The organism is Streptomyces sp. NPDC050610, from assembly GCF_040654875.1.
GTDB lineage: Bacteria > Actinomycetota > Actinomycetes > Streptomycetales > Streptomycetaceae > Streptomyces.
In genome coordinates this window covers 1-57,671 of sequence record NZ_JBFAIV010000043.1, presented here as the reverse complement: position 1 = coordinate 57,671, position 57,671 = coordinate 1, and the positions used below count along the sequence as shown (strand labels likewise).

Genomic DNA, 57,671 nt, shown 5'->3' with positions numbered 1-57,671 from the left:
CGAAGACCGGGACCGCTGGCGCCGCCCGTACCGGCCGGGTCCCTGGCGAGTCGGCGGCTCCGCGCTGCTGCTGCTGCTCGCCTCGTACATTCTCCTCTGCGCCGTGGTCATCGCCGCCGCCGGTTCCCTGGTCGGCGCGGGTGTCTGCCTGGGCGTGGCCGTGCTGATCATCGCCTTCTCCGTCCAGCTGGTCCGGGTCGGCATCTGGGTGAGCGCCCAGGGGCTGCGCCAGGTCGGCCTGTTCTCCTCGCTGACCGTGCGGTGGCAGGACGTCGCGTCCGTACGGACCGTCCAGCAGCCCGTGCGGTGGCTGGGGCTGCCGCGCACCGTGCAGGGCCAGGCCCTCATCGTGGGGCGGCGGACCGGCGAGCCGGTGCGTACAGTGCTGACCGACCACAACGGCGACTTCCTGTCCCGGGCCGAGGCCTTCGACATGGCAGCCGACGCCATCGAGGGCTGGGCAGCGGAGTACAGCGGACGCCCGTAAGCGCCCGTAATAGACGGCAGACGACCGCCGGACGGAGGCGGGGATTTCCCCGTTCCGCCCGGCGGTCGTCTGTATCCGCCCGGCTCAGGCCCGTACGGGCTTGCCGTCGTGCAGGGCGATGGCGCGCTGCATGGCCTTGCGGGCGCGCGGGGTGTCGCGGGCGTCGTGGTAGGCGACCGCGAGGCGGAACCAGGAGCGCCAGTCGCCGGGCGCCTCCTCGGTCTCGGCCTGCCGCCTGGCGAAGACCTCGTCCGCGGAGTCGCGGTCGATGCGGCCGCCGGGCGTCCGTACGAGCTCGTCCACCGGCAGCCCGTCCTCGGCCTCCAGCTCCCGCGCGAGCCGGCCCGCGTCGCGCGCGAACTTGGTGGTGTGCCACAGGAACCAGGCGCCGATGAACGGCAGGATGAGCACCGCGACGCCGAAGACGACGGTCACCACGGTGCCCTGCTCTATGAGCAGCACGCCGCGGCTGCCGACCAGGACGAAGTAGACGACCAGGACGGCGGCCAGGGCGAAATAGACGATCTTTGCGCGCACGGTGTCAGCCCAGGTCCAGGAAGTGTTCCAGGCCGAACGTCAGCCCCGGGGCGTCGACGACGCGGCGCGCGCCCAGCAGGATGCCCGGCATGAAGCTGCTGTGGTGCAGCGAGTCGTGCCGGATCGTCAGCGTCTCGCCGGTGTCGCCGAGGACGACCTCCTGGTGGGCGAGGAGGCCGCGGAGGCGGACGGAGTGCACCGGGACGCCGTCGACGTCCGCGCCGCGTGCGCCGTCCAGCGCGGTGGCCGTCGCGTCCGGCTGCGGGGCGCAGCCGGCCTCGGCCCGCGCCGCGGCGATCAGCTGCGCGGTGCGGGTGGCGGTGCCCGAGGGGGCGTCGGCCTTGTTGGGGTGGTGCAGCTCGATGACCTCGACCGACTCGAAGTAGCGGGCGGCCTGCTGGGAGAACCGCATGGTCAGCACGGCGCCGATGGAGAAGTTCGGCGCGATGAGCACGCCGGTCCCCGGTGCGGCGTCGAGCCAGCCGCGCAGCCGGTCGAGGCGGTCGTCGGTCCAGCCGGTGGTGCCGACGACGCCGTGGATGCCGTTGCGGACGCAGAAGTCGAGGTTGCCCATGACCGAGTCCGGGCGGGTCAGTTCGACGGCGACCTGGGCGCCGGCGTCGGTCAACGCGTCCAGGCTGTCGCCCCGGCCCAGCGCCGCCACCAGTTCCATGTCGTCGGCGGCTTCCACCGCTCGTACGGCCTCGGAGCCGATACGGCCCTTGGCGCCGATGACTGCCACGCGCAGCTTGCTCATCGTGCTTGCTTCCTTCGACTTATCGGCTGATGGTGATCCGATCGGGTGATCGGTTTACGGACCCGGAGGCGTCGGCCGGCCGGTTACGCGACGACGTCGTGCAGGCGGGCCGCCTGCTTGTCCTTCAGCGGTCCGATGACGGACAGCGAGGGCCGCCGGGTCAGTACGTCGCGGGCGACCGCGCGTACGTCGTCCGGGGTGACGGCCGCGATGCGCGCCAGCATGTCGTCGACGGACATCTGCTCGCCCCAGCACAGCTCGCTCTTGCCGATGCGGTTCATCAGCGCGCCGGTGTCCTCCAGGCCGAGCACGGTGGAACCGGCGAGCTGGCCGACGGCGCGGCCGATCTCCTCGTCGCTCAGGCCCTGCTCCGCGACCTGGTCCAGCTGGTCGCGGCAGATCCCCAGGACGTCGTGGACCTGGTTCGGGCGGCAGCCCGCGTAGACGCCGAAGAGGCCGCAGTCGGCGAAGCCGGAGGTGTAGGAGTAGACGGAGTACGCCAGTCCGCGCTTCTCCCGGATCTCCTGGAAGAGGCGCGAGCTCATGCCGCCGCCGAGGGCGGTGTTGAGCACGCCGAGCGCCCAGCGCCGGTCGTCCGTACGGGCCAGGCCAGGCATGCCGAGGATGATGTGCGCCTGCTCGGTCCTGCGGTCGAGCACCTCGACGCGGCCGGCCGTGCGGAGGGTGCGGGCGCCTTCGCGCGGGGCGATCGGCGTCGCGTCCGCGGCGCCGAGGGCGCCGGCCCGCTCGAAGGCGCGGCGGACCTGGCGTACGACCTTGGCGTGGTCGACGTTGCCGGCGGCGGCCACGACCAGGTGCGTCGGGTCGTAGTGCTTCTTGTAGAAGCGGGCGATGCGGTCGCGGGTCAGCGCGTTGACCGTGTCGACGGTGCCGAGGACGGGGCGGCCCAGCGGGGTGTCGCCGAGCATGGTCTCCGCGAAGAGGTCGTGCACGCAGTCGCCCGGATCGTCCTCGGTCATCGCGATCTCTTCGAGGATGACGCCGCGCTCGGCGTCGACGTCCTCGGGCTTGATCAGCGAGCCGGTGAGCATGTCGCAGACCACGTCGATGGCCAGCGGCAGATCGGTGTCGAGCACCCGCGCGTAGTAGCACGTGTACTCCTTCGCCGTGAAGGCGTTCATCTCGCCGCCGACCGCGTCTATGGCGGCCGAGATGTCGAGCGCGCTGCGCCGCTCGGTGCCCTTGAAGAGCAGGTGCTCCAGGTAGTGGGTGGCGCCGTTCAGGGAGGGCGTCTCGTCGCGGGAGCCGACGTGCGCCCAGATGCCGAAGGTCGCGGAGCGTACGGACGGCAGGGTCTCGGTGACGACGCGCAGGCCGCCCGGGAGGGTGGTCTTGCGGACCGTGCCGATGCCGTTCTCGCCCTGGAGAAGCGTTTGGGTACGGGCGACGGCCCGCGCCTCCGTGGAGGTGCGGGCCGTCGCCTGTGAGCTACGGGACGTCACTTGGCGGCGTCGTCCTTCTCCTCGGCGGCGTTCTCGTCTTCCTCGACCACGGGGATCAGGGAGAGCTTGCCGCGCTGGTCGATCTCGGCGATCTCGACCTGCACCTTGGCGCCGACCGCGAGCACGTCCTCGACGTTCTCCACGCGCTTGCCGCCGGCGAGCTTGCGGATCTGCGAGATGTGCAGCAGACCGTCCTTGCCGGGCATGAGGGAGACGAAGGCGCCGAAGGTGGTGGTCTTGACGACCGTACCCAGGTAGCGCTCGCCGACCTCCGGCATGGTCGGGTTGGCGATCGAGTTGATCGTGGAGCGGGCGGCCTCGGCGGCCGGACCGTCGGCGGCGCCGATGTAGATGGTGCCGTCGTCCTCGATCGTGATGTCGGCGCCGGTGTCCTCCTGGATCTGGTTGATCATCTTGCCCTTGGGGCCGATGACCTCGCCGATCTTGTCCACGGGGATCTTGACGGTGATGATCCGCGGGGCGTTCGGGGACATCTCGTCCGGGACGTCGATGGCCTCGTTCATGACGTCCAGGATGTGCAGACGGGCGTCACGGGCCTGCTTCAGCGCGGCGGCCAGAACCGAGGCGGGGATGCCGTCGAGCTTGGTGTCGAGCTGGAGCGCGGTCACGAACTGCTTGGTGCCGGCGACCTTGAAGTCCATGTCGCCGAACGCGTCCTCCGCACCGAGGATGTCGGTGAGGGTGACGTAGTGCGTCTCGCCGTCGATCTCCTGCGAGATCAGGCCCATGGCGATGCCGGCGACGGCGGCCTTGAGCGGCACACCGGCGTTCAGCAGCGACATGGTGGAGGCGCAGACCGAGCCCATGGACGTCGAGCCGTTGGAGCCCAGCGCCTCGGAGACCTGGCGGATGGCGTACGGGAACTCCTCGCGCGTCGGCAGCACCGGCACCAGCGCGCGCTCGGCGAGCGCGCCGTGGCCGATCTCGCGGCGCTTCGGCGAGCCGACGCGGCCGGTCTCACCGGTGGAGTACGGCGGGAAGTTGTAGTTGTGCATGTAGCGCTTGCGCGTGACCGGCGACAGCGTGTCGAGCTGCTGCTCCATGCGGAGCATGTTCAGCGTGGTGACACCCAGGATCTGGGTCTCGCCGCGCTCGAACAGCGCCGAGCCGTGCACCCGCGGGATGGCCTCGACCTCGGCGGCGAGCGTACGGATGTCCGTGACGCCGCGGCCGTCGATGCGCTTCTTCTCCTTGATGACGCGCTCGCGGACCACGGCCTTGGTCAGCGAACGGTACGCGGCGGAGATCTCCTTCTCGCGGCCCTCGAACTGCGGGAGCAGCTTCTCGGCGGCCAGCGCCTTGACGCGGTCCAGCTCGGCCTCGCGCTCCTGCTTCCCGGCGATGGTCAGCGCCTGCGCGAGCTCGTCGCGGACGGCGGTGGTCAGCGCCTCCAGGACGTCGTCCTGGTAGTCGAGGAAGATCGGGAACTCGCCGGTCGGCTTCGCGGCCTTCGCGGCGAGGTCGGACTGGGCCTTGCACAGCGCCTTGATGAAGGGCTTCGCGGCTTCCAGACCGGCGGCGACGATCTCCTCGGTCGGCGCCTCGGCGCCGTCCTTGACCAGCTGGATGGTCTTCTCGGTGGCCTCGGCCTCGACCATCATGATCGCGACGTCGCCGTCCTCCAGGACGCGACCGGCGACGACCATGTCGAAGACGGCGTCCTCAAGCTCCGTGTGGGTCGGGAACGCCACCCACTGGTTCTTGATCAGCGCGACGCGGGTGCCGCCGATCGGGCCGGAGAAGGGCAGGCCCGCGAGCTGCGTGGAGCAGGAGGCGGCGTTGATGGCGACCACGTCGTAGAGGTGGTCGGGGTTGAGCGCCATGATCGTCTCGACGACCTGGATCTCGTTGCGCAGCCCCTTCTTGAAGGACGGGCGCAGCGGCCGGTCGATGAGGCGGCAGGTGAGGACCGCGTCCTCGGAGGGTCGGCCCTCGCGACGGAAGAAGGAGCCGGGGATCTTGCCGGCCGAGTACATGCGCTCTTCGACGTCGACCGTCAGGGGGAAGAAGTCCAGCTGGTCCTTGGGCTTCTTCGAGGCGGTGGTGGCCGACAGCACCATGGTGTCGTCGTCCAGGTAGGCCACGGCGGAGCCGGCGGCCTGACGGGCCAGGCGGCCCGTCTCGAAGCGGATGGTGCGGGTGCCGAAGGTGCCATTGTCGATGACGGCTTCGGCGTAGTGGGTCTCGTTCTCCACCAGGGATATCTCCTCGTCTGCGTCCCGGCGCCCGTGTGGCGCGGGACGGTGGTGGAGGGCGTCCTCCGTGCGGGGCCGGTCTTCGATCGAAGCACCCGGGGTTCTGTGTTCCGGGGGCCACTACCGAGGACCGGCGGCGAGCGGGACGCTCCTCCTCATTCGCTATGCGATTTTCGTCATGCCGTTGTGGGACCAGACTACAAAGCTTCCGCTTCCCACGAGATACGCAAAGGGAGCGGCCCCCATTCGGTGGGAACCGCTCCCTTCACGACGGCTTACTTGGCGCCGGCCGCACCGCGACGGATGCCGAGGCGCTCCACCAGCGCGCGGAAGCGCGTGATGTCCTTCTTCGCCAGGTACTGCAGCAGCCGGCGGCGCTGGCCGACCAGGAGCAGCAGACCACGGCGGGAGTGGTGATCGTGCTTGTGCGTCTTGAGGTGCTCGGTCAGGTCCGAGATGCGGCGGGACAGCATCGCGACCTGGACCTCGGGGGAACCGGTGTCACCCTCCTTGGTCGCGAACTCGGCCATGATCTGCTTCTTCGTAGCGGCGTCGAGCGACACGCGGTACTCCTTAAAATCTGTATTCAGCCACCGAGTGCCCCTGGTCTCGATCGCAGGGGAGCTTCCATGACTCGGGAGGCGGGGTCCGCTGGGCGCTGTCCCCAGAACGCTCCGGGGGCGCGTACACAAACGGCCGCCACCCACACTACCAGCCGGACCGCGCGGCCCCTCCCGCTCGGTTTGCCGGCGGCCCCCGGCCGGTCTGGTGCGGCCCTTAGTCGCTCCCCCGCGGTCGTCGGCCGCCGGGTACTGGGCCTTCGCGGCGCGGTCGTCGGCGGTTTCCCCGCGGCGTCCGGCCGGCTCCGCGGCCGTCGCCGGTCAGCTGCCGGCGAGGCCGCGGGCCGAGGCGTAGACGTCGAGCACCGCGAGGCACAGCGGTACGAGCGCGAGCAGCAGCACGCTCTCGCCTATGTCGGACAGCCGGCCCCAGAAGGGGGAGAGCCCCTTCTTCGGGATGATCAGCGCGATGCCGATGATCAGGGCCGCGCCGGCGGTGACGGCCGCGGCGAGCCAGACCGTACGGATGTCGAGCGGGCCGTGGTCGTGCTCGGTGAGCAGCTTGAGGACGGCGTCGGCCGGCGGGTTGAGGGAGAGCCCGAGTACGAGCAGGGCGAGGGCTGCGAGGCCCGCGCCGAGCACCGCGGAGACCTGGGCGGTGTAGCGGAAGAGGCGGGCGCGCAGCAGCATCGCGAGGCCCGCGGCAAGGGCCAGCAGCTGCCCCCAGAGGTCGGCGGAGAAGCCGAGGACGGCCGCGGCGCCCACCACGACGGCGGAGCAGCCGCCGACGAGGCCGAGCAGCATCTCGTGGCCGCGGCGGGCCTGGGCGGCGATGCGGTCGGCGTCGACGGGCTCCGCGGGGGCGCCGGCCGGCGCGGCGTCGAGGTCGTCGGCGGTGGCGGAGCGGGGTGCGGCGTAGCCGATGGGCAGCCGGGCGACGCGGGCGGAGAGACCGGGCAGGAAGGCGATGGCGCCGATCGCGACGACGGCGCAGACGGCGGCGGTGCCGGTGACGTCGGCCTCGGTGAGGATCGCGCAGAAGGTGGCGAGGGTGCCTACGGTCGCCGCGAAGACGGTGGCGACGAAGGGCGCGTCGCCGGTGGGCATGGCGGCGACGAGGGCGACGGAGGCCACGAGGACGGTGACGCAGCCGAGCAGGAACTGGAGGCGGCCGATGCCCTCGCCCGCGGCGGGGGCGAGGATGCCGGAGCCCGCGATCATGAGATGCGGCAGGGCGGCGAGCCCGAGGGCGATGGCCGAGGACCGGTCGGCGTAGATCCGCGCCCGTACGCCCGCGAGGGCGACCAGCAGCACGCCGACGGCCGCGGCGATAATGCCGGGCAGGCCGTGCATGTCGTGCCGGACGGGGTCGGCGAACCAGAGCACGAAGCCCATCAGTACGAGCAGCAGGGCGCCGCCGAACAGGCCGCAGACGCGCAGCAGTTGGTCGTTCCACAGGGTGCGGTCGCGGGTGACGGCGGAGGCCACGGCGTCCGACACGTCGTCGTAGACGGCGGGCGGCAGGGATTCGGCGAAGGGGCGCAGCGAGAGGAGTTCGCCGTCGAGGATCTGCTGGGCTACCAGGGATCGGGAGCTGTCGAGGACGGCGCCGTCGCGGCGTACGAGGTGGTAGCCGGTGGGTTCGCCGGCGGCCTGGGTCTGGCCGGTGAGCCGGAGGATCTCCGGGTAGACGTCGGCGACCGCGATGTCCTCCGGGAGTGCGACATCGATCCGGCTGTCGGGTGCGACGACGGTCACCCTGCAGAAGCCGGTCGTAGCGGACGTACTCACGTTAAAGGCCCCCTGAATCGCTCTGCTCGGTGCGCTCGTGCATACGGCGTGCTCGCTCGTGCGTACGCGCGGCGGCCACCCTACCGGGGCCGCTGTCAGTCCCCATCGGTAGGATCGCCGTCTCGCGGAGGGAGGCCGTCGCCACGGGGGCGCCGGACTGGAACTGTCCTTTTGCGTGATGGGGGTTGAAGGACCGTTGAGCCAGGTCGTCGTCAAGCGCCAGCCGCGGGCCCTGCCGCCCGAGGTGCCGAGCGAGGAGCTCCATCTCGAATCGCCGCCGGAGCTGCCGCGCGGCCAGCAGGACGGCGTGCTGATGCAGCTGCTGCCCACGCTGGGCATGGCCTCGTCGATGGTCTATTTCTTCATGCCGGGCGCCGCGCCGATGATGAAGATCATGGGCGTCATGATGATGTTCTCGACGCTCGGCATGACCATCGCGATGTTCATGCGGCACCGTCAGGGATCACAGGGGCAGATGGCGGACATGCGCCGCGACTACCTCAAATACCTCGCGCAGACACGGCGGACCGTGCGCAAGACGGCTCGGGCGCAGCGCGACGCGCAGTTCTATCTGCACCCCTCCCCCGAGCAGCTGTGGGCGGTGGTCGCCGAGGGCAGCCGCGTGTGGGAGCGGCGGATGAGCGACAACGACTTCGGGCAGGCCCGGCTCGGGCTCGGCTCGCAGCAGCTCGCGACGCCGCTGGTGGCGCCGGAGACCGCGCCGGTCGATGAGCTGGAGCCGCTGACGGCGGGGGCGATGCAGCACTTCCTGGCGGTCCACGGATCGCTGGACGGGATGCCGATGGCGGTGTCGCTGCGCGCCTTCTACCACGTGACGCTGTCGGGCGAGGCGGAGACGGTGCACGGGGCGGCGCGCTCGCTCGTGGCGCAGCTCGCCACGCTGCACTCGCCGGACGACCTGGTGATCGCGGTGGTGGCGGCGCGCGGCGCGGCCTCGTACTGGGAGTGGACGAAGTGGCTGCCGCACGTGCAGCTGCCCGGCGCGGCGGACGGCGCGGGGGTCCGACGGCTGATCAGCGACGACCTGACCGAGCTGGAGGACCTGCTGAAGCCGCGGCTGGAGGGGCGTACGCGCTTCAGCCGGGACGGGCAGCCGCTGCTCGACCAGCCGCAGGTGCTGCTGATACTGGACGGCGCGATGGTGCCGCCGGACTCGGCGTTCGCGGCGCAGGAGGGGCTCCAGGGCGTCACGATCGTCGAGGTGGTGCCGGGCGAGCTCGACGAGCTGCGCGGCGGGCTGTCGGTGGTCGTACGGCCCGGCCGGCTGCAGCTGTTGTCGCAGGTCGCGGTGTACGAGGGGGTGCCGGACACGCTATCGATGGAGGCGGCGGACGCGCTCGCGCGGCAGCTCGCGCCGCTGCGCATGGGGGGCGGCGGCGACGATGACGAGCCGCTGCTGGCCAACCTCGACTTCACGGAGCTGCTCGGGCTCGGCGACGCCGGGTCGGTCGACGTGTCGCGCACCTGGCGGCCGCGGACGCTCTCGGAGCGGCTGCGGGTGCCGATCGGCGTCGGCGAGGGCGGCACGCCGGTCATGCTGGACCTCAAGGAGGCGGCGCAGGAGGGCATGGGGCCGCACGGGCTGTGCGTCGGTGCGACGGGTTCCGGCAAGTCGGAGCTGCTGCGGACGCTGGTGCTGGGCCTGGCCGTGACGCACACGTCGGAGTCGTTGAACTTCGTCCTCGCGGACTTCAAGGGCGGCGCGACCTTCACGGGCATGTCGCAGCTGCCGCACGTCGCGGCCGTCATCACCAACCTGGCGGACGACCTGACGCTGGTCGACCGGATGCGCGACTCCATCACGGGTGAGCTGCAGCGCCGCCAGGAGCTGCTGCGCGCGGCGGGCAACTACGCCAACATGCACGACTACGAGAAGGCGCGGGCCGCGGGCGCCGCTCTGGAGCCGCTGGCTTCACTCGTCCTGGTGATCGACGAGTTCAGCGAGCTGTTGACGGCGAAGCCCGACTTCATCGAGATGTTCATCCAGATCGGCCGCATCGGCCGCTCGCTCGGCGTCCATCTGCTGCTCGCCTCGCAGCGGCTGGAGGAGGGTCGGCTCCGCGGGCTGGAGACGTACCTCTCGTACCGGATCGGTCTGCGCACCTTCTCCGCGGCGGAGTCCCGTACGGCGCTCGGCGTCCCGGACGCGTACCACCTCCCCTCGGTGCCGGGCTCCGGCTATCTGAAGTTCGGCACGGACGAGATGACGCGCTTCAAGGCCGCGTATGTCTCCGGTACGTACCGCACGGGCACCGCCGACCTCGGCGGCGCGCCGCTGCCGATCGAGCGCCGGCCCGTGCTGTTCACGGCGGCCCCGGTCCCCGTGACCTACACCGCCCCCGATCCGATCGCACCGCCGGACCCGGTCACCAGCGGCGACGACGCCCTGGCCGACACGGTCCTCGATGTGATCGTGCGCCGGCTGGAGGGCCAGGGCGCGCCCGCCCACCAGGTCTGGCTGCCGCCGCTGGAGGAGGCGCCGTCCCTCGACCAGCTGCTGCCGGGGCTGGCGCCGGTGGAGGGGCGCGGCCTGACGTCCGCGGACTACCCGCGCCTCGGCGGGCTGGTCGTCCCCCTCGGCCTGATCGACAAGCCCTTCGAGCAGCGCCGCGACATCCTCTACCGCGACTTCTCGGGCGCGGCCGGCCACATGCTCGTCGTCGGCGGTCCGCAGTCCGGCAAGTCGACGCTCATGCGCTCGCTCATCTCGGCGTTCGCGCTCACCCACACCCCGGCCGAGGTGCAGTTCTACGGGCTCGACTTCGGCGGCGGCGGCATGAGCGCCGTCGCCGACCTGCCGCACGTCGGCGGCATCGCCTCGCGCCTCGACCCGGAGAAGGTGCGGCGCACGGTCGCGGAGGTGGCGGGCGTGCTCAGCCGGCGCGAGGAGTACTTCCGCTCCCAGAACATCGACTCCATCGCCACGTACCGGCGGCAGCGGGCTGCGGGGCACCACGCCGACCAGGGGTGGGGAGACGTCTTCCTCATCGTCGACGGCTGGGGCAACTTCAAGCAGGAGTACGAGATGCTGGAGGCGATCGTCACCGACATCGCCGGCCGGGGTCTGGGCTACGGCGTGCACGTCGTCGTGACCGCCTCCCGCAACATGGAGGTGCGCGCCTCCCTCAAGGACCAGCTCCTGAACCGGCTCGAACTGCGGCTCGGCGACACCATGGACTCCGAGTTCGACCGCAAGGTCGCCGCGAACGTCCCGGCGGGCGTGCCCGGCCGCGGCCAGCTCCCCGAGAAGCTGCACTTCATGGGCGCGCAGCCGCGCATCGACGCAGGCAGCGACCCGGACTCCATGACGGACGCGACCGCGGAGATGATCCGCGCGGTCGACGCCGCCTGGTCCGGCCCGCACGCGCCGGGCGTCCGGCTGCTGCCCCGCAGGCTCCGCGCGGACGAACTCCCGAAGGGGTTCGAATACCCGCAGCACGGCGTCGCCATCGGCATCGACGAGACCAACCTCGAACCGGTCTTCGTGGACTTCGAGACCGACCCGTTCTTCCTCGTCTTCGGCGAGAGCGAGTCCGGGAAGACCGCGATGCTGCGCCTCCTCGCCAAGCAGATCACCGAGCGGTACGGGCCCGACGAGGCGAAGATCGTGGTCGGCGACTACCGGCGCTCGCTCCTCGACGTCATCCCGGAGTCGCACCTCCTGGAGTACGCGCCGATCGCCTCGGCGCTCACCGTCCACGCGGGCGCGATGAACGGCCTGATGGAGCGCCGCGCGCCGAAGCCGGACATCACGCCGCAGCAGCTCCGCGACCGCAGCTGGTGGACGGGCCCGCAGTTCTTCGTCATCGTCGACGACTACGAACTCGTCTCCTCCGGCAGCGGCAACCCGCTGGCGGTCCTGACGGAGAACCTCCCCTTCGCCCGTGACGTCGGCATCCGCTTCATCATCGCCCGCAGCACGGCGGGCGCGTCCCGCTCGATGTACGAGTCCTTCATGCAGCGCATCAAGGAACTCGGCGCCCAGGGCATCGTCCTGTCGGGCGACCCCGCCGAGGGCGACCTCCTCGGCGGCGTCCGCCCCCGCCCGATGCCCCCGGGCCGCGGCTTCTTCGTATCCCGCAAGCGGGGCGTTCCGCTGGTGCAGGTGGGGTGGCTGCCGGAGCAGTAGGGGCGCTGCCGTCAGCATTCAAGGGCACACGACTCACCGTGTCCCCTTGGTAGCCTTGCGTGCCGGCGGCCGTCCATTGACTGCTCCACACACAACTGGCATATAGCAAAGCTGACTTGAGCAAGGACCGGGGGAAATGACTTTCAGGGCCGAGTGGGATCGACTGCGGGCAGAATCAACCAGGCAGCAAGAGACTCACACTCGCATCAACAGCACCGATGGAGGCGGCCCCAGCTCCGCTACCACCGCAGACCTGCATGTGAACAGCGACGAGCTCGGACCTATCGGCCATGACGCCTACGGCCTCTACAACCAGCTCAGAACAGACGGCAGACACGCCCACGACAACAGCAAGGCTGCGGCTGCCCATCTCACCGACGGAGGACTGGGCACCGGATCGGCGCTGGACCATGTCGTCCACACGTGGGAAAACCAAGTGAACACGCTGCTGCAGGCATGTGCCCTCATTTCCGACCATCTGGATTATTCAATCGCCGCGCACGCTAACGACGAAAAGAAGATCGCGTCCAGCATGCCGAAGGTCGAGGGGGAATACTTGACCGCCTCCAAGATCAGTCACTACTTCCACTGAGGAGTGGGATCCCGTGCCATCGTTCGAACAACTCCACCACCTCCGCCTGGGGAAGCTCGAGGAAGCGGTCGAGGACTGGACCGCCATGGTCAAGAAACTCAAAACGCTGGAAGAGATCGCCGATAAGCGCATGGCCGCTAAGACAAAGGCTGCGAACTGGGAGGGAGAGAACGCCTCTGCGGTCAAGCCGTTCGTCCTCAAGACAGTCAAGGAGTTCTCGGATGCTCTGACCGAGGCCACGAGCATCCGCAACATGCTCAAAGAGGCACACGCCAAGTTTCAGACATGCCAAAACGACCTGCAGGCCGCATTGGACGAAGCCGCAAACCACGACCTGAGCATCAGTTCGAGTGGCGTCGTTCGCCCCGCCCCGAAAGTTGCCCCACCACGCCTCGCGCCCACGCCGTCACAGAACGATGATGTCCCGAACTTCATGAAGGCTCCACCGGCGGAGCAAAAGAAGGTCGACGCGATGGTGGAGAGAATCAATAAGATTCTGGAAGCAGCAGCCGAAGCCGACGAAACCACTTCGCGCGCACTGCGAACTATCGCCGGCAAGGAATCCCATAACTTTACCACGGTGAAATACGGTTCACACAAGGATGCAGTGAAGGCACAGGCAATCGCCGATGCCAAAACTGCCACCAGACTCGCCCACCATCTCACCGTGGACGGCACGGCAAAGAACCTCGACGACCTCAAACGGCTCCAGAAACTGTTCGACAGGAACGCGAAGAACGCCGACTTTTCCACTAACTTTTACAAGTCCATGGGAGCGAAAGGTGCGCTGGACTTCTACGCCAACGTAGCCTTGGATGCTTCATCGCTGAACGATAAAACCCGAATCAACCTTGTTCATCACATTCAGAACGAGATGGGCTCCATGCTCGGCGTAGCCACGAGCAAGCACAGCGCGACCCATCTGGATGCCACTTGGATTACTGACCTTCAAAAAGCCGGCCACCAGCAACTCGACCTCTCCCGAATCACCGCTCCCGGCACCCAGGTATACGGCTATCAGGCGGTGGGGGCGCTCGTGCGAGACGGAAAGTTCGACGCCGGCTTCCTGACGAAGATCGGCCGCGACATGGTCGCGATGGAGCGCAAAGATCCACAGATTTGGGACCGGAACGCACCATTGGACTCTCACTACGGATCATCTGGGCAGCCGACGCTCAATTTCGACAAAACCGGCGGCAGAGGATTCCACCCACTCACCGGTTTGATGGAAGGACTGAGTCACAATCCGGAAGCCTCTACCGCCTTCTTCAACGAGCCGGTCAGGGAAGACAGCGACCACGACGGAATCATCACCTCAGCCGACAGAGTCGTCACTCACTATGACTCCAACTACGACGGGAAGATCAACAAGGGAGACACTCGTCCAATGAGCATGGTCGACTACATGCTCGACCGAAATCCGGACACAGACGTACTGGACTACGCGAAGGGCAAGGAAGCCCACTCGCAAGAGGTGGCTCTGGGGAACGCCCTGGAAGCAGCCACCACTCACCGGGATCCGAGCGACGAGGGAGCTCAACAAGTCCGCCACACCACGGCCATGGCCAAGGTGATGGAGAGGGTGGTGGAGAAGGTCGGGGCGCACCCTGTACTGGTCGAGGGGAAGGATCCGGATCACCCTGGTGTACTGAGCGGACTGGCCGGCAACTTCGGCAACATGGCGGCTGAGTACATGCCGGATATGCAGATGACACTCGAAAACCAAAATCATCTGATCAAGCCCTTCGGGCACGGTGCAAAGTTTTCCAGTTCCGACCTCCAGCAATTTCTCGGAGCAGTCGGGCAGGATCCAGATGCGTACGGCGCGATCAATAATGCCCAGCAGGCTTACACGACAAGCTTGGTGCATGAGGTAATCAAGCATCGGGACCAATACCATTATCTTGAGTCGGCCGTCAAGAACGCCGTGAATCCAGGCGGTCAGATCGCAGGCATCATGACTGAGGCTCGCGCCGAGGCTCTTCACGGCGATCGAGCCTATGAGGATGATCAGTTCAATAAGGCGGTCGACGAAAAAGCGAAATGGGTCAACCGCATCCTCGACTCGGTCGGTGGTAAATACATCGACATGCTTCCGGTGGGCAGCGAGGTAATCGATTGGGCCAAGGAAGACATCAGCGAAGCCGTGGTTGATCGCGTGAAGCAGGACAGCACGCTTGAGGCCAGACACGATTCCGCTGCTGCTTACATGCGAGCCGAGGAGGCCACGAAAAATGCTGCGGCAGCAGCGGTCCACACCGCTTGCCGAGGGAGCGACATCTCTCGAAGCGACGTCTACGCCCTAGCGGGTGCCGCCTCTACGGAAGCAGGGCATGCTCATACAGATGGCCGAGGAGGGTGGGCCACTTCGACAGGAGGATCTTGATACGGCACCCCTTCGAGCTCCCACTGAGGACAATACATCATGCCTCGCAGAAAAGCGTTTACCATCGCATCAGCTACGCTCGCCATTCTTGCTACAGCTGTACTACAGGGCTGCACCAGTGGGCATAAAGACTCATCCCTGAAATTCCCCGACAGTGTATGCTGGGGGGCTTTTAACGGGGCCGACATCAATAACCTCGTCCCGGACGGAAAGAAAGTATCGTCGGACACCACCAACAACTTCGATCTCTACAGTGGTAAAGAATCCACAATTTGCTCGGTGTACATCGACGGAAGAACCCGGTTCCTCGCCTCCGCCCACCGGTACCCGGTCAAGAATTCCGTAGAGCAACAGAACCTAGTCGAGAACAAGCCCAATATTTCTACCATCGAAGTGGGAGACAAAGGGTGGGTATGGGATACGGGCGCGGCATCTACTTTCGCCTGCAATCGACCAGATTCACGCTCCGCAACTGACCCGCAGCACCCAAACTCCGAGAAATATGTGATCCTACGCATTGACACATACCCGCCCGCAGGCAAGAAGAGTTCGCATCAGCTGCTCGAAAAGATACTTCGCGGCTACACCGATTTCGCGCTTGAAAAACTTCTCTGCCGTAATTGACTTGACTGCTGTAATTTTACGACCTCGCCCTGGGCAGAGGACGAGCCCTGCTGCCTGGTCGTACCGACCAGAGCTGACATCCGCGCGGAGAGCGATCTGGGCCCCCGAGTACCAGACTCACCCATCATCTTCCTCCTGCACTAGGCACGATTTCGATTCCCGTCACCGAAGGAGTTCTTGACCGATGTCTGATGAACGCGAGAAGGCTGAGCTGTACGCGCTCGACATCTCGGATGTCGAGTGGGTGAGCGCCCCCGGCGACACGTCCGCGGAGCGGGTGGAGATCGCCTATCTGCCGGATGGCGCGGTGGCCATGCGGTCGTCCGCGGATCCGGAGACCGTCTTGCGCTACACGGAAGGCGAGTGGCGCGCCTTCGTGCTCGGGGCGCGGGATGGTGAGTTCGATCTGAAGTGAGTACGCGGATGGGGTGGGCAGCCGTCGGCCGGCTGCCCACCCCATCGGGCTTAATCGCCCCGGGCTCAGTAGCTGATGTCGAACAGCTGAGAGGCCTTCTTGTCCGTCGCGTGGTACTGCGCGGAACCCGTGCGGACGCGGTTCGCGACGTCCTTGAGGGTCTGCTGGATGTGGACGCTCCGGGCGTGGAAGATGCCGTCGGCCTGCTTCATCATGTTGTGGGCCTCACCTTCCCAGCCCTCTGCGACGTTGGCGACCGCCGACCGCATCTTCTCGATCTCTTCCTGCAGTCGCGCCGCAACGCGCTCGATGTCGCTGGCGGTCTGCTCTACCGAGCCGTAGTGAACTGCAAGCTCTCCGTCGGACACTTGGCCCTCCATTCCTTGATGGTGATGTCTTGGATTGTCGGTCTGCTACGCGAAGCCATCGATCTTGCTGGAGAGATGGCCGCCGGGAGCCGCCCCGTTGACATCGACCTTGTTCAAGCTGGAAGCGATCTCGCCATCGTTGGCGCCGCTCGCACGGTGCGTGAGGACAACCGCCTCTCGAATGCCGTCGAGCAGCCGACGCACCGCGTCGTGATCGTCGTTGAGGGCGATCTGGGCCTTCCTGAAGGCCGCGTGCCCCTCGCCCTTCCACTGACCGCCGTCGAGGTTGGCGATTGCGTTCGCCAAGGTCCGCAGATTCGACGAAAAGGCCTGGCTCGTCTCGTCCATAGAGTCCGAGAACTTCTTGAACGCTGCGTCACTGATCTTCTGATTGCCGGACATGGTCTACCTTCCCCCATGAGTTGTCAGTGAGACAGTAAAGCTCGTCGCCCCTGGCTCACTGAAGTGCGCGAACCGGAATGGGTTCGCTGTGTATCGCTCGGGCGTACTGCCATTGTTGCAGCTGCTCGCACCACCTCGCTCATCATTCACACTTCTTTCACCTCGCGCGACGGCGCATGAAGACAGCAAGGCCGCCGAGGAGTACAACTGCCGCCACGCCGACAACAGTCCACAGCACCGTATTGCCGCCAGTGCTGGAACTCTTTGACTCCGCCGAGGCGGCGCTGTCGGTCTTGGTCTCGCCCTGGCCGCCCTCAGTTGATTTCCCGCTTGACGGGGCGGGCGTCGGGGAACCAGAGGCCGTGCTCTTCTGGTTCGCCGCCAGGAGTGGGTTGACATCGGCCGGGCCGGGGTTCCCCTCGCCATCGACGAGCACCTTGCGGGGGCGAATACTGCCGTATCCCAGATACTTGCTCGGCAGCTTGGCCTTCGCGGGTTTGCCTGCGGTTTCCATCATGACCCGGAGCACCTGGTTCGGTGACCATTCGGGATGCTTGGACCTGATCAGAGCGGCTGAGGCCGAAGTGATGGCAGTAGCTTGGCTGGTGCCCCCCGCCATACAGATTCCCTCGCTCTTCGTACAGTGCTCCGGAAGCTCGTCGCCAAAGGCCACGAGACCCACCTGATCACCATGATTCGACCACTTGGTGACCTCACCCCGGCGGTCCATGGCTCCGATGCCGAGAACACCAGGGAAGGAGGACGGGTACGCGGGCAAGTTCTCTTTGTCACCGCTGTTACCCACGCCGGCGACTACCAGACTTCCCTTCCCCATGGCGTAGTCCACTGCCGCTTTGAACTTCGTGAAGTATGACGGCGGCCCTACCGGGGCCAGCGAGACATTGATGACGCGAGCATCATGGTCGACCGCATAGCGCATAGCCTTCGCCAGCATTTGGTCGACAATTTCCGTCTTCTGGTTGACTGTCACCTTCACCGGAAGAATCTTGGCTTCAGGGGCGAGCCCTTGGATCCCGCCCTCTTTCCCTGTCCCAGCAATGAGGGCAGCCATGTTCGTCCCGTGCCCATTCGAATCCTTGTGCGCTCCCGCCGGGCTCTTGGTGAAATCAGCACCTGCCAGCACCTGGCCCCCCAGCTCGGGGAGCTGTGCGTCGACTCCAGAGTCGATGACAGCGACCGTAACTCCCTCGCCCTTACTCACCTTCCACATGTTGTCCGCTTGCATGTCCTGCAAATACCACTGCTTGGAGCGGATGTCCGCCGCTGCGGCCGCAGGGCCGAGGCCTCCCAGTGAGACGAGCCCGACGCCGCACAACGCCGTGGCCGACAGGACACGGCGTCGCAGCCTCTGAATCTGAAATCGCATGTGGCGACGCTCTCCTCGGCGTGGCACGGCTGGCGGGCGGGCGGCTCAGTCGATGACCGGCGGAACGGGATCGCGCCGCCCTCTCTGCCACGTCTCTTCGTCTTCCGTCAGGTAATCGGGCCTGACCCCTGCACGACGGCTGCCCTTGCCGGGAGACTTGGTCCCGGAGCGTGGCGGCATCGCCTCCGTAGCGTGATTTCCACGCACCAGTCCCGACCCTCCCTGAGTGAATTCGGGACGTCCCTCTCGTGAGGCACGGGGGCGGCCGGTTGAACCTCCCGGTTCCGAAGCCGGCCGACGCCCCGGGATATCGGCCGCGGCCCCGGACTGCCCGGATCCCGCACCGTAGCCACCCACACCCGTGGGCGCTCGCCTCATAGGCGCCCCGCTCATAAGGCCTCGTTCCTCCCCGACGACTGTCCCTCGTGGAAGACGCGGACCAGTGGGCCGAGCGGACCTGTCCGCAGGGGTGCCACCGACGACTCCGTCATTCGCTCCGACGCGCGGAACAGCGACTGTCCGAGGTGATGAGTTCACGCTGCCCTCGGGGAAGCCGCTGACACGGCCCGACGCGAACTTCCCGGCACCCCTGCTGCTGGACGGCATGTTCGGCGGAAGCGGCCCCGGCACGAAGGGGCTTGTCGCGCTGCTAGTGCCACTTGGACGCGCACCATGATCGGGCATGGTGTGGTTCGTCGTATCGGGTGACGGCGACGTAGTCGTGGAGTCGATGGTCGTATCGGCCGTCTCGTTCCCCTGCCGATCCGTCTCGACCAGGTGGCGGACCCCGTCCGTTCCCCCGTGGTGCGAGAGGTGGCCGGGCACCGGATCTGCTCCGCCACCCGTATCAGCGGCGTAAGGCAGCGAAACAGTGTGTGAAGTGGCCCCGCCGCCAGCGGTGCTGCCCCCTGAAGGGGGTGCTCCCAGAGGACGCTCGTATCCACCGACGTCAGGGGCGCCGAGATCAGTCGGCAACAGCGGAAAGTTGGGCTCCTTGAGCCCCTCCAGCCCCTCCTGCGCCACCGTCACATAGGAGTCCGCCTTCTCCATTGCTTTGATGGCCTCATCGAGCTTCTTGTTCGAGTCGAGCCGCCGCTTCGCGTCCTTCTCCGGATCCACGTAGCACATGTCGGCCACCGGAGGCATTTCGCTCTGGCCGGCGCTCAGGCCTTTTCCGGCGTGGCCGATCCACTTGCCGACACCCTTGGTGTATTCGGCCATCACAAGCGTCTGCTTCGCCATTTCGGCGCCCCACGCACGGAAGGAGTCGGCGCCTTCGCCTTCCCACTTCACCCGCTCGACATGGGCCTTGAACTCTTCGCCGATGGCGCTGATGTCGGTATGCGCCTTGTTCAGCGCTGCCTCCGCGTCGCTGAACAGGCTCGGCTTGGCGCCGGAGATCATGCTGTAGAGCTGCTCATGACTCTCGCCGTCGAACTTCCCGTGTCCCATCTTCGCCCCCGTCAGGCCTTCTCTGCTCCGAGTTCCTTGGCGTTGCTGCGCGCTGGTGCGCCTGGCGCGTGCTCGGGTTCCGGCGCGCGGTAGTTCTTACGTACCTGAGCCTGGATCTGCCGCAGCCTCGCCGCCTGCTCCTCGTCGATACCGTCGTAGCCCTTCTCGGCCACCAGTGCCGTCAACCCCATGGCCTCGATCTGGTCGCCGAAGATCTTGGACAGTGCCGAGAGGCGCTCATGGACAGCGGCGTACTTGGCGGACAGCTTCTTCGCGGAATCGAATGTTCCATAGGCGTCCGACGGGATCACCTGATGGTCGATGCTCTTATGCGACGCGGGGGACTTTTCAAGATCGGTCAGTACCTTGTCGACACGGCTCTTGAACTTGGCCAGCGTCTCCGCTTCCTTGACCAGGTTCTTGCCGAACGGAGTCTGCACCGACGCGCTCAGCGCTCTCAGCTCCACCTTGTTCCTCCCCCTGTTACCGGCGACGCCGCTTGAACACTCTATCCACTCGTCGCTCCGACCCCAACGTCAAAATGGTCAAAGCATGTTGTCAGATCAGTAACAGGTTCCTGCGTACGCCCCTGCCCCCGTAGCACCCCTGAGCTGCTCTCCAGCGGGCGGTCGGCCATCGGCCTATCCAGCGATGGCCAGGATCGTGTCCGTGGCCTCGGTGGGGATGTCGTTGGCGTCGACCACCAGCAGTCGGTCGCCAGCAATGCGCAGGACCGTGCCCCCATGCGTCTGTGCAGTGGCTTCACGCGCTCGTGTGGCGTCTGCATGCGTAATGGTTCGTACCGCGCTGCCGGTCTTCACCGATACGTAGGACAGCCGACCGGGGCGCTCACTGGACGGAACGGTATAGAAGGCCACCTTGCCCCGGTCCCCGGCCACAGCGACGGGGAAGGTAGTGCGGTTCGTATCGGACTTGTAAGTCCAGCGGCTCTTCCCGTCGGTGAGGCTGTACGCCATCCCCATACCTTTTCCACCGACATACAGGATGTCCCCTTCGACCAAAGCCCCTGTGCAGCCTGTGGCCGTCAGGAAGCAACTGCCGAGTTGCCAGAAGTCGTTGGCGGCGATGTCCGCCCCGCGGTGACCGGTGGCCGAATCGAAGACGCTGAAAGCGGCGGCTCCGCCCGTGTCACGGCTCGTCATCACGACCGCCGGGCGGGTTGAAATGATCGAGGAGGCGAAAGTTCCCTTGGCCATCGTGCTGGACCACTTGGGTTTGCGCAAGTCTCTCGGATCGAGCGAACGAATCGTGGAGGTGCTGCCGCAGTAGGCGGTGGAGATGAGTTCAGGGCCACCGGCAGCGTTGACCATCTCACAGGCCTTGCGCTTCTGCTGGGACACGCGTTTACCGTCGACGAGACTGCGGCTTTCCTCTCCGGTGGCCCAGGAAAGATAGGCGTAGCCTCCGTGCACAGCGATGGCCAGAGGGGCCTTGCGCCACTTGGCGGGAGTCAGCGCGGGTCCCGCTTTCTCTTCTGTGGCGATGGACTGCTCCCAGGAGCGTTCGCCCGTACGGAGGTCGACGGCGGTGACGTCGGTGCAGACTTGCCCGAACAACGTCGCGATGACAACCCGGTTCCCGTCGGCTTCGCGCGAGGCCGCGCACAAGGTGCCCGAGAGGATGAACGACCATTTCTTTTCGCCGCTTTTGATGTCGTAGGCGGTCAGCATGTCCGGTTCGGCCTTGACGACCAGCGAGTCGGTGAACCATGTGCCGAGAGCCGTGTTCGCGCCTTTCGAGGGTTTCGTGCGGGCCTGCGCGGTCCAAGCGATCGTGCCCGCTCTCGGCGCCGCAGACTTGTCCGCGTCGGCTGCGGGGTTCGATCGGCTGTCGAACAGCCAGATGGCGCAACCGACACAAGCGCAGAGGACGACGACCGCAATGGCGATGAGCAAGGACCTGCGTCGCGGGGACCGCGGTGGGCGCGACGGAGCGGTGGGCGGGCTGCCCCATGCCCCGGCCGTAGGCATGCTGCCGTGGGGCGACGGATGCGACACTGGTTCGGCTCCTCGATCGTTCATCAGTGGTCGGTGGCGGGTGCTCAGCGGTAGGACATCAGGAGCGAGTTTCCGCTCGCGCCGTCGCCGGCGACCAGATAGAGATGATCGTCACGGAAGTACGCGAATCCGTTGTGGGCGATTTTCTTCTCGGCTTCGGCGGATTGGGTCGGCAGCTTCAGATGGAGCTTGGAACCGCCGGTCGACGGGTCCAGGGAGAACACCCTTCCACTCTCGTCCTGGGTGGCCTCCTGATACACCAGCAGGCGCCCGTCGTGCAGGGCCAAAGGCCTGTTCTCGCGCTGTCCCGGAAGTCGCACAGACCAGCGCCTTTCCCCTGTCGCTGCATCGAAGGCGGCGATGGTGTCGGCGCGCACACCATCATCGTTCCCCGTCGCGAGATAGATGCTGCCGCCGGCGACGAGCGCCAAGCGACACGAATCCAGCTTCATGTGGTTGCAGCCCAGAGCGTACGGACCGGACGTGAGAGAGATCATTTTCTTGAGATGACCTTGGTCATCGAGGAGCGCGATATTCGAAACATCACTCTCGCCTTCACGCCCGATAGTCACCACGGCCGGATCGACGGACAGGATGTTGTGCACCGTGACGCCGTCGAGCACCTTCCACGTCCACTTCTCGATGCCGGTCTTCGGATCCACTCGCATGAGGAATTGACGCCCGGACAGATCGCACTGGACCAGGGACAGGTCCTGGCCCCCGCTGGCGACGTCGCCCCGCGGTACGCAGCCGTTGTCCCGGCGTTTGACCGGACTTCCCTTGTCAGCCGTGAAGGCGACAGTGCGGGTGTTTCCCGACAGGGTGACGACTCCACGGGAAACGGAGATGTTCGCATTCTGATAGAGCTGATCGTCGCCGCGGGAATCGGCGAGGTTCTTGTGCCAGAGGCTGCGTCCGTGTCTCAAGTCCACAGCCATCAACTGATCGCAGTGGTACTTCTGTTTTCCGTAGGCGATTGCGGCGATGCCGCCATCAGGCCTGGGCGAAGAGCCGCACGCGACCCCGGGTACCGGCACCGACCAACTCGGCTTACCGCCGTCTTCACGGTAGGCCGTGACCGCTCGCGCGGTGGTCTGGATGACATTGCCCTTCGCGAACCAGGTGGTGGCCGTCGCGTCCATGCTGTCCTTGTCCGCGTCCGGCACGGGGGTCAGCCACTCAAGCCGGGCGTCAACGCGGTGCTGCGGGCTCGGCTCGGCCGCGGGTTCTCCGCTCCACAGCAGCCACCCACCCGTGCCCAGGCCCGCGGCGAGCAGTAACGCGAGGACGAGGGTGAGGATTGTGCGGCGTCTACCGCGGCGGGCCTGGTCCGGGACGGCTTTCAGAGCCGAGGCGGTGAAGGGAGAGAGAGGAGGCGGGCCGAAGCCCGGTGGAGCGGTAGGGCGTTGGTCGAAGGGCTGCTCCGGCGGCGGCTGCGTCATGGGGAATTGGCTTCCTCTGCGGGGGCGTTGACGCGCCCCGGGCTCAGACCCCGCGGCGGCGTTTGCGGTCGCGGGTGACGATGGCTGCGCCTGCGATGACGGCGACGATGACGGCCGCGCCGCCCAGTGCGTAGGTCGCCAGGCGTTCCTCGCGCTGCTGGGGGGTCTCGCCCACGGCGAGGGCGGCGGGTCGGGGGGCTTCGACGTTGTGGGCGGAGCCCTGGTTGAGGGTGACGTGGTTGATGGGGTGGTCGTCCTCGTTGAGGGCTCGGACGGGGTCGACTACGCCCCAGCCGATGTAGCGGTCGTGGGCGTTGACGGCGCGTTCGGCGGTCTGCTCGATCTGGGCGACGACCTGCTTGGGCGTCCAGTTGTGGTGCTTGGCGCGGATGAGGGCGGCGACCCCGGCCACGTACGGGGCGGAGAAGCTGGTGCCGTTGTCGACGCACTGGCCGCCCTTGGGGACGGTGGAGACCATTTCGACGCCGGGGGCGGCTACGCCGACGAAGTCGCCGGACTGGGAGAAGGCGGCGCGTTCGTTGTTGCGGTCGGAGGCACCGACGGCTAGGACGCCCTCGTAGGCGGCCGGGTAGGTCTGCTTCACCTTGCCGTCGAGGCCGTCGTTGCCGGCCGAGGCCACGACGACGACGCCCGAGTCGATGGCCTTCTCGACGGCTCGTTCCAGGGCGCTGTCGGCCTTGAGCGGGGTGACGGTGTCCTGGGAGATGTTGATGACGTCGGCGTGGGCGGCCAGGGCCTTCTCGATGCCGGTGGCCATGGTCGTGGTGTTTCCGGTGCCCTTTTCGTCGTTCTGCCGGATCGGGATGATCGTCGCCTCGGGGGCGATGCCGACGAAGCCGGTGCCCGGCGCCTTGCGGGCCGCGATGATGCCCGCGACCTTGGTGCCGTGGCCGACGACGTCGGTCGTGGCGCCGCCGGGCGGGCTCTCCTTGTTCTTGTCCTTCGGCTTGGGGAGCAGGTCGGCGCCGCTCTTGGCGTCGACCGCATCCTTCAGCTGCGGGTTCTTGATGTCCACGCCGGTGTCGATGACGGCGACGCGGATGGGCCGGCCGTCGGGCCGCTTGCCCTTGGTGTCCTGCCAGAGCTGGTCCAGCATGACGCGCTGCAGCGACCAGGGCGTGCCCTTGATCTGTTTGGCGGGGTAGGTGCACTGGCCGCTGCCGTCGGGCCGGGTAGCGGGCGCGGACGCCTGCTCGGCGGCCGTAGCGGTCCCCGCCATCAGCGTGGTCAGGGCCGCCGACGTCGTCAGAAGCGCGGCGATACGGGTACGGGCGGGCGTCATCACGTTGGCTGTCCTCATGCCCACTCCCCTACGAGCCCTGCGGCTGCTTGGCGCTGTTGGTGTCCAGCCGGGGGCCGGTCGGCAGGAACTCCGACCAGTTGGCGGGTACGGGGATCGGGTTCACCTTCTGGTAGCCGAGCCGGGTCTGGGCCTGGTTGGCCGCCGGCTGCTCGGGGGCCGCGGACTCGCCGGGCTCCCCCGAGTCCTGGTCCTGGTCCTGGCCGCCGTTCTTGGCTTCGCCGTCGTCGCCGATCTTCGACTTGCCGGCGCCGCTGTCGTTGTTGGACTGGACGGCGTACCGCAGGCCGGTGTCGGTGACGAGGAAGACCGAGCCGCTCTTGGTCTGCCGGCCCGTCACCTGGCGGTAGAGGATGCCGGCGCCGGGGGTGACGTACGCGCTGGTGGCGCCGTCGGGGAGGGTGGCCGGGTAGTCGGTGCCGGCCCAGGCGGCGAGCTGCGGGGCGCCCTTGGCGTCGACGCCGTTGAAGATGCTGCACACGGTGTTCTTGGCGCCGCTGCCGGCGGCCGGGTCGATGGAGTTCGCCTTGTCGGGGATCTCGGCGGGCCAGTGGTACTGGCCGTAATATTCGTCCGCGTCCGGCGTGAAGTCCGCGGCGCCCACCCGCTCGGCGGTCCCGGCCTGTCCCAGCTTGCTGAGGTCGCGGCTGCTGAGCAGCAGGTTGGCGACGAAGTCGGAGACGCGCTGGACCTTCCCCTGGAGCACGACGTACTTCTGGGTGCCGGTGCCCGTGGGCGCCTCCAGGACCGTCCCGACGTGGTTGGCCTTGGCGCTGAGGGTCGGTACGCCGGCGTTGGCGCCGATCTGGCCGGGGATCTCGGGGAAGTCGATGGGCGCGCCGTCGTGGAAGGTGGCCAGCCAGTCCTTGGTGACGGGCTGCGGCTGGGTGCCGTCCCGGAAGATCGAGCGGAGCAGCAGGTTGTAGTCGGCGTTCTTCTTGGCCTTCCAGCCGGGGCCGCCGATCAGGTATTTGGTGCCGCTCGGGTCGACCAGGTAGCGGGAGTGGTCCTGGCCCTCCACGTACAGGGCCTGCTTGCCGTGCAGCCGGTGGGAGTCGAGCTGCTGCCCCTTGGGGTCGCGGTCGGCGAAGAGGAAGACGGCCTTCTGGGTGGTCTTCCCGTTTCCGCCGGGCTGTTCGCAGACCGCCCACTGCTTCTTCTTGCCCGCTTCGTCGGCGCTGGGCATGCGGTCCGGCGCGTACGGAATTCCGAGCGTGGGGCCGCGGGAGATCTTTCCGCTGTCGAGCTCGGACTCCTTCACCTTGATCACGCTGGATTTCTCGGGGGTGAGGAGGAGCTTGGCGGAGGCGAGGTTGAGGACGGGGTGGAGCTGCTTCTTCTTGTCCGTCTTCAGTACGACATAGCGGGTCGTCGAGTCGCTGCCGACGATGACGTGTGCCGCGACGTCGTCCCAGCCCTTGGGGGCGGTGGGTTTGAACATGCCCCAGGCGCCGAAACCGGCGAGGATCAGCGCCCCGACGACGACGCTCGGCAGGACCGTGCGCAGCGGGCGCGGGGCTCCTTCCTCGGTGCCGGTGGGCGAGGGTTGCAGAAACGCGGCGACTGTCCGCTTCTTCGCAAAGGTATAGGCATTGAGCTCGTCCCGCCGTGATGCCATGTCTAGCCGTTTCTCCCCGTTGTTCGGCCTCGGTTGACGGGTGCCGCCCTCGGTCCCCCTGTCATACGGACCCTCTACTATGCCCGTAGACGAATGACGCATGGTGCCGGGGGACCGTCTCGATACGGACAGCGACCGCTCCAGGCTGGTGCGTTTCGGACATTGAGGGGGCATTGGCGGGGATGACTGCCGGGACGCGCGTACGGACTTCGCGGGATACGCGGGATACGGGGAGCGCGGGAGGCTCTCCGGGGCGGCGGCGGCCGGGCCGCCGGGGCTCGTCGCGGACGACCGCTCCGGCCGCCTCCGCGCCGGCCGCCGCGACGGGCGCGGTGGTGCCGCGGACCTCCTCGCGGCCCGGGAGCATGGGGCCGCTGCGGTTGCAGCAGCTCGTGCTGATCGAGGTCGCGGCCGCGGTCGTCCTCGTGGGCTGGGCCATCGGCAAGATGGCGCTGATCCCGGCCTCGGTGGTGGCCGTGGTGCTGGTGCTGCTCGCGCTCGTACGCCGCGGACGCCGCCCGATCGCGGAATGGCTGGCGACGGCGCTCGCGCTGCGCCGGCGGAAGCGGCAGGCGGCGCAGCCGCTCGACGCGGGTACGGACCCGAGCTTCGCGCCCGCGGTGGAGTGCGAACCCGCACTGGCGACGAGCACGTTCACGGACCGCGAGCGGCGGCCGGTCGGCATGGTCGGGGACGGGACGTTCCTGACGGCGGTCCTCCAGATCGAGGCCGTGGACTCCCCCTTGCGTCCGCAGCGCACGCAGCGGCCCCTGCCGCTGGCGCTGCTGCGGGACGCGATGGAGGTGGAAGGCATCCGGCTGGAGTCCGTGCAGATCGTGCAGAGCGCGCTGCCCGCGCCCGCGCCGCATCTGCCGGAGCAGGCGGTGGCGGCCCGTAACTACGTGCCGTTGCAGGCGCAGACCGGGGCGCCCGCGGTGCGGCTGACCTGGGTCGCGCTGAAGCTCAACCCCGAGCTCTGCCCGGAGGCCGTCGAGGCCAGGGGCGGCGGTCTGGAGGGCGCGCAGCGGTGTGTGCTGCGAGCGGCGGATCAGCTGGCGAGCCGGTTGCAGGGGGCCGGTTTCGGGGTGACGGTGCTCACGGAGGAGGGGCTGACGGCGGCGATAGCGACCGCCGCGAGCGCGAACCCGATGGCCACGGCGCAGGCGGGGCGGACGAACGCGCCCACGCGGCGGACGGTCGAGAGCTCCCGGACCTGGCGCTGCGACGACCGGTGGCACACCACGTACTGGGTCGGCCGCTGGCCGCAGTTGGGGCCGTCGGCGACGCCGCTGCCCCAGTTGGCGGCGCTGCTGACCTCGCTGCCCGCGCTGTCGACGACGCTGAGCCTCACCCTGGGGCGGGGCGGCACGCAGAACGGGCGACACGCCCCGACGGTGACCGGCCATGTGCGGATCACGGGCCGCAGCGCGGACGAACTGGTCGCCGTTCGGCGGGAGATGGAGCGCACGGCGCGCGGGGTCAAGGTCGGGCTCGTACGGCTGGATCGCGAACAGGTTCCCGGCGTCCTCGCCACACTGCCCCTCGGAGGTACCCGCTGATGGCCACGCCGACGACCACCACCCCGTCCGCGGCCCAGCCCGCCGGCGGCCCGCAGGGCTTCCCCGGTGCGGGCCGCACCGACGCGCCCAGCCCCGCCCCGGCGCCGCCCGCCCCGCGGATACGCACCTCCCGGTTCGGCTTCGGGCTGATCGGCCCGCGCCGCCAGCGGCACGAGCTGACCCCGGAGCAGTTCGAATCGCTGGCGCTGCCCGTGGGCGACGACGGCGTGGTCATCGGACAGGACGCGCGCGGCCAGGCGTCCGTACTGGGCCTGAGCCGGCCGACGCCCTTCGAGGTGCTGCTGATCGGCGGCGTGTGGACGTCGCAGGTGATCGCCCTGCGTACGGTCGGCACGGGCGCCCGGGTCACGGTGGAGACGGGCCGTCAGCAGGTGTGGACGGCGCTCGCGCAGGCGGCCAACAGCGGCCAGCAGTGCGTCACGCTGCACGACGTCGGGCGGGTGCCGCCGCAGGGGCCCTCGGTGCACAGCCCGGTGCTCGTCGTCCGCGACTGCGGCATGCGGCCGCCGCGCGGCCGGGTGAGCGCCGCGCCCTGGCAGTCGGTGCTGACGCTGCTGCCCTACCTGAGCCCCGTCGCGCCTCGGCTGATGGAGAGCGCGGGACTGGTCGGCGTCCAGCGGGTCTCACCGGACGAGGCGCGCCAGATCGGCAGGGCCATGGCCCTGCCGCAGGCCGATGTCGAGGCGCTGTCCACACTTCAGGACGGGGTCACGCTCTGGTGCACGCGCCGCTCGCGCGTGTACGTGGCCACGCAGCCGACCGACCCCGAGACGGGGCTGCTGGGCGGGCCGCGCCGGATGGATTAGGGGCCCGGCCCAAGGGTCCCAAGGGGGCCCAAGAGGTCGGGGGACGAAGTACGGGGGTACGGGGTGAGGGTTCGGGGCGGACGGTTGTCCTTCGGGCATGGTGGGCGGCTTTTCAGTGATGTGCGGCTCGGTCGCCATGTCTTCGGTGGCGGGCGGCTCGGTTGTGGTGGTGTGCGGCTCGGTCATGCTGTGCGGGCTGGCCGGCATGCGCGGGTTGGTTGTCACGTGTGGGCTGGTTGTGGTGTGCGGCTCAGTTGTGGTGTGCGACGTCGAGGCGTGGTGCTGGGCGGGCCGGTCGAGTTCGGTCGGAGACGTCTGCTGTCTGCCGCCCCGTCGACCGTTTGCATCGGTAGCCCGCAGCACAAATCATCGGAAATATCCGAATCCGGCATCAAAGCGGTCCAGTTACGGAAGTGAAGCGACGGTTCCGCGCATCGATGCGCACCAATTGCCACTACTTGCCCCTGGGCCGCACTGGACCGGCCGCGTGCGGGCAGGTGACTCATCGGACACCGGTAAGGGCGGGGGCGGGCCTGCCATAGCACCGCTGATGATGATTAGTCTTGGTGTACGTACGCGCAGGAGATTCCGAGTACAGGACTTCTGCGTCACATACGGGGGAAACCCGGGCAGTCGGACGACGGGAACGGTCGGCCCCGACAAGAAATTCAAGGGCGCTAGACCACACCAGCAGGAGGCATTGTGAGCAGCGATCGGGACGAGAGCCGCGCTGGCGGGAAGACGGCCGGCGAGGATCGGTCCGACGCCGAGCACGAGCACACGGGCGAGTTCACCATCGACTACACGCCGCCTGCCTGGTACACGCAGAACGCGTCGGGCGACCAGGGCGGGGCTTCGACGCCTCCGCCGCCGTCGGGCATGCCGCTGCCGGGTCCCGGGACGCCGCCGGGGGGCGGGTTCCAGCCGGCGTGGACGCCGCAGCAGGCCGCCGAGCCGCCCGTGGCGCAGCAGCCCCCCGCCGCTCAACCCCCTGTGGCGCAGCCGCCCGTACCGCCGCAGTCCCAGGGCGGGCAGGCTCCGGCCGCCGCTCCAGCAGTCGCTCCGGCGAATCCCGTGCCCGCGCCTCCCGTCTCGGTGCCCCCCGTCCCGACCGCGCCGCCCGCGGCTGCGCCCGCGCCCGCAACCGCGTCAGAGGCGGAAGGGGAAGCGGAGGCGGAGAAACTGCCGAGCTTCGCCCAGTTGCACGCGGCGGTGGCGGCCTCAGAGGGGGATACGGAGAACCCTGAGCCCGGCATCGACACCGGCAGTTCCCCCGGCCGCGACCGACAGGATGACGAAGCCTCCGGCGCACGCGCGGCGGGAGAACCGGAGCGGACCGCCGGCGGCTCCGCTGCCGATGACACCGGCAGCGGCGGCGTGCCGCTCGGCGGGGCGACCATGCGGTTCTCCAGCGCCGACCTGCGCCGCGAGGCCGCGGAGCGCGCAGGCGGTGCGGAACCCACCAGCGACGCGGAAGAGTCGCAGGACGCCTCGGCCAACGCCCCCGCCCCCTCCGATGTCTCCCCCTCCAAGGGGCGCGACGGCGGCGAGGAGGAAGAGCACCCCAGCGGTGACGTGCGCAGCGAGGGAACGATGAAGTTCTCGGTCGCGACGCCGCGCCGCGAAGAGGCGACCGCCGAGCCCGCGGACGCCGCCTCGCAGGACGCGGTGGCCGACTCCGCACCGTCCGTACCGGCGGACGCCGCCGCGCCCGCTCCCCCGCAGGCCTGGGCCCCGCCGCCCGCGCCGCCGGGCGGGCTGCCGCCCCTGCCGCCGGACTTCCAGCCCGCGGCGCCGCAGCCCCCGCAGGCTCCCCCGTCCGCCGCCGCTCCGACCGGCGGCGCCCCTTGGGCCCAGCCGCCCGCTCCGGAGCAGCAGCCTGGCGCGGCGGCTCAGGCCGCGCCGGGCCCGTACGCGCCGACGAGCGGCCCTGGTGCCGGTCCCGTTCAGCAGGGCTCCCCCTGGCCGGCCCCGCCCGCGGACGGCTCCGCCCCGGCAGCGGCTCAGGCGCCCAACTCGCCTTCTCCACAAGCCGGTTACGGATACTCGGGCCCGGCTGGACCGTCCGCGGCGCAGGGCGGCTACGGCTTCCCGCAGCCCGGCACGCCGGCCGCACCCCCCGCCGCGCCCCAGCCCGGCGGCCCGTACGCGCCGTACGCACCCCAGCAGCCCCCGGCCGCGCCGCACGAGGCTCCGACCCCGGCCCCCCAGGACGGCTACGGCTACCCCGGGCCGGGCGCCCAGCAACCCCCGGCCCCCTCGGCCAACACCCCTGCCGCACCGGGCGGTTACGGCTACCCGCAGCCCGGCGCCATGCCCCCGGCCGCCGACCCGGCGCAGCCGGGGCCCGGCTACGAGGGCGCGCAGCAAGGCCCCGTCGATCCGCGCACCGGCGGCTGGCCGGCCGTCACCCCCGAGCAGCGGCAGCGTTCCGTGCACGGCGCGCCGCTCGGGTACACCGCGGCGGTGGAGCTCTCCTCCGACCGGCTGATCAGGGGCAAGCAGAAGCCCAAGAAGCAGGGCGGCAACGCGGCTTCGCGGTTCAAGTTCGGTGGAAAGAAGGAAGAGGCCGAGCGGCAGCGCAAGCTGGAGCTGATCCGCACTCCGGTCCTCTCCTGCTACCGGATCGCCGTCATCAGCCTCAAGGGTGGCGTCGGCAAGACGACGACCACCACGGCCCTGGGCTCGACGCTGGCGAGCGAGCGGCAGGACAAGATCCTCGCGATCGACGCCAACCCGGACGCGGGCACGCTCGGCCGCCGAGTTCGCCGCGAGACGGGTGCGACCATCCGCGACCTGGTGCACTCGATCCCGCACCTGAACAGCTATATGGATATCCGCCGCTTCACGTCGCAGGCGCCCTCCGGGCTGGAGATCATCGCCAACGACGTGGACCCGGCGGTCTCCACGACCTTCAACGACGAGGACTACCGGCGCGCGATCGACGTGCTGGGCAAGCAGTACCCGATCATCCTCACCGACTCGGGCACCGGCCTGCTCTACAGCGCGATGCGCGGGGTCCTGGACCTCGCCCACCAGTTGATCATCATCTCGACGCCGTCGGTCGACGGCGCGTCCAGCGCCAGCACCACCTTGGACTGGCTCTCCGCGCACGGCTACGCCGACCTCGTCTCGCGCAGCATCACAGTGATCTCCGGGGTCCGCGAGACCGGCAAGATGATCAAGGTCGATGACATCGTGTCGCACTTCGAGACCCGCTGCCGCGGCGTCGTCGTCGTGCCGTTCGACGAGCACCTGGCGGCGGGCGCGGAGGTCGATCTCGACATGATGCGGCCGAAGACGCGCGAGTCGTACTTCAACCTCTCCGCCATGGTCGCCGAGGACTTCGTACGGGCCCAGCAGCAGCAAGGGCTGTGGGCCGGCGACGTCAACAACCCGCAGGGGCAGATGGGTTCGCCCGCGCAGGGCGGTTACGCGCCGGACCCCGGTCAGGGCCAGCACCCCGGTCAGTTCCCGGGGCAGTTCCCTGGCCAGGGCCAGGGCCCCGGCCAGGCGCCGGGTGCGCCCGGCGGTCCGTACGGCGGCAACCCCTACGGCGATCCGTACGGCGGGCAGCCGCAGCAGCCCCAGCCGTACCAGCAGCCGGGGCAGCCTGGACAGCCCGGCGGCTGGCAGCAGGCCGCGCCCGGCGGGCCCGCGCCCGTACCCGGTCAGGGGCAGCAGCCCGCGCCCGTACCGCCCGGCTGGCAACAGCAGCCTCAGGCGCAGCCCCCGTACCAGCCGCAGCCTGCTCAAGGGCAGCCGGGCCAGGGGCAGATGCCGGGCTGGCCGCCGCAGCAGGCACAGCAGCCGCAGCAGCCCCCGGCCTATCCAGGAGCGCAGCCGGGACAGCAGGGACAGCCGGAACAGCAGCCCCAGCCCGAGCAGCAGCCCGGCTACGGCTACCCGCCGCCCCCGGCACCGCCGCAGCAGTAGCAGTAGCAGTTCACATAGAACGAAACGGGCGGGGCCGCGCATCGAATGCGCGGCCCCGCCCAGTTGTCTCTGCTCTGCGCGGCCTACCGCTCGTCCTCGGCCTCGACCAGCTGCCGGGCCCGCTTCACATCGCCCGCCATCCGCTCCAGGAGCGTGTCGATGGAGTCGAACTTCTCCATCCCCCGCAGGTAGGCGAGAAAGTCGACGGCCACGTGCAGCCCGTACAGGTCCAGGTCGACGCGGTCGATGGCGTACGCCTCGACCGTCCGCTCCGTGGCGTCGAACTGCACGTTCGTGCCGACCGAGATCGCCGCGGGCATCGTCTCGCCGTCCGCGGTCAGCCACCCGGCGTAGACGCCGTCGGCGGGGATCGCGGTGTGCGGCAGGGTCTCCACGTTGGCGGTCGGGTAGCCCAGTTCGCGGCCGCGCTGCGCGCCGCGCACGACGACGCCCTCGACGCGGTGCGGCCGCCCGAGGATCTCCATCGCGCCCGCGACGTCGCCCTCGGCGACCAGCCGCCGGGTCAGCGTCGAGGAGAACGGCTGCCCGCCGCCCGCCTCGCCGCTCACGAACAGGTCGATGACCTCGACCTCGTAGTCATAGGTGGAGCCGAGCTCCACCAGGAAACCCACGTTGCCCGCCGCCTTGTGCCCGAACCGGAAGTTGGGGCCCTCGACGACGAGGCGCGCGTGCAACTTGTCGACCAGCACCTTCACGACGAAGTCCGCGGGCGACAGCTTCGAGAACTCGGTGGTGAAGGGCAGGATCAGCAGCGCGTCCACGCCCAGCTCCGCCATCAGCTCCGCACGCCGGTGGTGCGGGGCCAGCAGGGGCGGGTGGCTGCCCGGCCGTACGACCTCGCTCGGGTGCGGATCGAAGGTGACCACCACCGACGGCACGCCGAGCTCGCGCGCCCGCTCCACCGCCCGGCCGATGATCAGCTGGTGTCCGCGGTGCACCCCGTCGTAGGAGCCGATGGTGACGACGCTGCGTCCCCAGTCCTCGGGGATGTCCTCCAAGCCACGCCAGCGTTGCACTGTGCCCGCTCCTCGCCCGAACCTTTGTCTGTCCAATACGCAGGTCTAAGAGTGCCATGCCGGGTCCTCGCGCCACGCATCGGGCGTTGCGCCCGCCAGTTGGACGCGGGCTCGCGGGCCCACCACCGCCGCCCATTCGGCGGGGGCCGATTCCAGCCAGCCGCGCACCAGCGCGGCGAAGCCGGGCACGTCGCAGGCCAGCTGGAGCAGCCGCCGGTCGAAACAGGCCGCGCCCTCCGCCGTACGGGCCAGCAGCAGCCCGGTGCGGTGGACGAGGTCGCGGGTACGGGCCGGACCCCGGTCGGCCGCGCCCTCAGCGGCCGTACGGAGCAGCGCGTCGAGAGTGGCGGCGTCGGGCACGTACAGCCCGTACTGGCCGTACTGTCCGTGCCCCTCGTGTTCCAACAGCACCTCCAGCAATTCGTGTCGCAGGGGGCGCGAGAGGCGGGTGCCGGGGGCGGCCAGCACGGGGGCGAGGGCCCGGCGGGCGTGTGGCGACCTGGCGCGCAGCATGTCGCAGACGAGCGGGAAGAGCAGCGCTCGGGCGGGCGCGCCGTGTTCGAGCCTGCGGTCCACGAAGGCCGCGGCGTGTCGGGCGCCCCCGGGCCGGTGCTCGACGTGTTCGCGTACGAGCTCGGCGGCGCGGCGGGCCAGCGCAGGGGGGCTCACGTCGGCGAGCGTGCGCATGGTCTCCAGCGTGCTGTCCGGGGCGTCGCCCGATGCGCGCAGGCGGGCCCGGAGGGCTTGGAGGACCGATTCGGGGTGGGTGGGCAGGGCCGCGGCGAGGGCGCTCGGCGACAGCTGCGGGTCGCCCGCGGCGAACCGCGCGAGGGCCCGCTCCAGATGTCCGGCGCGGGTCTCCGGGTCCCGTACGAGCAGGGCGAGGGCCGCGCCGTACAGGGAGTGGCCGGCGGGGCGGGCGAGGAGGGCGAGGGCCGCGTAGCGCAGCAGTTCGCGGTCGGCGCCGGTGGCGATGTGCGGGGCGGCCCGGAGCCCGTACGCGGCCGCTGCCGCATGCCGTTCGCCGCGGGGGTCGTGCGCCCAGCGGTCGACGGCCCGGCAGACGGCGGACGGCTCGTCCTCGGCGAGAGCGGCCAGCAGCTCGTCGGCGAGCGGGTGGGCGGCGTCCACGAGCGCTTCGGTGAGATCGTCGACGGCGCGCCGCCGGTGCGTGTGGAGCAGCGCCTGGGCGGCAAGCGCGACGGTGGGCCGGAGGTCGTCGCCGTCCGGCGCGGCGGCGGCACGGAGCGGGCGGTCGTCGGTGAACCAGCGGCACAGCAGGGCCTGGGCGGCGCAGGGGTCCTCGGCCAGCACGGCCGCGACTGCGGGCAGGAACCGCTCCGGCGCCCCGGCCGGGTCCTTGGCGTTGGCGGGCGGCGCGTCGGCGGGCAGCAGCAGCCGCAGCAATTCGAGCCGGTCGGGCAGGGCGAGGGAGAGGCGCAGCCAGAACCACGGGCCGAACTCGCCGAGCCCGCCGTGCCGCAGGGAACGCGCGGCCACTCGGTCGGCGAGGAGGCGCAGCACACCGAGGTAGGGGACGGCGTCGGGGACGCGAAGCAAGGTTTCGCCAAGGAGGTGGGCGGCCCACCATGAGGCATTGGAGATCCGTTCGGCCTCCGGCGGCTGCTGATCGGAGAGCTGCTCGGGAGGCTCGTCGGCGGGTACAGATGGGCGGCCGTCTCGCGAAGGCGAGCGGCTGCCTCCCGAGGGCGTCCGGTCGTCTCCCGAGGGCGGACCGTCGCATCCCCAGGGCGCGCCGCCGTCTGCCGCGGGTAGGCGGCCCGCCGAGCGACCGTCCGCCGCCGTCTCCCTCCGCGCGCCTCCGCCCGCAGAAGCGACCCATGCGTGTCCCCCGGCACCGCTCCTCGCCCGGCGCAGACGGCCGTCTGTGGTCACGGTCCAAGCGTCTCCGCCCGCCGGTTCCGCGGTCGTGCCGTCCGTAGGCGGGGCGGGCCCCCATTCCACGGCTGCCCGGCGCGCGCCCCGGGGCGCGGAACCTTCCGAAGCGCCGGCCCCCGACCGCTCGTCCCCCGCCTGTTCAGTCCCCGACCGCTCGGCCTCCACCTGCTCAGTCCCCGACCGCTCGGCCCCCACCCGCTCGGCCCCCGCCGCGCCGAGCGCGTCCACCGCGTGGACCAGCTCCGTGAGGCGGTCGGCGAGTTCGGCCGAGCCGGATCGGCGGCCGAGGAGGAGCAGGGCGTGGAGTACGGGGCCGATGCGGTGCCGGGGAACGGGCAAGGGGCGCGGCTGCTCGGGCGGCGGGGCGGGGGCGGGCCACCGGCGGGCGGCGCGCCTGCCCCATCTGCGTACGGGCGCGGGGGCGGCTTCCGCCATATGAGCGGTGGCTGTCCCCGGCCGGGAGGGCAGCCGGACGGCGGCCTCCGGCGCGGAGCCCAGCACGTCGCCCTGCCCCTGACAGGCCCGCGTCTCGCGCCAACGGTGCACCAGGGCGTTCAGCGCCGTGTCGAGGTCGAGGTGGCGCCCTTGCAACCAGTCGGCGAACTCCTCATGCGCGAAGCGGTAGCCCGGTCCGGCCGGGACGAGGAGGCCCTCTTTCAGTACGGCGGCGGCCCAGCCGGTGCGCCAGGGGAAGAGTTCCTCGAACGAGTCGCGGTCCAGCTCGCCCTGGCCCGGACCGAGGCAGCGCCGGGCGGCTTCGTGCGCCAGCCCGGCCACGCGGGCGGCGAGCCGGCGCACGGCCGGGCCGCGCCCCGGCGGCTGTCCGCCGGCGGCGAGCCGGACCGCGACGCGCAGGCAGAGCAGGTCGAGGTAGGCGGAGAAGACCTCCCACCGGTCGGGGGCGCACGATTCCGCGACCGCCCCCGGCTCACGCCCACTCAGCGCGCCGACAGCGTCCGCCCCCTGCCCCGGCGCAAGCCCCGCACCACCTCTCTCCACCCCTTCACCGCCCTCGCCAGGGATGTCCGACATCGCCGCCCGTACCTCCGCCAGCAGCCTCAGCGTCAGCGGATGGCCGGCATCCGCCGGGGCCGCGGCGTCGGCCGGCAGGCCGTACCGGACGTGCGCCTGGTCCCGCTGCCGAGGGGTGAGGCCGGCGAGCCGGGCACAGGGCGGGAGGGCACGGGAGGCGGAGCGGGCGGCGGGTGCGGGGCGGTGGAGGGCGCCCGGCGGGAAGAGCGCGCCGGCCTGCTCCCAGTGTTCGGGGCGGCAGGCGACGATCAGGCGGGTCCCTGAGGCCCGCAGCCACTCGGCGGTGGCCGCCGTCCAGCCGGACAGCTCACGGGTGAGCGCGGGCGGCATCTCCTCCGGCCCGTCGAGGAGGACGAGCAGCGGACGCCCGGCCGCGCGCGTGAGCCGTGCGACGCCCTCGGGCGTCACGGCCGCCGTGTCGCCGACCGTCCCGACCGCCCCCGCCGACGCCGTGACGATGCGTCCCGCCGCCGTCAGCGCCCGGGCCACGGCGTCCCGTACGCTCACGTCGCCCGCGCGCAGGTCCGCGCCGCGCAGCCACACCGTGGGGGCGGGGGCCGCGCCCCTGGCCCGGCGCGCCGCGAGCGCGGCCAGCTCGGTCGTACGTCCCGTGCCGGGGTCTCCGACGAAGCCGAGCACCGGGGCGTCGCCGCCGAGGAATCCGGTGAACTCCTCGGCGGTGTCCGGGCGTTCGGCAGGTTCGCCCCAGGGGCACGGGCCGCCCGCCGTGCCGAGGGACAGGGCCGTGAGCTGGAGCGCGCCCGCGAGGTTCAGGTCCGGCCCGTACGCGGGCACGGACGCGGCGTTGCGCGCCAGCAGCGCGGCGAGCGGACCTCCGGGGTCCGCTTCGGCCGTGGCGCGCAGCGGGATCGCGAAGCCGCCCGCCCGGCGGCCGGTGTGCAGGGCGGTACCGAGGACGGCGACGACCGCTCCGGTCCGCGCGTCGAGCACGGGCCCGCCCGCGGCGCGCTCGCCGAGCCGCACGCCCTCCCGGTCTCCCACGGTCAGCTCCAGCGCCGCGCCCAGCAGGTGGAAGCGGTCGGTGGCCGTGTACGTGACGGCCGTGCCGCCCACCACCCTGGCGTCGAGCCAGCGCCGCGTCCGCAGGCGCACGCCCGCGCCCGGCTCGATCGCGGTGGAGGCGGCGACGGCGAGCGGCGGCACGCTCAGCCCTTCGGTCCGTACGAGCGCGAGGTCGGACTCCGGGAGGGCCACCACGGCGTCGTCGCCGACCAGGCAGGTCTGTTCGCCGGAGGCGTGCAGCACGACGCGCGCGAGGCCGTCGACCGCCTCATGGCTCGTGATCAGGGTGCCGTGGTCGTCCGCGAGGAAGCCGGTGCCGCGCGGCCGCCCGGCCAGATCCCGGATGCGCACCAGCGCCTCGTCCGGATCGGTACGCCGCCACGCCATCCGCCGAGCCTCCCCGCGCCCCGCCGCCCCGTACTCAGACGGTATGCGGCGAGTGATCGCCGGAAACACCTCGCACCGCGAACGCGCCCCCTCGCACCCCCGTGGTTCACTCCGAGCGCCTGCTCGATGGGGTGAATCAGGGCCGCGGGCCGGATGGAGAGCCGGTGAGGGGGTTCGTGGGGCGGGAAGGGGCGGGCGAACCACGCCGCCCGCCCCACGACGGGCCCGAATCCGCCGCGGCGACGCGCGGGGCGACGGGCCGCGTCCGCCTCAGGCGAAGACCGCCAGGCTCTTGGCCTTGCCGCCCTGGCTCTCGACGAGCACGAGGAACTTCCCGTCGGGCCCGAAGACGGCGACCGGCCCGGGCCCGTCCGCCACGGCCGGCGGCATCCGCAGCCGCACGCCGTTGGCCAGCAGCCGGGCCTGCTCCTCGTCGACGTCCCAGCGGGCGAAGGCCGCCTCGGCGGCCTCGGCGACCGGCATGACCGTCAGCTCCTCCTGGAGCTGCTCCAGCGTGCGGGCCGCGTCCAGCCCGTACGGGCCGACGCGCGTGCGCCGCAGCGCGGTGAGGTGGCCGCCGACGCCCAGGTCCGCGCCCAGGTCGCGGGCGAGCGCGCGGATGTACGTACCGGACGAGCAGACCACGGAGACCAGCAGGTCCTGGACGGGCGTGCCGTCCTCCGCGACCCCGTCGTGCACCGCGTGCACGACGAAGGAGGAGACCGTCACGGGCCGTGCGGGGATCTCGAAGTCCTCGCCCTCCCGCGCCCGGGCGTACGACCGCTTGCCGTCGATCTTGATGGCGCTGACCTTCGACGGCACCTGCATGATGGCGCCGCTCAGCTTGGCGACCGCGGCGTCGACGGCCTCGCGCTCGATGCCGGAGGCGTCGGCGGAGGCGGTGAGCTCGCCCTCCGCGTCGTCCGTCACCGTCGACTGGCCGAGCCGGACCGTGCCGACGTACTCCTTCTCGGTCAGCGCCAGATGGCCGAGGAGCTTCGTGGCCCGCTCGACGCCGAGCACGAGCACGCCCGTCGCCATCGGGTCGAGCGTGCCCGCGTGCCCGACCTTGCGGGTGCGGGCTATGCCGCGCATCTTGGCCACGACGTCGTGCGAGGTGAAGCCGGCCGGCTTGTCGACGATGACCAGGCCGTCCGGACAGGTGGATGCTGCGTGCTTCATTCGGCGGCGGTCCCCTTGCCCTGCGCGCCGCCGTCGCCGTCGGCCTCCCCGCCGTCCTCGGCGCCGTCCTCACCCGGCTTGCGGTAAGGGTCGGCGTCGCCGGCGTAGGACTTGCCGGAGGAGACCTCGCGGACCTCCGCGTCCTTGGCCTTGGCCTTGGCGAGCAGGTCCTCGATGGTGCGGGCGTTGTCGGGCAGGGCGTCCGGGACGAACGTCAGGGTCGGGGTGAAGCGCACCCCGGTCTCCCGGCCGACCGTGGAGCGCAGCACGCCCTTGGCGCTCTCCAGGGCGGCCGCGGAGGCCGCGCGCTCCTCGTCGTCGCCGTAGACCGTGTAGAACACGGTCGCCTCCCGCAGGTCGCCCGTGACCCGGGTGTCCGTGATGGTCACATAGCCGAGCCGCGGGTCCTTGATCCGGCGCTGCAGGGTCTCCGCGACGATCTCCCGGATGCGGTCGGCCAGCTTGCGCGCCCGCGCGTTGTCGGTCATGCGCCTACTTCTTTCTTCTTCGGTTCATTCATCGGTCGTCACTCGTCGTCGCCGTGGATCCGCCGTCGCACGGACAGCAGCTCCACCTCGGGACGGGCGGCGACCCAGCGTTCGCAGCGGTCCAGCACATCCACGAGATGTCCCGTGTCCCCGGAGACCACCGCGAGGCCGATCTCGGCTCTGCGGTGCAGGTCCTGGTCGCCGACCTCCGCCACGCTGACCGCGTACGCGCGGCGCAGCTCGGCGACGATCGGGCGCACGACGGAGCGTTTCTCCTTCAGCGACCGTACGTCGCCCAGGAGCAGGTCGAAGGAGAGCGTCCCTACATACATGCGGTGCGGGTGAAGCCCACCCGGGAGGCGTGAGGCATTTGGTGTACAAGCTCTTCGAACCGTACACGCAACGGCCGGGGCCGATCGACGGAAATAACGCTCCGCCGACCGGCCCCGGGTCGCTCATGGACGATCAGCCGCGAGGCTTCTCGCGCATCTCGTACGTCGCGATGACGTCGTCGATCTTGATGTCGTTGAAGTTGCCGAGGTTGATACCGCCCTCGAACCCTTCCCGAATCTCGGTGACGTCGTCCTTGAAGCGGCGCAGACCCTGGATGTTGAGGTCCTCCGCGATGACCTTGCCGTCGCGGACGAGGCGCGCCTTGGTGTTGCGCTTGACCTCGCCGGAACGGATGAGGACACCGGCGATGTTGCCCAGCTTGGACGAGCGGAAGACCTCGCGGATCTCCGCCGTGCCCAGCTCGACCTCTTCGTACTCCGGCTTGAGCATGCCCTTGAGGGCCGCCTCGATCTCCTCGATCGCCTGGTAGATGACCGAGTAGTACCGGACGTCGACGCCCTCGCGCTCGGCCATCTGCGTGGCACGGCCCTCGGCGCGGACGTTGAAGCCGATGACGATCGCGTCGGAGCCGGACGCCAGGTTGATGTCGGACTCGGTGACCGCACCCACGCCGCGGTGCAGCACGCGGATGTCGACCTCCTCGCCCACATCGAGCTGGAGCAGCGAGGACTCCAGGGCCTCGACCGAACCGGACGCGTCGCCCTTGATGATGAGGTTGAGCTGCTGGATCTCGCCGGCCTTGAGCACCTTGTCGAGGTCCTCCAGCGACACCCGGCGGGTGCGCTTGGCGAAGGCCGCGTTGCGCTCGCGCGCCGCGCGCTTCTCGGCGATCTGCCGGGCCGTACGGTCCTCGTCGACCACGAGGAAGTTGTCGCCGGCGCCGGGGACGTTGGTGAGACCCAGGACCAGGACGGGGGTCGAGGGACCCGCTTCCTCGACGTTGTTGCCCTTGTCGTCGAGCATCGCCCGGACGCGGCCGTAGGCGTCGCCCGCGACCATCGTCTCGCCGACCCGCAGCGTGCCGCGCTGGACCAGCACGGTGGCCACGGCGCCGCGGCCGCGGTCGAGGTGGGCCTCGATCGCGATGCCCTGCGCGGCCTGCTCCGCGTTGGCGCGCAGGTCGAGCGAGGCGTCGGCGGTGAGCACGACGGCCTCCAGGAGGGCGTCGATGTTCTCGCCCTTGCGGGCGGAGATGTCGACGAACATCGTGTCGCCGCCGTACTCCTCGGCCACCAGCCCGAACTCGGTGAGCTGACCGCGCACCTTGGTCGGGTCGGCGCCCTCGACGTCGATCTTGTTGACCGCGACCACGATCGGCACCTCGGCCGCCTTGGCGTGGTTCAGCGCCTCGATCGTCTGCGGCATCACACCGTCGTTGGCCGCCACCACGAGGATCGCGATGTCGGTCGACTTCGCACCGCGGGCACGCATGGCGGTGAACGCCTCGTGACCCGGGGTGTCGATGAAGGTGATCGCGCGGTCCTCGCCGTTGACCTCGGTGGCGACCTGGTACGCACCGATGTGCTGCGTGATGCCGCCGGCCTCGCCCGCGACGACGTTCGTCTTGCGGATCGCGTCCAGCAGTCGGGTCTTGCCGTGGTCGACGTGGCCCATGACGGTCACGACCGGCGGGCGGGAGACGAGCATCTCCTCGCCGCCCTCGTTCTCGCCGAACTCGATGGAGAAGGACTCCAGGAGCTCGCGGTCCTCCTCCTCCGGGCTGACGACCTCAAGGACGTAGTTCATCTCGTCGGCGAGGAGCTGCAGCGTCTCGTCGGTGACCGACTGGGTCGCCGTGACCATCTCGCCGAGGTTGAGCATCACGGCGACGAGCGACGCCGGGTTGGCGTTGATCTTCTCCGCGAAGTCGGTGAGGGAGGCACCACGCGACAGGCGGACGGTCTGTCCGTTGCCGCGCGGCAGCATCACGCCGCCGACCGACGGGGCCTGCATGGCCTCGTACTCCTGGCGCCTCTGCCGCTTCGACTTGCGGCCGCGCCGCGCCGGACCGCCGGGGCGGCCGAAGGCGCCCTGCGTTCCGCCACGGGCGCCGGGACCACCCGGACGACCGCCGAAGCCGGGACGGCCGCCGAAGCCGCCGGGGCCACCGCCGCCGGGACGGCCGGCGAAACCGCCGCCGCCACCCGGACGACCGGCACCGCCGCCGCCACCGGGACGACCGGCGAAGCCGCCGCCGCCCGGACGACCGGCGCCGCCACCGGGACGGCCCGCGCCGCCGCCGGGACCACGACCGCCGCCGGGGCCGCCGCCAGGACGGGGACCGGCAGCCGGACGCTGCGGCATCATGCCGGGGTTCGGACGGTTGCCGGCGGGAGCGCCGGAACCGGGGCCGGGACGCGCGCCGCCCTGCGGACGGGGCATGCCGCCCGGGGTCGGCCGGGCGCCGCCCTGACCGCCCTGGGGACGCGGAGCGCCGCCGGGGCCGCCCTGCGGACGCGGGGCGCCGCCGGGACCGCCCTGGCCGCCGGGGCGCGGGGCGCCGCCGGGACGGGGGGCCTGCGGACGGGCCATGCCGGTGGAGCCACCGGACGTGAAGGGGTTGTTGCCCGGACGCGGTCCGGACGGGCGGGCGCCGCCGGGGCGCGGACCGCCCTGGTTCTGGCCGCCGGGGCGGGGGCCCCGCTCGGGACGGCCGCCGTCGCGCTGGCCGCCGTCACGCTGCTGACCGCCGTCACGCTGGCCGCCGCCCTGCTGACCACCCTGGGCCGGGCGCGCGGGGCGCGGGCCGGGGGTGGCGCCGGGGCGCGGGGCGGACGCGGCGGGGCGCTCCTGCTGAGCCGGACGCTCGGCCTGGGCCGGACGCTCGGCCTGGGCCGGGCTCTCCTGCTGAGCCGGGGCCGGCGCGGAAAACTCCGCGGCGGGCACCGGAGTGACCGGCGCGGGCTTGGCCGGCGCCGGCTTCGGGCCCGGACGCGGGCCGGGCGTCGGCGCGGAGCCGGCTCCCGGGGCCGCGGCGGGCTTGGCGGGGGCGTCCGCGGCCGGCTTGGGAGCCGGGGCAGCGGGACGCGCCGACGGACCCGGGGTGGGTGCGGCCGGCTTGGCGGGGGACGCCTTGCGGGGCGCCCCGGGCTTCGCAGCGGACTTGCCGGCGTTGCCGCCGGGCCCCTGCAGTGCGTCGGTCAACTTGCGAACAACCGGCGCCTCGATCGTCGAGGACGCCGAACGTACGAATTCACCGAGTTCTTGGAGCTTGGCCATGACGACCTTGCTCTCCACTCCGAACTCCTTGGCGAGTTCGTATACCCGGACCTTAGCCACTTCGCTCCTTTTAGGTCCGGGTTCACGCCGGACCGTCGCTACTTCATGGGCGTACTCATCGCGTACTCATCGAGTGCTCATCGCAATCTCGACCTACTTCCGACTCGCGAGGTACCTGACCGCACGGCTTTCCCGTGCCGTTCTCTTCTTACGGCGTTGCCTGCTCGACGAAGCCACGCACTCGCGTGGTGTCGAGCGGTCCCTGGTCCCCCTGATAGCGGAGGGCCCTGGGAAACGCCCGGCGGCGGACCGCCAGGTCGTAACAGACCACTGCGGGGTGCAAATAGGCGCCCCGGCCGGGCAGCGTACCGCGAGGATCGGGGGTGCAAGCGCCCTCGACCGCCACGATGCGCAGCAGTTCGCTCTTGGCCGTTCGCTCCCGGCAACCCACACAGGTTCGCTCTGGGCATGCTCGGGCGTGCGTCCGACCAGACACTGCTTAAGTCTACCTCCCCGCGACGACATAACCCCTTCGGGTTACTGATCGCGCGCTTATTCGTTTCAGTCCGTTCCCGGTCCCGACCGTACGGACCCCGGCCGCGGGGCCCCGGCCGTACGGTCGTCCCGTGCCCGGCCCCGCTCGTACGGGGCCGCGCTCAGTCCCGGTCCCGGTCCTGATCCCGGTCGCGGTCGCCGCCCCGGTCGCCGGGCTGCTCCGTGTCCGGCCGGATGTCGATGCGCCATCCGGTGAGACGGGCGGCGAGGCGGGCGTTCTGCCCTTCCTTGCCGATGGCGAGCGAGAGCTGATAGTCGGGGACGGTGACGCGCGCGGAGCGCGCGCCCAGGTCCACGACCTCGACCTTGGAGACCCGGGCCGGGGACAGCGCGTGCGCCACCAGCTCGGCCGGGTCGTCCGACCAGTCCACGATGTCGATCTTCTCGCCGTGCAGCTCGGCCATGACCGCCCGCACCCGGCCGCCCATCGGGCCGATGCAGGCGCCCTTGGCGTTGAGCCCGGACCGGGTGGACCGGACGGCGATCTTCGTGCGGTGGCCGGCCTCGCGGGCGATGGCCGCGATCTCCACGGAGCCGTCCGCGATCTCCGGGACCTCCATGGCGAAGAGCTTGCGCACCAGGTTGGGGTGGGTGCGCGAGAGCGTCACGGACGGGCCGCGCACGCCCTTGACCACCCGTACGACATACGTGCGCAGCCGCGTGCCGTGCTTGTACTCCTCGCCCGGCACCTGCTCCTGCACCGGCAGGATGGCCTCCAGCCGGCCGATGTCGACCAGCACGTTCTTCGGGTCCTTGCCCTGCTGCACGACGCCCGCGACGACATCGCCCTCGCGCCCCGCGTACTCGCCGAACGTGATCTCTTCCTCGGCGTCGCGCAGCCGCTGCAGGATGACCTGCTTCGCGGTCGTCGCCGCGATCCGGCCGAAGCCGGAGGGGGTGTCGTCGAACTCGCGGGGCTCCTGCCCCTCCTCAAGGTCCGTGAGGTCCTCGGCGTTCTCCTTCGCCCACACCGTCACGTGGCCGGTGTCGCGGTCCAGCTCCACCCGGGCGCGGCGGCGGCTTCCCTCGGTGCGGTGGTACGCGATGAGGAGGGCCGATTCGATCGCCCCGACCAGCAGGTCGAACGAAATCTCCTTCTCCCGCACCAGACCCCGCAGGGCACTCATGTCGATGTCCACGGCTACGCCTCCTCTTGGCTCTCGTCGTTCGCGTCGTCGCCCGCGTCGACGGTGTCGTTCGCGTCGTCCGTGTCGTTGGCGTCGCTGTTGCTCGTCTTGCTGTTCTTGCGGTTGAACTCGATCTCGACCCGGGCCTTGGCGATCTCGGAGAACTCCAGGCGGCGGGCGGTGGGCTTGCGCCCCTTCACACCCGGCACCTCGGTGTCGAGGCCCTCGTCGTCCACGGCGATGACGCGCGTGATCAGCTCGCCGCCGGCGGTCAGCTGCGCCTTGATGAGGCGGCCGACGGCGCGCCGGTAGTGGCGCGGCTCGGTCAGCGGCCGGTCGGCGCCGGGTGAGGTGACTTCCAGGGAGTACGGGGCTCCGCCCATCGCGTCCGTCTCGTCGAGCAGCTCGGAGGCCGCCCGGCTCAGCTCGGCACACGTGTCCAGCAGCACGCCGTCATCGGAGTCCACCACGATGCGGAGTACGCGCCGCTTCCCGGCCGGCGTCACCTCGACCTCTTCCAGATCCAGCTCTCGCGCGCTGACGAGAGGTGCCAGCAATGCGCGCAGCCTCTCGCTCTGGGTGGTGCTCATCCGGGTGACTCCTCGGCCGCGTGTGCTGTTGTGGGAAAGTCGCGTGTCAGGTCAAAGCCTAGCTGTTCCGGCAGCCGGCTGACGATTCGGCGGCCGCTCCCGGGGCCCCCGCCACCGCGCCGGTACGCTCACGTGCGGTGATCATTCCCGGATCATTCCCGAACGAGGCGGAAAGAGGAACGTGCCGCTCACGACGACGAGGCGGGGCCCGGCCGACCCGCACAGACGCAGCGTGCTGACCGGGGCCGCGGCCCTCGGGGCGGCGGCGCTGCTCGCCGGCTGCTCCGAGCACCGGGAGACCGACGGCGACAAGCGCGCCCTGGCCGGCAAACGGCTGCGGGCCCGCGCCGCACGGGATTCCGCCGCGCTGCTGGACCGCTACGAGGCCACACTGGCCGCACACGCGGGGCTCGCGGGGCGGCTGGCGCCGCTGCGCGCCGAAGTCGCGCTCCACGCGCGGGCGTTCGGGGCGCGCGAGAAGCGCGCGACGGCATCGGCCGCGCCGTCCGCGTCCGCCTCGCCCTCTTCGACCGCCTCCCCCACAGCCCGTACGGACGTGCCCAAGGACGAGAAGGGCGCCCTCGGGGCCCTCGCCGACGCCGAGCGCCGCACCGCCGACGCCCGGCTGGCGGCCCTCGCGGACGCGCCGCCGGAGCTGGCCCGCCTCCTCGCCTCCGTCGCCGCCGCGGGCGCGGCGCACGTCTATCTCCTCACAGAGGGCAGCTGACATGGCCGACGCGACGCCGCGCCCCAGCGGCAGCCCCTCCGGCGGCCCCGGCGGCGACGCCCTCGCCGCGGCCCAGGCCGCCCTCGCCGCCGAACACGCCGCCGTGTACGGCTACGGCGTGGTCGGCGGACGCGTGGACAGCGCGCGGACCGCCGAAGCGCGCCAGGGCCACGACGCGCACCGCGCCCGGCGGGACGCGATGCGGCACACCGTGCGCGACCTCGGCGGCACGCCCGAGCCCGCGGCCGCCGCGTACGCGCTGCCCTTCCCCGTGCCCGACGCGCAGGCCGCGGTGCGGCTCGCGGCCGAGCTGGAGAACCGGGTGACGGGGGTCTACGCCGACCTCGTACGGGCCGCCACGGGCAAGCTGCGCCGTACGGCCGCCGACGCCATGCGCGAGGCGACGGTGCGTGCGGTGCGGTGGCGGGGCGGGAGCGTAGCCTTCCCAGGGCTCGCCGAGCGCGCCGACCAGGGCGGCACGCCGGGGGCAGCGGGGACGCCGGGGGCAGCGGGCGGAAGCGCCGACGCCATGTGAGCCCCGCCGCCCCGCCCGACCGCACCGCGACCGGCCATTGTCGCGACCGACCCGTCTGAAAGGGACAGCTCAGGGATGACCGACGCGAACGACCGCCTCCAACCGCCGGAGCGGCTGGTACGCACCCTGAGCGCCCGTCAGGGGTCGGCCGGTGACGCGGCGCGGGACTGGCTCGCCGCGCTGCCCGGCCGGGCCCTGCACTACCTGGAGCGCTGGGAGCTGACGCCCGAGCGGGTCCAGCGGCCCGGCGGCCGGGCCAGCATGGTCGTACTCGTGCGGCAGTCCGACGACACGCAGGCCGCGCTCAAGCTCGGCCTGCTCGACGAGGAGACCGCCCAGGAGCACGCGGCGCTCACCCAGTGGAACGGCTGGGGCGCGGCGCGGCTGCTGCGCGCCGACCCGGAGGGCGGCGCGCTGCTCCTGGAGCGGCTGCACGGGGATGTCAGCCTGCGTTCGCTGCCCGACCCGAAGGCCATGCTGGAGGCCGCCGCCACGTTGCAGCGGCTGTGGGTGAACCCGGAGGAGGCGCACCGCTTCGCCTCGGTCGCCGACCGTACGGCCGCGCTGGCCGACGCGGTCCGCGAGCACCGCGAGCGGCCCTGGGCGGCGGACGCCGAAGCCGTCATCGACGAGGCGCTGGAGCTGCGCGACGCGCTGGTCGCGGACGCGCCCGGCGACGCCCTTCTGCACGGCGACTACCACCAGGGGAACGTGCTGGCGGGCGACCGCGTCCCGTGGCTGGCCATCGATCCGAAGCCGCTGGTGGGCGAGCGCGCGTACGACCTGGCCCGGCTCGTACGCGACCGTTCGGAGACCCTCCTGGCCTCTTCCGGCGCGGCCTCCGCCGCCCGCCGCCGCATCTCCAAGCTGGCCGACTCCCTGGAAGTGGACCGCGACCGCCTCCGCGGCTGGTCCCACTTCCGGACCACGGAAGCAGCCCTGCGAAGACTCTCCCAGGGCCACCGCCAGCAGGGCGAACTCCTCCTGGAATTCGCGGACTTGCTGTAACCGCCCCGCGGCGCGGCCACCGGTTCAGCCCGTCAGGGGGCGCCTCCCAGCGGTAGCCGGCGGAGGTTGGGGACCGGGGTCCGGGGCCGCGCCCCGAAAATCCCAGCCCCCACCTGCCAGGGAATCCGTCAGCCCGTCACCCGGGCAATGGCCTCCGCCACCGGAAGCTCCTCCCGCTCCCCGGTCCGGCGGTCCTTGAGCTCCACGACGCCCTCGGCGGCTCTGCGCCCGGCGACCAGGATCGTCGGCACGCCGATCAGCTCGGCGTCGGTGAACTTCACGCCCGGCGAGACGCCCGCCCGGTCGTCGACCAGCACCCGCGTCCCGGCCGCGTTCAGCCGCTCCGCGATGTCGAGGGCCAGCTCGGTCTGCTGGGCCTTGCCCGCCGCGACGATGTGCACGTCGGCGGGGGCGATCTCGCGGGGCCAGCAGAGCCCGGAGCCGTCGTGGGTCTGCTCGGCGAGCGCGGCGACGGCGCGGGAGACGCCGATGCCGTACGAGCCCATGGTGACGCGCACCGGCTTGCCCTGCTGTCCGAGCACGTCGAGCCCGAAGGTGTCGGCGTACTTGCGGCCGAGCTGGAAGATGTGGCCGATCTCGATCGCCCGGTCGAGCTTCAGGCCCGCGCCGCACCGGGGGCACGGGTCGCCTTCCTCGACGACGACCACGTCGAGGTACTCGTCCACCTCGAAGTCCCGGCCGCACACCACGTTGCGGGCGTGCGTGTCCGCCTTGTTGGCGCCGGTGACCCAGGCCGTGCCGGGCGCCACCCGCGGGTCGGCGAGGTAGCGGAACGCCTTGCCCGCCAGCCCCTGCGGGCCGACGTAGCCGCGCACGAGGTCGGGGCGGCCGACGAAGTCCTCGGCCGTCACGAGCTCCACGACGGCGGGCGCGAGGTGCTCGCCCAGCTTGCCGAGGTCCACCTCCCGGTCGCCGGGGACGCCGACGGCCGTGATCTCGCCGTCGACCTTGACGAGGAGGTTCTTGAGCGTCGCCGAGGCCGGCACGCCGAGGTGCTCGGCGAGGGTCTCGATGGTCGGGGTGTCGGGGGTGTCCAGCTCCTCGACGGGGCCGTGCTCGGTGTCGGGCACGGGCGGCACGACCGCGGTGACCGCCTCGGTGTTGGCGGAGAAGTCGCAGGAGGGGCAGTCGGCGAAGGTGTCCTCGCCGGCCTCGGCGGGGGCGAGGAACTCCTCGGACGCCGAGCCGCCCATCGCGCCGGAGACGGCGGAGACGATGCGGTAGTCGAGGCCGAGCCGGGCGAAGATGCGGGTGTACGCCTCGCGGTGCAGCCGGTACGCCTCGGCCAGCCCCTCGTCCGTGGCGTCGAACGAGTACGAGTCCTTCATCTGGAACTCGCGCCCGCGCAGCACGCCGGAGCGGGGCCGCGCCTCGTCGCGGTACTTCGTCTGGATCTGGTAGACGATCACGGGCAGGTCCTTGTAGGACGTGCACTGGTCCTTGACCGTGAGGGTGAAGATCTCCTCATGGGTGGGGCCGAGCAGGTATTCGGCGCCCTTGCGGTCCTGGAGGCGGAAGAGCAGGTCGCCGTACTCCTCGTAGCGGCCGCTCGTCTCGTACGGCTCCTTGGGCAGCAGCGCGGGCAGCAGCACTTCCTGGCCGCCGATGGCGTCCATCTCCTCGCGCACCACCCGCGAGACGTTCTCCAGCACCTTCTTGCCGAGTGGCAGCCAGGTCCAGATCCCCGCGGACGTGCGGCGGACGTAACCGGCGCGGACCAGCAGCTTGTGGCTGGCGGTCTCCGCGTCGGCCGGGTCGTCGCGCAATGTCTTCAGCATCATCGTGGACATGCGCTGGACGTGGGCCATGGTGATCTCCTGCGTGCGAAGTGGGATGCACAGGAGATTAGCCGCCGCCACCGACAGCCGGGAAATGGGTTCCCCGTGCCCCCCGCCCGTCCCTCACCTCGGCAGCGGCAGCAGCGCGCCCATCACGGCGTAGGCGCTGGGCGCGGACGGGAAGTGCACCGGCCGCGCCAGGTCCCGGTAGCCGAGCTTGCGGTAGAGCGCGCGGGCGGGGCTCTCGGTGTCGATGGCGGAGAGGATCGAGCGCGGTTCGTCGGCGCTGTCCGTGATGGCGGTGATCAGCGTCCGGCCGATGCGGCGCTTCTGGTAGGCGGGCAGCACGTGCAGTTCGGTGATGACGAAGGCGTCGTCCAGCCAGGCGTCGTTGCCCCGGCCGCGCAGGTACGGCTCGACGACCGTCGCCCACCAGTGGTGGCGGTCGTTGGGCATCCCGTAGACGAAGCCGACGAGCCGGCCGTCCTCCGTGGTCGCGCCGAGCGCGCGGGCTCCGGGGTTCAGCAGGTGCCGCAGCACGATCTGGCGGCGTACGCCGATCTCGTCGTCGGTGAGCCCGAAGGCGAGCGCCTGTACGGCGAGGGCGTCGTCCACGCGCGCGGCGAGGTCGAGGGGACCGACCACGATGTCATCCATGCCGGGAGGCTACCGGTGCGGCGCCGTGCGCGTCCCGCCCGGCGGCCCTGCCGGCCCCAGCGGTCCCGCCGGCCGCTTCCGACTGCCCCCGCGGATCAGAACAGCACGCTCATGAACGCGCCGACTTCCCTGAAGCCGACGCCGCGGTACGTGGCGCGGGCCGCCGTGTTGAAGTCGTTGACGTAGAGGCTGACGACCGGGGAGACGTCGCGCAGGGCATAGCCCAGTACGGCCGCCATGCCGCTCTTGGACAGGCCCTGGCCGCGGAACTCGGGGGCGACCCAGACGCCCTGGATCTGGCAGGCGCGCGGGGTGGCCGCGCCGATCTCGGCCTTGAAGACGACGCGGCCGTCCTCGACGCGGGCGAAGGACCGGCCGGCGCTGACCAGTTCGGCGACGCGCGCCTGGTAGAGGAGTCCGCCGTCGCCCGCCAGGGGCGAGACGCCGACCTCCTCGGTGAACATCGACACGCAGGCCGGCATGATCACGTCCATCTCGTCCTTGCGGACGCGGCGGACGAGCGGGTCGGGGGCGACGTCCGGCGGCATGGCCTCGGCGGCCATCAGCGGCTGGCGGGAGCGGACCTCGCGGGCCGGTCCCCAGCTGGGCTCCAGCAGCGACCACAGCTCCGCGGTGGCCTCGGTGGGGCCCACGATGGAGGAGCAGCGGCGGCCGCTGCGGCGGGCGCGGTCGGCGAAGGCCCGTACGGCCGCGGGGCCGGCGCAGATGGGCACCAGGTTGGCGCCCGCGTAGCACAGGGACTCCAGCCGGCCGTCCGCGTACCAGCCCCACATCTCGCCGCCCAGCCGCCACGGGTCGAGCCCGGCGACCTGCACGCGTGCGGCGACGAAGGCGTTGGCGACCGGGTCGCGGTCCAGTACGGCGAGCGCCGCGTCGAGCTCTGCGGGCTCCAGGACCCTGGTGGTGGTCGTCGTCAACACGTCTCGGATTGCCTCACCGGTTCGGGCCGCGGGCCATGGGGGATCAGGTCTTGGCACTGTACCTCGCCATTCCGGCGGGGCACCGAGCGCGCGGCCGGACACGACAGCGCCCCACGCGGTGGGCGCGGGGCGCATGAGGCACGGGAGGCCGTACGGGCGTCAGTACGGCCGTGAGGCCCGTACGCGAACCGGCTTACGGCCGCGGGGCCCGCATATGACCATGAGGCCCTCCGCGGAACTCGTACAGGGTCCGTACAGCTCTGGGGTCCGTACAGGCGGAGCCACCGGGCCCACGGCGCCGGGGTGCGCCCCGGCGCCCGAAGGCCGATGAGCCTCGAAGCCGTCAGCCGACGCTCACCGCGGGCTCGCCGGACATGACGCCGTCCTTCTCCATCTGCTCGGCGATCTTCATCGCCTCGTCGATGAGGGTCTCGACGATCTTCGATTCGGGGACGGTCTTGATGACCTCGCCCTTCACGAAGATCTGCCCCTTGCCGTTGCCCGAGGCCACCCCGAGATCCGCCTCACGCGCCTCACCCGGACCGTTGACCACACAGCCCATCACCGCGACGCGCAGCGGCACCTCCATGCCCTCCAGCCCCGCCGTGACCTCCTCGGCCAGCTTGTACACATCCACCTGCGCCCGGCCGCACGACGGACACGACACGATCTCCAGACCCCGCTGGCGCAGCCCCAGCGACTCCAGGATCTGATTGCCGACCTTGATCTCCTCCACCGGCGGAGCCGACAGCGACACCCGGATCGTGTCCCCGATCCCCTCGCTCAGCAGGGCGCCGAACGCCACCGCCGACTTGATCGTCCCCTGGAACGCCGGACCCGCCTCCGTCACACCCAGGTGCAGCGGGTAGTCGCACTGCGCGGCCAGCTGCCGGTACGCGTTGACCATCACGACCGGGTCGTTGTGCTTCACCGAGATCTTGATGTCCCGGAACCCGTGCTCCTCGAACAGCGAGCACTCCCACAGCGCCGACTCCACCAGCGCCTCCGGCGTCGCCCGCCCGTACTTCTGCAGCAGCCGCTTGTCCAACGACCCCGCGTTCACCCCGATCCGGATCGGCGTCCCCGCGTCCGACGCCGCCTTCGCGATCTCCTTCACCTTGTCGTCGAACTGCCGGATGTTCCCCGGATTCACCCGCACCGCCGCACAGCCCGCATCGATCGCCGCGAACACATACTTCGGCTGGAAATGAATATCCGCGATCACCGGAATATTCGACTTCCGCGCGATCACCGGCAACGCGTCCGCGTCATCCTGCGACGGACACGCCACCCGCACGATCTGACAACCCGACGCCGTCAACTCGGCGATCTGCTGCAACGTCGCACCGACATCCGCCGTCACCGTCGTCGTCATCGACTGCACCGAGACCGGCGCGTCGCCTCCGACGGCCACGGACCCGACCTGGATCTTGCGGCTGACCCGGCGGTCGGCGAGCTTGATCGGTACGGACGGCATTCCAAGTGAAATCGCAGTCATCTTGCGAGCAACCCCATGGTGTGGATCAAGGACCCGAGTTCGGCGGGCTCCGGTGTTCGAGATTACGGCACGGGATCAGTGGGAAGCACATCCCTCCCCGTTGTCCACCCAAACGTAGACGGCCGGACACATAGCGCGTCCGGCCGCCGCGGTCGGGCCTCTCGCCGCGCCGTACGGCCGTGTGGCCGTACGGTCGCATGGCCGGCGCGCTAGGTCAGCCGCACCGGATTGACGACGTCCGCTACGAGGACCAGCAGCGTGAAGCAGATGAAGACGCCCGCGACCACGTAGGCGACCGGCATCAGCTTCGCGACGTCGAAGGGTCCGGGGTCGGGGCGGCGGAAGACCCTGGCGAAGGCGCGGCGCACGGACTCCCACAGCGCGCCCGCGATGTGCCCGCCGTCCAGCGGGAGCAGCGGGAGCATGTTGAAGAGGAAGAGCGACAGGTTGAACCCGGCGACCAGGAAGAGCATGGTCGCGATCTGCTGGGACGGCGGGATGTGGAGGTTGAAGACCTCGCCGCCGACGCGGGCGGCGCCCACGACGCCCATCGGGGAGTCGGCCTTGCGCTCGCCGCCGTCGAAGGCCGCGTTCCACAGGTCCGGGATCTTCCCGGGCAGGTTGACCAGCGATTCGACGCCGGAGGCGACCATGTCGCCCATGCGGTCCACGGACTGTCCGAAGGACTGCTGGACGATGCCCGGCGCGGGGCTGAAGCCGAGGAAGCCGGCCTTGACGTACTGGCCGGCGACTGGCTTGTCCTTGCCGTCGTACTTCTGGACCTGGTTGGGGATGAGGTCGGCGTGCAGCTCCTTGCGCTGTCCGTCGCGCTCGACGGTGATGGTCGCCGTGCCCGTGGTCCTGCGGATGTCGTCCTGGAGCGTCGACCAGTCCTCGATCTTGTGCCCGTTGAAGGCGACGATCTTGTCCTTCGGCTGAAGACCGGCGGCCTTGGCAGGCGACGGCTTGGCCCCGGCCGGGCACTTGTCGGTCTTGGCGTCGGCCGCCACCACGCACTCGGAGACCGAGGAGACCTGGGTGGTCTGGGTGTTGATGCCGAACGTCATCATCACGCCGAGGAAGATCGCGACGGCGAGGACCAGGTTCATGAACGGCCCGGCGAACATCACGATCACGCGCTTCCACGGCTTGCGCGTGTAGAAGAGCCGCGACTCGTCGCCGGGCTCCAGCTCCTCGAAGGCCGCCGAACGGGCGTCCTCGATCATGCCGCGCCACGGCGAGGTGGAGCGCGCGGTGATCCTGCCGTCCTCGCCCGGCGGGAACATCCCGATCATGCGGATGTAGCCGCCGAGCGGGATCGCCTTCACCCCGTACTCGGTGTCGCCCTTCTTCCGCGAGAAGATGGTCGGCCCGAAGCCGACCATGTACTGCGGCACCCGGATGCCGAAGAGCTTCGCGGTCGAGAGGTGGCCGAGCTCGTGCCACGCGATCGAGAAGAGCAGGCCCACCACGAAGACGACTATCCCCAGGATGGTCATCAGTGTTGTCATGCGCGAGCCTCCGAGGTTGCGTGCGCTGTACGAGCGGTGCGGGCGGCCAGTTCACGGGCCCGGGTGCGCGCCCAGGTCTCGGCCTGCAAGACGTCCGCGACCGAGAGGCGGGTTCCCGAAATGGGTTTTCCGTGCTCCGAAACCACTTCCGCGACGGTATCGACAATCCCTGTGAACGGCAGCCGTCCGGCGAGGAAGGCGGCGACGCACTCCTCGTTGGCCGCGTTGAAGACGGCGGGCGCGGTGCCGCCCAGCGCGCCGACGTGGCAGGCCAGGCCGACGGAGGGGAACGCCTCGGTGTCGAGCGGGAGGAACTCCCAGGTGTGGGCCTTGGTCCAGTCCACCCCGGGCGCGGCGTCGGGGACCCGCTCCGGCCAGCCCATGCCCAGGGCGATCGGCATCCGCATGTCGGGCGGGCTGGCCTGGGCGAGCGTCGAGCCGTCCGTGAATTCCACCATCGAGTGGATGTAGGACTGCGGATGGACCACGACCTCGATGCGCTCGAAGGGGATGTCGAACAGCAGATGCGCCTCGATGACCTCCAGCCCCTTGTTGACGAGGGTCGCGGAGTTGATGGTGACGACGGGGCCCATGTCCCAGGTGGGGTGGGCGAGCGCCTGCTCCCGGGTGACGGCCCCGAGCTGGTCCTTGGTGCGGCCGCGGAAGGGGCCGCCGGAGGCGGTGACGACGAGCTTGCGGACCTCGCGGGGGGCGCCGCCGAGCAGGGCCTGGAAGAGGGCGGAGTGCTCGGAGTCGACGGGGACGATCTGGCCGGGCCTGGCGGCGGCCTTGACCAGCGGGCCGCCGGCGATCAGCGATTCCTTGTTGGCGAGGACGAGGACCCGGCCCGCTTCGAGGGCGGCCAGGGTGGGCGCGAGGCCGATGGAGCCGGTGATGCCGTTGAGGACGGAGTGGCACTCGGTGCGGGCCAGTTCGGTGGCCGCGTCCGGCCCCGCCAGGATCTCGGGCAGCGGCTCGGCGCCGTACCGCGCGGCGAGCGCCTCGCGCAGCTCGGCCGCCTTGTCCGCCCGGGCGACGGCCACGGCGGTCACCCGGAGCCGGTGCGCCTGCTCGGCCAGGAGGTCCACCCGGCCGCCGGCGGCCGACAGGGCGGTCACGCGGAAGCGGTCGGGGTTGCGGAGGACGACATCGATGGCCTGCGTGCCGATCGAACCGGTCGAGCCGAGGATGACGATGGAGCGAGGGCCGCTCGGGCTTTCGCCCGGGGCGTCGGCCGGGGCGAATCGCAGATGCGGGGCAGCGAGGGAGTCCGTCATCCCCCCATTGTTGCCGCAACCGTTCCGGGGGCGGCACCGCGTCCCCCGGAAAGGTGATCTCGCGCCCCACCAGCCCCGGCCGGGCGCGGGCGCGCGGCCGGGGCGGGGGTCCGGAGCGTCAGCGGATCGGCCGGTGCAGGTTGTCGGTCCTGGCCGGGCCCGGGGTGGCGTCGGCGATCCAGGGGCCGTCGCCGCTGGGGTCGATGACGCCGCTCTCCAACCACGCGTACGTACCCGACATGACCCCGGAGACGACCTTGCGGTCGAGGTCGTCGGTGTTGGTCCACAACCTGCCGAACAGCTCTTCGACCCGAATCCGGGACTGCTCGCAGAAGGCGTCGGCGAGCTGGTACGCCTCGGCTCCGTGGTCGCCCTGGGTGCGCAGCATCTCCGCCCGTACGCACGCGGCGCTCATCGCGAAGAGTTCGGCGCCGATGTCGACGACGCGGCTGAGGAAGCCCTGTTTGGTCTCCATCCGTCCCTGCCAGCGGGACATCGCGTAGAAAGTGGAACGGGCGAGCTTGCGGGCCGCGCGCTCGGTGTAGCGCAGGTGGCCGCTGAGGTCCCGGTGGCCGGGCGGGGCGAACTCGCCGTAGGAGTTCGGAAGCTGCCCGGGCCCGGCGACGAGCTTGGGCAGCCAGCGGGCGTAGAAGGCGCCGGCCTTGGCTGCCGCCCGGCCCTTGTCCGTGAGGGAGGTGTCGGGGTCGATGAGGTCGCCGGCGACCGAGAGGTGGGCGTCGACGGCCTCGCGGGCGATGAGCAGGTGCATGATCTCGGTGGAGCCCTCGAAGATCCGGTTGATGCGCAGGTCGCGCAGGATCTGTTCGGCGGGCACGGCGCGTTCGCCGCGGGCGGCGAGCGAGGCGGCGGTCTCGAAGCCGCGGCCGCCGCGGATCTGGACGAGCTCGTCGGCGATCAGGCAGCCCATCTCGGAGCCGTACAGCTTGGCCAGCGCGGCCTCGATGCGGATGTCGTTGCGGTTCTCGTCGGCCATCTGGGAGGAGAGGTCGACGACGGCTTCGAGGGCGAAGGTGGTGGCCGCGATGAACGAGATCTTGGCGCCGACGGCCTCATGTTTGGCGATCGGCTTGCCCCACTGCTCGCGCGCCACCGACCACTCGCGGGCGATCTTCAGCGCCCATTTGCCCGCGCCGACGCACATGGCGGGCAGCGAGAGGCGGCCGGTGTTGAGCGTGGTGAGCGCGATCTTCAGGCCGGCGCCCTCCGGCCCGATGCGGTGCGCCGCCGGGACCCGGACCTGGTGGAAGCGGGTCACGCCGTTCTCTAGGCCGCGCAGCCCCATGAAGGCGTTGCGCCGCTCGACGGTGACGCCCTCGGCGGCGGCCTCGACGACGAAGGCGGTGATGCCGCCCTTGTGGCCCTCGGATTTGGGCACGCGGGCCATCACGACGAGGAGGTCGGCGACGACGCCGTTGGTCGTCCAGAGCTTGACGCCGTCGAGGAGGTATGAGTGCCCGTCGGGCACCGCGGCCGTCGCGAGCCGGGCCGGGTCCGAGCCGACGTCCGGCTCGGTGAGCAGGAACGCGGAGATGTCCGTACGGGCGCAGCGGGGCAGGAAGGCGTCCTTCTGCTCCTGGGTGCCGAAGATCTTCAGCGGCTGGGGCACGCCGATGGACTGGTGGGCGGAGAGCAGCGCGCCGAGGGCGGGGTTGGCGGAGCCGACGAGAGCCAGTGCCTTGTTGTAGTACACCTGGGTGAGGCCGAGTCCGCCGTACTTCGTATCGATCTTCATCCCGAGCGCGCCGAGCTCCTTGAGCCCGTTGATCGTCTCGTCCGGGATCTTCGCTTCGCGCTCGATGCGGGCGCCGTCGATCTCCGTCTCGCAGAAGGCGTGCAGCTTGGTGAGGAACTCCTCGCCGCGGTCGACGGCCTCCGGGTCGGGCATCGGGTGCGGGTGGATCAGGTCGAGCCGGAAGCGGCCGAGGAACAGCTCCTTGGCGAAGCTGGGCTTGCGCCAGTCCTGTTCACGGGCGGCCTCGGCGACCTGTCGTGCCTCGCGTTCGCTCACGGGTCGTACGGATGGTGCGGTCATGAGGGCTCACCTCGCCGCGGCGTCGGGGTTGTACCGATCGGCTACCGACCGGTGCTACTCGTCCGTATGTACCCGATCCGTACGGGCTCTACCAGTCCCCGCGCAGAACGCACGCGGGTCGGTGTCCGGCGGCGCGGCGTGAGGATCCGGCTCCGCGCGGGTCGTACTTCCCGATGCCCGGCGGCGGCGATGAGCGCGGCGGCCGGGGCGGGGGAACGCGGCTCGCTCCGGGTACAGGGTTCCGGAGCGCGCCGCGTTCGCACGGCGGCTGGGTGTCCCGGCCGCGGACTTCTGAGGTCCAGGTCGGTTACGGCCGGAGGCTCAGAAGTCCGGGCCGGTTACGGCCGAGGGCTCAGAATTCCGGGCCGGTTAGGGCGTGCAGATCTTTAACTCACCATCTTGATCTTGCTTTGGTTGGGGCCGGAAGCGAGGAATGCTGCGATGTCGGCTGGTGTGCGAAACCG

Annotated in this window: 43 protein-coding genes (1 of these 43 running past the window's edge); 12 read left to right on the top strand and 31 right to left on the bottom strand. The window is 70.6% G+C overall.

Annotation, left to right across the window (positions count from 1 at the left end; genetic code table 11):
- Nucleotides 1–487, top strand: partial view of a hypothetical protein gene (locus AB0I22_RS34905; protein WP_363135020.1) — the 3' portion only. 68 nt of this gene lie to the left of the window's left edge; the window shows 487 of its 555 coding nt (coding positions 69–555); its start codon lies off the left edge, out of view; its stop codon occupies nt 485–487.
- An 84-nt stretch (nt 488–571) separates the two neighbouring features.
- On the opposite strand, the gene AB0I22_RS34900 is transcribed toward AB0I22_RS34905, so the two are convergent.
- From AB0I22_RS34900 to eccD, 6 genes are all read right to left on the bottom strand, one after another.
- Nucleotides 572–1,024, bottom strand: coding sequence for a hypothetical protein (locus AB0I22_RS34900; protein WP_363135019.1), 453 nt, complete (start codon nt 1,022–1,024; stop codon nt 572–574).
- Nucleotides 1,025–1,028: 4 nt separating this feature from the next.
- Nucleotides 1,029–1,781 carry a 4-hydroxy-tetrahydrodipicolinate reductase gene (gene dapB / locus AB0I22_RS34895; RefSeq protein WP_363135018.1) on the bottom strand — a complete coding sequence of 251 codons (753 nt, stop codon included), beginning with the start codon at nt 1,779–1,781 and terminating at the stop codon, nt 1,029–1,031.
- 83 nt (nt 1,782–1,864) lie between these two features.
- A complete protein-coding gene (locus tag AB0I22_RS34890; RefSeq protein ID WP_363135017.1) occupies nt 1,865–3,244 on the bottom strand; it encodes a pitrilysin family protein in 1,380 nt (459 codons plus the stop codon).
- Nucleotides 3,241–5,460 (bottom strand): polyribonucleotide nucleotidyltransferase, encoded by a 2,220-nt coding sequence (locus AB0I22_RS34885; RefSeq protein ID WP_363135016.1) that lies wholly within the window; start codon nt 5,458–5,460, stop codon nt 3,241–3,243. Before AB0I22_RS34885 ends, AB0I22_RS34890 begins: the two co-directional genes overlap by 4 nt.
- A gap of 275 nt (nt 5,461–5,735) precedes the next feature.
- Nucleotides 5,736–6,023 carry a 30S ribosomal protein S15 gene (gene rpsO, locus AB0I22_RS34880; RefSeq protein ID WP_006602744.1) on the bottom strand — a complete coding sequence of 96 codons (288 nt, stop codon included), beginning with the start codon at nt 6,021–6,023 and terminating at the stop codon, nt 5,736–5,738.
- 318 nt (nt 6,024–6,341) lie between these two features.
- A complete protein-coding gene (eccD, locus tag AB0I22_RS34875; RefSeq protein ID WP_363135015.1) occupies nt 6,342–7,811 on the bottom strand; it encodes a type VII secretion integral membrane protein EccD in 1,470 nt (489 codons plus the stop codon).
- Nucleotides 7,812–8,007: 196 nt separating this feature from the next.
- Here eccD and eccCa point away from each other — a divergent pair, with 196 nt between their 5' ends.
- The 5 genes from eccCa (at nt 8,008) to AB0I22_RS34850 (ending at nt 15,978) form a co-directional block, all read left to right on the top strand.
- Nucleotides 8,008–11,961, top strand: a complete 3,954-nt coding sequence (gene eccCa / locus AB0I22_RS34870; RefSeq protein ID WP_363135013.1) for a type VII secretion protein EccCa — start codon at nt 8,008–8,010, stop codon at nt 11,959–11,961.
- A gap of 136 nt (nt 11,962–12,097) precedes the next feature.
- The gene (locus tag AB0I22_RS34865; RefSeq protein ID WP_363135012.1) at nt 12,098–12,553 is read left to right on the top strand and encodes a hypothetical protein; all 456 of its coding nucleotides are present in this window, start codon (nt 12,098–12,100) and stop codon (nt 12,551–12,553) included.
- 13 nt (nt 12,554–12,566) lie between these two features.
- Nucleotides 12,567–14,939: a hypothetical protein gene (locus tag AB0I22_RS34860; RefSeq protein WP_363135011.1), complete on the top strand. Its 2,373-nt coding sequence runs from the start codon at nt 12,567–12,569 to the stop codon at nt 14,937–14,939.
- A gap of 39 nt (nt 14,940–14,978) precedes the next feature.
- Nucleotides 14,979–15,563 (top strand): hypothetical protein, encoded by a 585-nt coding sequence (locus AB0I22_RS34855; RefSeq protein ID WP_363135010.1) that lies wholly within the window; start codon nt 14,979–14,981, stop codon nt 15,561–15,563.
- A 184-nt stretch (nt 15,564–15,747) separates the two neighbouring features.
- Nucleotides 15,748–15,978 carry a DUF397 domain-containing protein gene (locus AB0I22_RS34850; protein ID WP_363135009.1) on the top strand — a complete coding sequence of 77 codons (231 nt, stop codon included), beginning with the start codon at nt 15,748–15,750 and terminating at the stop codon, nt 15,976–15,978.
- A 65-nt stretch (nt 15,979–16,043) separates the two neighbouring features.
- Here AB0I22_RS34850 and AB0I22_RS34845 read toward each other — a convergent pair whose 3' ends face one another.
- The 9 genes from AB0I22_RS34845 to eccB all read right to left on the bottom strand — a co-directional run bounded on the left by AB0I22_RS34845 (nt 16,044) and on the right by eccB (nt 25,986).
- Nucleotides 16,044–16,346, bottom strand: a complete 303-nt coding sequence (locus tag AB0I22_RS34845; protein ID WP_363135008.1) for a WXG100 family type VII secretion target — start codon at nt 16,344–16,346, stop codon at nt 16,044–16,046.
- Between the two features lie 45 nt (nt 16,347–16,391).
- Nucleotides 16,392–16,748: a WXG100 family type VII secretion target gene (locus tag AB0I22_RS34840; RefSeq protein WP_363135007.1), complete on the bottom strand. Its 357-nt coding sequence runs from the start codon at nt 16,746–16,748 to the stop codon at nt 16,392–16,394.
- A gap of 157 nt (nt 16,749–16,905) precedes the next feature.
- Nucleotides 16,906–18,135 (bottom strand): S8 family serine peptidase, encoded by a 1,230-nt coding sequence (locus tag AB0I22_RS34835; RefSeq protein WP_363135006.1) that lies wholly within the window; start codon nt 18,133–18,135, stop codon nt 16,906–16,908.
- 45 nt (nt 18,136–18,180) lie between these two features.
- On the bottom strand, nt 18,181–19,587 hold the full coding sequence (locus AB0I22_RS34830; protein WP_363135005.1) for a hypothetical protein: 1,407 nt from the start codon (nt 19,585–19,587) through the stop codon (nt 18,181–18,183).
- Between the two features lie 11 nt (nt 19,588–19,598).
- Nucleotides 19,599–20,054: a hypothetical protein gene (locus AB0I22_RS34825; RefSeq protein ID WP_363135004.1), complete on the bottom strand. Its 456-nt coding sequence runs from the start codon at nt 20,052–20,054 to the stop codon at nt 19,599–19,601.
- A gap of 174 nt (nt 20,055–20,228) precedes the next feature.
- A complete protein-coding gene (locus AB0I22_RS34820) occupies nt 20,229–21,503 on the bottom strand; it encodes a PQQ-binding-like beta-propeller repeat protein (protein ID WP_363135003.1) in 1,275 nt (424 codons plus the stop codon).
- A gap of 146 nt (nt 21,504–21,649) precedes the next feature.
- Nucleotides 21,650–23,047, bottom strand: coding sequence for a PQQ-binding-like beta-propeller repeat protein (locus AB0I22_RS34815; RefSeq protein WP_363135002.1), 1,398 nt, complete (start codon nt 23,045–23,047; stop codon nt 21,650–21,652).
- A 43-nt stretch (nt 23,048–23,090) separates the two neighbouring features.
- Nucleotides 23,091–24,287, bottom strand: a complete 1,197-nt coding sequence (mycP, locus tag AB0I22_RS34810; RefSeq protein WP_363135025.1) for a type VII secretion-associated serine protease mycosin — start codon at nt 24,285–24,287, stop codon at nt 23,091–23,093.
- Nucleotides 24,288–24,378: 91 nt separating this feature from the next.
- Entirely contained in the window at nt 24,379–25,986 is a 1,608-nt protein-coding gene (gene eccB / locus AB0I22_RS34805) for a type VII secretion protein EccB (RefSeq protein WP_363135001.1), read from the bottom strand.
- A 182-nt stretch (nt 25,987–26,168) separates the two neighbouring features.
- On the opposite strand from eccB, the gene eccE reads away from it, so the two are divergent.
- From eccE to AB0I22_RS34790, 3 genes are all read left to right on the top strand, one after another.
- On the top strand, nt 26,169–27,545 hold the full coding sequence (eccE, locus tag AB0I22_RS34800; RefSeq protein WP_363135000.1) for a type VII secretion protein EccE: 1,377 nt from the start codon (nt 26,169–26,171) through the stop codon (nt 27,543–27,545).
- Nucleotides 27,545–28,372 (top strand): hypothetical protein, encoded by an 828-nt coding sequence (locus AB0I22_RS34795; protein ID WP_363134999.1) that lies wholly within the window; start codon nt 27,545–27,547, stop codon nt 28,370–28,372. The genes eccE and AB0I22_RS34795 overlap by 1 nt, the downstream gene beginning before the upstream one ends.
- A 702-nt stretch (nt 28,373–29,074) precedes the next feature.
- Complete coding sequence (locus AB0I22_RS34790; protein WP_363134998.1) at nt 29,075–32,308, top strand: SCO5717 family growth-regulating ATPase; 3,234 nt, start codon at nt 29,075–29,077, stop codon at nt 32,306–32,308.
- 83 nt (nt 32,309–32,391) lie between these two features.
- Here AB0I22_RS34790 and AB0I22_RS34785 read toward each other — a convergent pair whose 3' ends face one another.
- The 9 genes from AB0I22_RS34785 to rimP form a co-directional block, all read right to left on the bottom strand.
- On the bottom strand, nt 32,392–33,345 hold the full coding sequence (locus AB0I22_RS34785; RefSeq protein WP_363134997.1) for a bifunctional riboflavin kinase/FAD synthetase: 954 nt from the start codon (nt 33,343–33,345) through the stop codon (nt 32,392–32,394).
- Between the two features lie 45 nt (nt 33,346–33,390).
- Nucleotides 33,391–37,686: a serine protease gene (locus AB0I22_RS34780; protein ID WP_363134996.1), complete on the bottom strand. Its 4,296-nt coding sequence runs from the start codon at nt 37,684–37,686 to the stop codon at nt 33,391–33,393.
- Between the two features lie 270 nt (nt 37,687–37,956).
- Nucleotides 37,957–38,868, bottom strand: coding sequence for a tRNA pseudouridine(55) synthase TruB (gene truB, locus AB0I22_RS34775; protein ID WP_363134995.1), 912 nt, complete (start codon nt 38,866–38,868; stop codon nt 37,957–37,959).
- On the bottom strand, nt 38,865–39,356 hold the full coding sequence (gene rbfA, locus AB0I22_RS34770) for a 30S ribosome-binding factor RbfA (RefSeq protein ID WP_363134994.1): 492 nt from the start codon (nt 39,354–39,356) through the stop codon (nt 38,865–38,867). Before rbfA ends, truB begins: the two co-directional genes overlap by 4 nt.
- 38 nt (nt 39,357–39,394) lie before the next feature.
- A complete protein-coding gene (locus AB0I22_RS34765) occupies nt 39,395–39,688 on the bottom strand; it encodes a DUF503 domain-containing protein (protein ID WP_363134993.1) in 294 nt (97 codons plus the stop codon).
- 133 nt (nt 39,689–39,821) lie between these two features.
- On the bottom strand, nt 39,822–42,989 hold the full coding sequence (infB, locus tag AB0I22_RS34760) for a translation initiation factor IF-2 (RefSeq protein WP_363134992.1): 3,168 nt from the start codon (nt 42,987–42,989) through the stop codon (nt 39,822–39,824).
- Nucleotides 42,990–43,137: 148 nt separating this feature from the next.
- Complete coding sequence (locus AB0I22_RS34755) at nt 43,138–43,425, bottom strand: YlxR family RNase P modulator (protein WP_363134991.1); 288 nt, start codon at nt 43,423–43,425, stop codon at nt 43,138–43,140.
- 160 nt (nt 43,426–43,585) lie between these two features.
- Entirely contained in the window at nt 43,586–44,623 is a 1,038-nt protein-coding gene (gene nusA, locus AB0I22_RS34750; RefSeq protein ID WP_363134990.1) for a transcription termination factor NusA, read from the bottom strand.
- A 2-nt stretch (nt 44,624–44,625) separates the two neighbouring features.
- Nucleotides 44,626–45,201, bottom strand: coding sequence for a ribosome maturation factor RimP (gene rimP, locus AB0I22_RS34745; protein WP_363134989.1), 576 nt, complete (start codon nt 45,199–45,201; stop codon nt 44,626–44,628).
- 181 nt (nt 45,202–45,382) lie between these two features.
- Here rimP and AB0I22_RS34740 point away from each other — a divergent pair, with 181 nt between their 5' ends.
- The 3 genes from AB0I22_RS34740 (at nt 45,383) to AB0I22_RS34730 (ending at nt 47,471) form a co-directional block, all read left to right on the top strand.
- Complete coding sequence (locus tag AB0I22_RS34740) at nt 45,383–45,928, top strand: hypothetical protein (RefSeq protein ID WP_363134988.1); 546 nt, start codon at nt 45,383–45,385, stop codon at nt 45,926–45,928.
- Between the two features lies 1 nt (nt 45,929).
- The gene (locus AB0I22_RS34735) at nt 45,930–46,463 is read left to right on the top strand and encodes a ferritin-like domain-containing protein (protein WP_363134987.1); all 534 of its coding nucleotides are present in this window, start codon (nt 45,930–45,932) and stop codon (nt 46,461–46,463) included.
- Nucleotides 46,464–46,538: 75 nt separating this feature from the next.
- Nucleotides 46,539–47,471, top strand: a complete 933-nt coding sequence (locus AB0I22_RS34730; RefSeq protein WP_363134986.1) for an aminoglycoside phosphotransferase family protein — start codon at nt 46,539–46,541, stop codon at nt 47,469–47,471.
- A gap of 128 nt (nt 47,472–47,599) precedes the next feature.
- On the opposite strand, the gene AB0I22_RS34725 is transcribed toward AB0I22_RS34730, so the two are convergent.
- The 7 genes from AB0I22_RS34725 to AB0I22_RS34695 all read right to left on the bottom strand — a co-directional run bounded on the left by AB0I22_RS34725 (nt 47,600) and on the right by AB0I22_RS34695 (nt 57,207).
- The gene (locus AB0I22_RS34725; RefSeq protein WP_363134985.1) at nt 47,600–49,300 is read right to left on the bottom strand and encodes a proline--tRNA ligase; all 1,701 of its coding nucleotides are present in this window, start codon (nt 49,298–49,300) and stop codon (nt 47,600–47,602) included.
- A 93-nt stretch (nt 49,301–49,393) separates the two neighbouring features.
- Nucleotides 49,394–49,927, bottom strand: a complete 534-nt coding sequence (locus AB0I22_RS34720) for a GNAT family N-acetyltransferase (protein WP_363134984.1) — start codon at nt 49,925–49,927, stop codon at nt 49,394–49,396.
- A 95-nt stretch (nt 49,928–50,022) separates the two neighbouring features.
- Nucleotides 50,023–50,868: a GNAT family N-acetyltransferase gene (locus tag AB0I22_RS34715; protein WP_363134983.1), complete on the bottom strand. Its 846-nt coding sequence runs from the start codon at nt 50,866–50,868 to the stop codon at nt 50,023–50,025.
- Nucleotides 50,869–51,211: 343 nt separating this feature from the next.
- Complete coding sequence (ispG, locus tag AB0I22_RS34710; protein WP_363134982.1) at nt 51,212–52,366, bottom strand: flavodoxin-dependent (E)-4-hydroxy-3-methylbut-2-enyl-diphosphate synthase; 1,155 nt, start codon at nt 52,364–52,366, stop codon at nt 51,212–51,214.
- 209 nt (nt 52,367–52,575) lie between these two features.
- Nucleotides 52,576–53,877: a site-2 protease family protein gene (locus tag AB0I22_RS34705; protein WP_363134981.1), complete on the bottom strand. Its 1,302-nt coding sequence runs from the start codon at nt 53,875–53,877 to the stop codon at nt 52,576–52,578.
- Nucleotides 53,874–55,154 (bottom strand): 1-deoxy-D-xylulose-5-phosphate reductoisomerase, encoded by a 1,281-nt coding sequence (dxr, locus tag AB0I22_RS34700; protein WP_363134980.1) that lies wholly within the window; start codon nt 55,152–55,154, stop codon nt 53,874–53,876. The genes AB0I22_RS34705 and dxr overlap by 4 nt, the downstream gene beginning before the upstream one ends.
- Nucleotides 55,155–55,272: 118 nt before the next feature.
- Nucleotides 55,273–57,207, bottom strand: a complete 1,935-nt coding sequence (locus tag AB0I22_RS34695) for an acyl-CoA dehydrogenase family protein (RefSeq protein ID WP_363134979.1) — start codon at nt 57,205–57,207, stop codon at nt 55,273–55,275.
- Between the last annotated feature and the right edge of the window lie 464 nt (nt 57,208–57,671).

Bases quoted from the DNA above. Each gene is read 5' to 3' on its own strand.
- eccE (WP_363135000.1), top strand. From the start codon at position 26,169: ATGACTGCCGGGACGCGCGTACGGACTTCGCGGGATACGCGGGATACG.
- dapB (WP_363135018.1), bottom strand. From the start codon at position 1,781: ATGAGCAAGCTGCGCGTGGCAGTCATCGGCGCCAAGGGCCGTATCGGC.
- AB0I22_RS34840 (WP_363135007.1), bottom strand. From the start codon at position 16,748: ATGTCCGGCAATCAGAAGATCAGTGACGCAGCGTTCAAGAAGTTCTCG.
- AB0I22_RS34865 (WP_363135012.1), top strand. From the start codon at position 12,098: ATGACTTTCAGGGCCGAGTGGGATCGACTGCGGGCAGAATCAACCAGG.
- AB0I22_RS34730 (WP_363134986.1), top strand. From the start codon at position 46,539: ATGACCGACGCGAACGACCGCCTCCAACCGCCGGAGCGGCTGGTACGC.
- AB0I22_RS34850 (WP_363135009.1), top strand. From the start codon at position 15,748: ATGTCTGATGAACGCGAGAAGGCTGAGCTGTACGCGCTCGACATCTCG.
- rbfA (WP_363134994.1), bottom strand. From the start codon at position 39,356: ATGACCGACAACGCGCGGGCGCGCAAGCTGGCCGACCGCATCCGGGAG.
- AB0I22_RS34735 (WP_363134987.1), top strand. From the start codon at position 45,930: ATGGCCGACGCGACGCCGCGCCCCAGCGGCAGCCCCTCCGGCGGCCCC.
- AB0I22_RS34855 (WP_363135010.1), top strand. From the start codon at position 14,979: ATGCCTCGCAGAAAAGCGTTTACCATCGCATCAGCTACGCTCGCCATT.
- AB0I22_RS34705 (WP_363134981.1), bottom strand. From the start codon at position 53,877: ATGACAACACTGATGACCATCCTGGGGATAGTCGTCTTCGTGGTGGGC.
- AB0I22_RS34780 (WP_363134996.1), bottom strand. From the start codon at position 37,686: ATGGCGTGGCGGCGTACCGATCCGGACGAGGCGCTGGTGCGCATCCGG.
- AB0I22_RS34725 (WP_363134985.1), bottom strand. From the start codon at position 49,300: ATGGCCCACGTCCAGCGCATGTCCACGATGATGCTGAAGACATTGCGC.
- rimP (WP_363134989.1), bottom strand. From the start codon at position 45,201: ATGAGCACCACCCAGAGCGAGAGGCTGCGCGCATTGCTGGCACCTCTC.
- AB0I22_RS34765 (WP_363134993.1), bottom strand. From the start codon at position 39,688: ATGTATGTAGGGACGCTCTCCTTCGACCTGCTCCTGGGCGACGTACGG.
- AB0I22_RS34835 (WP_363135006.1), bottom strand. From the start codon at position 18,135: ATGCGATTTCAGATTCAGAGGCTGCGACGCCGTGTCCTGTCGGCCACG.
- eccB (WP_363135001.1), bottom strand. From the start codon at position 25,986: ATGGCATCACGGCGGGACGAGCTCAATGCCTATACCTTTGCGAAGAAG.
- AB0I22_RS34795 (WP_363134999.1), top strand. From the start codon at position 27,545: ATGGCCACGCCGACGACCACCACCCCGTCCGCGGCCCAGCCCGCCGGC.
- AB0I22_RS34830 (WP_363135005.1), bottom strand. From the start codon at position 19,587: ATGGGACACGGGAAGTTCGACGGCGAGAGTCATGAGCAGCTCTACAGC.
- dxr (WP_363134980.1), bottom strand. From the start codon at position 55,154: ATGACGGACTCCCTCGCTGCCCCGCATCTGCGATTCGCCCCGGCCGAC.
- truB (WP_363134995.1), bottom strand. From the start codon at position 38,868: ATGAAGCACGCAGCATCCACCTGTCCGGACGGCCTGGTCATCGTCGAC.
- AB0I22_RS34720 (WP_363134984.1), bottom strand. From the start codon at position 49,927: ATGGATGACATCGTGGTCGGTCCCCTCGACCTCGCCGCGCGCGTGGAC.
- AB0I22_RS34695 (WP_363134979.1), bottom strand. From the start codon at position 57,207: ATGACCGCACCATCCGTACGACCCGTGAGCGAACGCGAGGCACGACAG.
- AB0I22_RS34815 (WP_363135002.1), bottom strand. From the start codon at position 23,047: ATGACGCAGCCGCCGCCGGAGCAGCCCTTCGACCAACGCCCTACCGCT.
- mycP (WP_363135025.1), bottom strand. From the start codon at position 24,287: ATGGCGGGGACCGCTACGGCCGCCGAGCAGGCGTCCGCGCCCGCTACC.
- ispG (WP_363134982.1), bottom strand. From the start codon at position 52,366: ATGACTGCGATTTCACTTGGAATGCCGTCCGTACCGATCAAGCTCGCC.